This window comes from Cupriavidus sp. 01L45 (assembly GCF_056399885.1).
In genome coordinates, this window is the sequence record NZ_JBFTSG010000022.1 from 1 (window position 1) to 57,451 (window position 57,451).

General features: G+C 65.1%; 49 protein-coding genes, 1 tRNA gene and 1 pseudogene (1 of these 51 cut by a window edge). 23 read left to right on the forward strand and 28 right to left on the reverse strand.

Features of this window, described 5'->3' with window-relative positions:
• Positions 1-134 precede the first annotated feature (134 nt).
• The 3 genes and pseudogenes from AC1DT6_RS16695 (at position 135) to AC1DT6_RS16705 (ending at position 3,894) form a co-directional block, all read left to right on the forward strand.
• Complete coding sequence (locus AC1DT6_RS16695) at positions 135-1,484, forward strand: IS4 family transposase (RefSeq protein WP_477104801.1); 1,350 nt, start codon at positions 135-137, stop codon at positions 1,482-1,484.
• Positions 1,456-2,847 (forward strand): annotated as a pseudogene (locus tag AC1DT6_RS16700) (aspartate-alanine antiporter-like transporter); the annotation flags it as partial. The gene AC1DT6_RS16695 and the pseudogene AC1DT6_RS16700, both read left to right, overlap by 29 nt.
• A 54-nt stretch (positions 2,848-2,901) precedes the next feature.
• Positions 2,902-3,894, forward strand: coding sequence for a 2-hydroxyacid dehydrogenase (locus AC1DT6_RS16705; protein WP_441627362.1), 993 nt, complete (start codon positions 2,902-2,904; stop codon positions 3,892-3,894).
• 29 nt (positions 3,895-3,923) lie between these two features.
• On the opposite strand, the gene AC1DT6_RS16710 is transcribed toward AC1DT6_RS16705, so the two are convergent.
• The 8 genes from AC1DT6_RS16710 to AC1DT6_RS16745 all read right to left on the reverse strand — a co-directional run bounded on the left by AC1DT6_RS16710 (position 3,924) and on the right by AC1DT6_RS16745 (position 13,310).
• Entirely contained in the window at positions 3,924-5,633 is a 1,710-nt protein-coding gene (locus AC1DT6_RS16710) for a SulP family inorganic anion transporter (protein WP_477102775.1), read from the reverse strand.
• A gap of 218 nt (positions 5,634-5,851) precedes the next feature.
• Entirely contained in the window at positions 5,852-6,442 is a 591-nt protein-coding gene (locus tag AC1DT6_RS16715; RefSeq protein WP_441627364.1) for a hypothetical protein, read from the reverse strand.
• A 47-nt stretch (positions 6,443-6,489) separates the two neighbouring features.
• A complete protein-coding gene (locus AC1DT6_RS16720; RefSeq protein ID WP_441627366.1) occupies positions 6,490-7,509 on the reverse strand; it encodes a hypothetical protein in 1,020 nt (339 codons plus the stop codon).
• 41 nt (positions 7,510-7,550) lie between these two features.
• A complete protein-coding gene (locus tag AC1DT6_RS16725; RefSeq protein ID WP_441627368.1) occupies positions 7,551-7,805 on the reverse strand; it encodes an RNA recognition motif domain-containing protein in 255 nt (84 codons plus the stop codon).
• A 32-nt stretch (positions 7,806-7,837) separates the two neighbouring features.
• Positions 7,838-8,620 carry an enoyl-ACP reductase FabI gene (gene fabI / locus AC1DT6_RS16730; protein WP_441627370.1) on the reverse strand — a complete coding sequence of 261 codons (783 nt, stop codon included), beginning with the start codon at positions 8,618-8,620 and terminating at the stop codon, positions 7,838-7,840.
• Between the two features lie 144 nt (positions 8,621-8,764).
• A complete protein-coding gene (locus AC1DT6_RS16735; RefSeq protein ID WP_441627372.1) occupies positions 8,765-9,955 on the reverse strand; it encodes an acetate/propionate family kinase in 1,191 nt (396 codons plus the stop codon).
• A gap of 4 nt (positions 9,956-9,959) precedes the next feature.
• The gene (locus AC1DT6_RS16740; protein ID WP_441627374.1) at positions 9,960-10,898 is read right to left on the reverse strand and encodes a phosphate acetyltransferase; all 939 of its coding nucleotides are present in this window, start codon (positions 10,896-10,898) and stop codon (positions 9,960-9,962) included.
• A 51-nt stretch (positions 10,899-10,949) separates the two neighbouring features.
• Positions 10,950-13,310 carry a DUF3141 domain-containing protein gene (locus AC1DT6_RS16745; protein ID WP_441627376.1) on the reverse strand — a complete coding sequence of 787 codons (2,361 nt, stop codon included), beginning with the start codon at positions 13,308-13,310 and terminating at the stop codon, positions 10,950-10,952.
• Positions 13,311-14,098: 788 nt separating this feature from the next.
• Here AC1DT6_RS16745 and AC1DT6_RS16750 point away from each other — a divergent pair.
• On the forward strand, positions 14,099-15,865 hold the full coding sequence (locus tag AC1DT6_RS16750; protein ID WP_441627378.1) for a SulP family inorganic anion transporter: 1,767 nt from the start codon (positions 14,099-14,101) through the stop codon (positions 15,863-15,865).
• Between the two features lie 148 nt (positions 15,866-16,013).
• Here AC1DT6_RS16750 and AC1DT6_RS16755 read toward each other — a convergent pair whose 3' ends face one another.
• Complete coding sequence (locus AC1DT6_RS16755) at positions 16,014-16,574, reverse strand: GNAT family N-acetyltransferase (protein WP_441627379.1); 561 nt, start codon at positions 16,572-16,574, stop codon at positions 16,014-16,016.
• A gap of 103 nt (positions 16,575-16,677) precedes the next feature.
• Entirely contained in the window at positions 16,678-17,499 is an 822-nt protein-coding gene (ppk2, locus tag AC1DT6_RS16760) for a polyphosphate kinase 2 (RefSeq protein WP_441627381.1), read from the reverse strand.
• Between the two features lie 600 nt (positions 17,500-18,099).
• Between ppk2 (AC1DT6_RS16760) and AC1DT6_RS16765 the strand changes: the two genes are divergently transcribed.
• Positions 18,100-20,226, forward strand: a complete 2,127-nt coding sequence (locus AC1DT6_RS16765; protein WP_477102776.1) for a patatin-like phospholipase family protein — start codon at positions 18,100-18,102, stop codon at positions 20,224-20,226.
• Positions 20,227-20,314: 88 nt separating this feature from the next.
• Here the strand turns inward: AC1DT6_RS16765 and AC1DT6_RS16770 are convergent, their stop codons facing one another.
• The 6 genes from AC1DT6_RS16770 to AC1DT6_RS16795 form a co-directional block, all read right to left on the reverse strand.
• On the reverse strand, positions 20,315-20,884 hold the full coding sequence (locus tag AC1DT6_RS16770; RefSeq protein ID WP_441627385.1) for a BPSL1445 family SYLF domain-containing lipoprotein: 570 nt from the start codon (positions 20,882-20,884) through the stop codon (positions 20,315-20,317).
• Between the two features lie 231 nt (positions 20,885-21,115).
• Positions 21,116-21,763 carry a hypothetical protein gene (locus AC1DT6_RS16775; protein ID WP_441627387.1) on the reverse strand — a complete coding sequence of 216 codons (648 nt, stop codon included), beginning with the start codon at positions 21,761-21,763 and terminating at the stop codon, positions 21,116-21,118.
• The gene (locus tag AC1DT6_RS16780) at positions 21,760-22,416 is read right to left on the reverse strand and encodes an SCO family protein (protein WP_441627389.1); all 657 of its coding nucleotides are present in this window, start codon (positions 22,414-22,416) and stop codon (positions 21,760-21,762) included. The genes AC1DT6_RS16775 and AC1DT6_RS16780 overlap by 4 nt, the downstream gene beginning before the upstream one ends.
• Positions 22,417-22,442: 26 nt before the next feature.
• A complete protein-coding gene (locus AC1DT6_RS16785) occupies positions 22,443-23,048 on the reverse strand; it encodes a c-type cytochrome (protein ID WP_441627391.1) in 606 nt (201 codons plus the stop codon).
• 34 nt (positions 23,049-23,082) lie between these two features.
• A complete protein-coding gene (locus tag AC1DT6_RS16790) occupies positions 23,083-23,691 on the reverse strand; it encodes a cbb3-type cytochrome c oxidase subunit II (protein ID WP_441627393.1) in 609 nt (202 codons plus the stop codon).
• A complete protein-coding gene (locus tag AC1DT6_RS16795) occupies positions 23,688-25,340 on the reverse strand; it encodes a cbb3-type cytochrome c oxidase subunit I (protein WP_441627395.1) in 1,653 nt (550 codons plus the stop codon). Before AC1DT6_RS16795 ends, AC1DT6_RS16790 begins: the two co-directional genes overlap by 4 nt.
• Positions 25,341-25,750: 410 nt before the next feature.
• Here AC1DT6_RS16795 and AC1DT6_RS16800 point away from each other — a divergent pair, with 410 nt between their 5' ends.
• The 8 genes from AC1DT6_RS16800 to AC1DT6_RS16835 all read left to right on the forward strand — a co-directional run bounded on the left by AC1DT6_RS16800 (position 25,751) and on the right by AC1DT6_RS16835 (position 34,948).
• Positions 25,751-26,008, forward strand: coding sequence for a YtcA family lipoprotein (locus AC1DT6_RS16800; protein ID WP_045239049.1), 258 nt, complete (start codon positions 25,751-25,753; stop codon positions 26,006-26,008).
• A 19-nt stretch (positions 26,009-26,027) separates the two neighbouring features.
• Positions 26,028-27,077: a multidrug transporter subunit MdtN gene (gene mdtN / locus AC1DT6_RS16805; RefSeq protein WP_441627397.1), complete on the forward strand. Its 1,050-nt coding sequence runs from the start codon at positions 26,028-26,030 to the stop codon at positions 27,075-27,077.
• A gap of 9 nt (positions 27,078-27,086) precedes the next feature.
• Complete coding sequence (locus AC1DT6_RS16810) at positions 27,087-29,195, forward strand: FUSC family protein (protein WP_441627399.1); 2,109 nt, start codon at positions 27,087-27,089, stop codon at positions 29,193-29,195.
• The gene (locus AC1DT6_RS16815; RefSeq protein ID WP_441627401.1) at positions 29,182-30,675 is read left to right on the forward strand and encodes an MdtP family multidrug efflux transporter outer membrane subunit; all 1,494 of its coding nucleotides are present in this window, start codon (positions 29,182-29,184) and stop codon (positions 30,673-30,675) included. The genes AC1DT6_RS16810 and AC1DT6_RS16815 overlap by 14 nt, the downstream gene beginning before the upstream one ends.
• Before the next feature lie 305 nt (positions 30,676-30,980).
• Positions 30,981-31,820: a class II glutamine amidotransferase gene (locus AC1DT6_RS16820; protein ID WP_441627403.1), complete on the forward strand. Its 840-nt coding sequence runs from the start codon at positions 30,981-30,983 to the stop codon at positions 31,818-31,820.
• 261 nt (positions 31,821-32,081) lie between these two features.
• Positions 32,082-32,912: a polyphosphate kinase 2 gene (ppk2, locus tag AC1DT6_RS16825; RefSeq protein WP_441627405.1), complete on the forward strand. Its 831-nt coding sequence runs from the start codon at positions 32,082-32,084 to the stop codon at positions 32,910-32,912.
• Between the two features lie 38 nt (positions 32,913-32,950).
• Positions 32,951-34,657: a SulP family inorganic anion transporter gene (locus tag AC1DT6_RS16830; protein WP_441627407.1), complete on the forward strand. Its 1,707-nt coding sequence runs from the start codon at positions 32,951-32,953 to the stop codon at positions 34,655-34,657.
• Positions 34,658-34,693: 36 nt separating this feature from the next.
• Positions 34,694-34,948 carry an RNA-binding protein gene (locus AC1DT6_RS16835; RefSeq protein ID WP_477102777.1) on the forward strand — a complete coding sequence of 85 codons (255 nt, stop codon included), beginning with the start codon at positions 34,694-34,696 and terminating at the stop codon, positions 34,946-34,948.
• A gap of 95 nt (positions 34,949-35,043) precedes the next feature.
• Here the strand turns inward: AC1DT6_RS16835 and AC1DT6_RS16840 are convergent, their stop codons facing one another.
• Positions 35,044-35,502, reverse strand: coding sequence for a MarR family winged helix-turn-helix transcriptional regulator (locus AC1DT6_RS16840; protein ID WP_441636836.1), 459 nt, complete (start codon positions 35,500-35,502; stop codon positions 35,044-35,046).
• Between the two features lie 62 nt (positions 35,503-35,564).
• Here AC1DT6_RS16840 and AC1DT6_RS16845 point away from each other — a divergent pair, with 62 nt between their 5' ends.
• Together AC1DT6_RS16845 and AC1DT6_RS16850 are read left to right on the forward strand one after the other, a co-directional pair.
• Positions 35,565-36,041 (forward strand): PaaI family thioesterase, encoded by a 477-nt coding sequence (locus AC1DT6_RS16845; protein ID WP_477114791.1) that lies wholly within the window; start codon positions 35,565-35,567, stop codon positions 36,039-36,041.
• Positions 36,042-36,223: 182 nt separating this feature from the next.
• Complete coding sequence (locus tag AC1DT6_RS16850; protein WP_441636832.1) at positions 36,224-37,057, forward strand: thioesterase family protein; 834 nt, start codon at positions 36,224-36,226, stop codon at positions 37,055-37,057.
• 453 nt (positions 37,058-37,510) lie between these two features.
• On the opposite strand, the gene AC1DT6_RS16855 is transcribed toward AC1DT6_RS16850, so the two are convergent.
• The 6 genes from AC1DT6_RS16855 to cysS all read right to left on the reverse strand — a co-directional run bounded on the left by AC1DT6_RS16855 (position 37,511) and on the right by cysS (position 44,004).
• Positions 37,511-37,604: transfer RNA gene (locus AC1DT6_RS16855), tRNA-Ser, on the reverse strand.
• A gap of 161 nt (positions 37,605-37,765) precedes the next feature.
• Entirely contained in the window at positions 37,766-39,016 is a 1,251-nt protein-coding gene (locus tag AC1DT6_RS16860; protein WP_477102779.1) for an aspartate kinase, read from the reverse strand.
• A gap of 180 nt (positions 39,017-39,196) precedes the next feature.
• On the reverse strand, positions 39,197-40,630 hold the full coding sequence (gene tilS, locus AC1DT6_RS16865) for a tRNA lysidine(34) synthetase TilS (RefSeq protein ID WP_441636828.1): 1,434 nt from the start codon (positions 40,628-40,630) through the stop codon (positions 39,197-39,199).
• Positions 40,596-41,567 carry an acetyl-CoA carboxylase carboxyltransferase subunit alpha gene (locus AC1DT6_RS16870; protein ID WP_183030977.1) on the reverse strand — a complete coding sequence of 324 codons (972 nt, stop codon included), beginning with the start codon at positions 41,565-41,567 and terminating at the stop codon, positions 40,596-40,598. Before AC1DT6_RS16870 ends, tilS begins: the two co-directional genes overlap by 35 nt.
• A gap of 125 nt (positions 41,568-41,692) precedes the next feature.
• The gene (locus tag AC1DT6_RS16875; RefSeq protein ID WP_441636824.1) at positions 41,693-42,619 is read right to left on the reverse strand and encodes a DNA-3-methyladenine glycosylase family protein; all 927 of its coding nucleotides are present in this window, start codon (positions 42,617-42,619) and stop codon (positions 41,693-41,695) included.
• Entirely contained in the window at positions 42,616-44,004 is a 1,389-nt protein-coding gene (gene cysS / locus AC1DT6_RS16880) for a cysteine--tRNA ligase (protein ID WP_477102780.1), read from the reverse strand. The genes AC1DT6_RS16875 and cysS overlap by 4 nt, the downstream gene beginning before the upstream one ends.
• 470 nt (positions 44,005-44,474) lie before the next feature.
• Between cysS and AC1DT6_RS16885 the strand changes: the two genes are divergently transcribed.
• The 4 genes from AC1DT6_RS16885 (at position 44,475) to AC1DT6_RS16900 (ending at position 47,235) form a co-directional block, all read left to right on the forward strand.
• Entirely contained in the window at positions 44,475-45,173 is a 699-nt protein-coding gene (locus AC1DT6_RS16885; protein WP_441636820.1) for a tetratricopeptide repeat protein, read from the forward strand.
• A 70-nt stretch (positions 45,174-45,243) separates the two neighbouring features.
• Positions 45,244-45,828, forward strand: a complete 585-nt coding sequence (locus AC1DT6_RS16890; RefSeq protein ID WP_045238023.1) for a peptidylprolyl isomerase — start codon at positions 45,244-45,246, stop codon at positions 45,826-45,828.
• Between the two features lie 28 nt (positions 45,829-45,856).
• Positions 45,857-46,357, forward strand: a complete 501-nt coding sequence (locus tag AC1DT6_RS16895; protein WP_428177898.1) for a peptidylprolyl isomerase — start codon at positions 45,857-45,859, stop codon at positions 46,355-46,357.
• Positions 46,358-46,443: 86 nt separating this feature from the next.
• Complete coding sequence (locus AC1DT6_RS16900; RefSeq protein ID WP_477102781.1) at positions 46,444-47,235, forward strand: UDP-2,3-diacylglucosamine diphosphatase; 792 nt, start codon at positions 46,444-46,446, stop codon at positions 47,233-47,235.
• A gap of 37 nt (positions 47,236-47,272) precedes the next feature.
• On the opposite strand, the gene cysE is transcribed toward AC1DT6_RS16900, so the two are convergent.
• The 3 genes from cysE to AC1DT6_RS16915 all read right to left on the reverse strand — a co-directional run bounded on the left by cysE (position 47,273) and on the right by AC1DT6_RS16915 (position 50,332).
• Positions 47,273-48,016, reverse strand: a complete 744-nt coding sequence (gene cysE / locus AC1DT6_RS16905) for a serine O-acetyltransferase (protein ID WP_045238026.1) — start codon at positions 48,014-48,016, stop codon at positions 47,273-47,275.
• Positions 48,017-48,234: 218 nt separating this feature from the next.
• Positions 48,235-49,356, reverse strand: coding sequence for a PrpF domain-containing protein (locus tag AC1DT6_RS16910; protein ID WP_441630080.1), 1,122 nt, complete (start codon positions 49,354-49,356; stop codon positions 48,235-48,237).
• 4 nt (positions 49,357-49,360) lie between these two features.
• Positions 49,361-50,332: an RNA methyltransferase gene (locus tag AC1DT6_RS16915; protein ID WP_441630078.1), complete on the reverse strand. Its 972-nt coding sequence runs from the start codon at positions 50,330-50,332 to the stop codon at positions 49,361-49,363.
• A 137-nt stretch (positions 50,333-50,469) separates the two neighbouring features.
• On the opposite strand from AC1DT6_RS16915, the gene AC1DT6_RS16920 reads away from it, so the two are divergent.
• Positions 50,470-51,288, forward strand: coding sequence for an inositol monophosphatase family protein (locus AC1DT6_RS16920; protein ID WP_045238028.1), 819 nt, complete (start codon positions 50,470-50,472; stop codon positions 51,286-51,288).
• 188 nt (positions 51,289-51,476) lie between these two features.
• On the opposite strand, the gene AC1DT6_RS16925 is transcribed toward AC1DT6_RS16920, so the two are convergent.
• A complete protein-coding gene (locus AC1DT6_RS16925; RefSeq protein ID WP_441630075.1) occupies positions 51,477-52,136 on the reverse strand; it encodes a pyridoxamine 5'-phosphate oxidase family protein in 660 nt (219 codons plus the stop codon).
• A gap of 143 nt (positions 52,137-52,279) precedes the next feature.
• On the opposite strand from AC1DT6_RS16925, the gene pdxR reads away from it, so the two are divergent.
• A complete protein-coding gene (gene pdxR, locus AC1DT6_RS16930; RefSeq protein WP_441630087.1) occupies positions 52,280-53,755 on the forward strand; it encodes a MocR-like pyridoxine biosynthesis transcription factor PdxR in 1,476 nt (491 codons plus the stop codon).
• A gap of 324 nt (positions 53,756-54,079) precedes the next feature.
• A complete protein-coding gene (locus AC1DT6_RS16935) occupies positions 54,080-54,244 on the forward strand; it encodes a hypothetical protein (RefSeq protein ID WP_441630089.1) in 165 nt (54 codons plus the stop codon).
• Between the two features lie 9 nt (positions 54,245-54,253).
• Here AC1DT6_RS16935 and AC1DT6_RS16940 read toward each other — a convergent pair whose 3' ends face one another.
• Positions 54,254-54,679, reverse strand: coding sequence for a universal stress protein (locus tag AC1DT6_RS16940; protein ID WP_441630073.1), 426 nt, complete (start codon positions 54,677-54,679; stop codon positions 54,254-54,256).
• A 347-nt stretch (positions 54,680-55,026) separates the two neighbouring features.
• Between AC1DT6_RS16940 and mutS the strand changes: the two genes are divergently transcribed.
• Positions 55,027-57,451, forward strand: the 5' portion of a protein-coding gene (mutS, locus tag AC1DT6_RS16945; protein WP_441630071.1) for a DNA mismatch repair protein MutS. Its footprint extends 269 nt past the window's final position; only the first 2,425 of its 2,694 coding nucleotides appear in the window; it begins with the start codon at positions 55,027-55,029; its stop codon lies off the right edge, out of view.

Here is a 57,451-nt window from a genome sequence, read left to right on the forward strand (position 1 = left end):
CATGCGGTTATACACATCGTTGACCCACCGAAGCGATCCTGGCGCCCCGGAAAAGTGTTTACATTCAAGGACTTGAAGCGGCACTTGTAAACTGTCTGAGTCTCGCGTTTACTTCTGCCTTTTTGGGTGACGCGTTGACGATTGAATCGACACACTGGGCAGAGACTGAATTCGCCCGACTGGATCTCGGTGATGCGCGCCTCGACAAGCGAGCGAGGATATTGATGGAGCGATTTGCGGCTGATCCGATGGCCAGCGTACCGAAGGCGTGCCACGGCTGGGGCGAGACCATGGGAGCCTATCGCTTCTTTGGCAACGACAGCGTTGACTGGCGCGATATTCTGGCGCCGCATTGGCAAAAGTCCCAGCAGAGAATGCAGGCCCAGCCGGTCGTGCTGTGTCTTCAGGACACGACGGGACTTGATTTCAACGGCCAAGCGGCGATCGGTCTGGGGCCGCTGAACTATGAAGCCCAGCGGGGCATGTATTTGCACGCGACCTACGCCGTCACGCCGCAACGCGAGCCGCTTGGCGTGCTGGACGCGTGGATGTGGGCGCGCGAGAAGCGGGACAAATTCGGCAAGCGCGGCGGGCCAAAGGAGAGCCTGCGCTGGATCGAAGGTTACGAGCGCATCGCTGAAATGGCGGCGGAGTTGCTCAACACGAGGCTGGTCTACGTCGCTGACCGCGAAGCAGACCTGATGGCGTTGATGCTTCGTGCTCAAGAGCTCGGTACGCCTGCGGACTGGCTGATACGCGCCGCTCACAATCGCTGCCTGCCAGATGGCGAGAAGCTGTGGCAGCGCACCGCCGACGGCAAGCCCGTTGGCGCGATTGCCTTCACGATGGGATCGCGGCATGGCGTCAAGGCGCGTACCGTGCGCCAGCAACTGTGGGTGCAGCGAGTTGACCTGCCTGCAGGCAAAGGCAAGACAGTCGCGGCGACGTGCATCCTCGCGCGCGAGTTCGATGCACCGGCCGGCGTCAAGCCAATCGAGTGGCGCCTGCTGACAAATCGTGCCGCGGCCAATCTGGACGATGCGATTGAACTTATCGACTGGTACCGCGCGCGCTGGGAGATAGAGACTCTCTTCAACATCTTGAAGAACGCCTGCCGCGTTGAAGTGCTTCAGTTGTCGGCGGTGGAACGCCTTGAGCGCGCTTTGGCGCTGTTCATGGTCGTCGCCTGGCGCATAGCGCATTTGATGAGACTCGGACGCACTTGCCCCGATCTGGACGCTGAGTTGTTCTTCGACCCTGATGAAATACGCGGCGCCTATCTGCTGACCAGAGTCAAGCAGCCGGCCAAGCCAAGCCTGAACGAGGTGCTGCGCCTGATTGCACGCCTTGGCGGATTCCTCGGCCGCAAGAGTGATGGCGAGCCTGGCGTGAAGACGATTTGGCTGGGGCTGAAAGAAGTTCATGTCGCGGCGAAGACACTGCGAGGCTTACGAGCCGTCGATGATGGGGACAATTGTGTATAACCACATGCAGTTTTTTGCGGGCCTGACAAGCGCCGACGGACTGAAGGCCAACGCGGCGGCCGCACTGGGCGTAGCCGGTGCCGGCTTTGTCTCGTTGGCGCTGGTGCCGCTGTTCGGTGTCAAACTCGATGAGTCGCTGGGGATGTTCGCGGGCTCGGGGACCAGCACGGCGACCTTGCAGGCGATCATTACTGCCATGAAAGGCGACGGCGCCGCGGTTGGCTACAGCGTGGCGTATCCCTTCGGTGTCGCCGGTCCGATCCTGATCCTTTACGGACTTGGCGCGGTGCTCAAGGCAAAGATCGAGGCACCTCCGGCAAAGATCATTGAAACGGCCGAAATCGCCCTGAGAAACCGCGAAGTCATTGGCCTCAGGTTCTCCGAACTGAAGGCACGCCTGCCGGCAGGCCTGGCGATTGCCGCGGTGCGCCGCGAACACCATAACCAGCTGCCCACGGACGACCTCGTTCTGCAAACGGACGATGTCCTGCTTGCGACTGCCACGGACCCGGCGGCACTTCAGGAAGCCGCCGCCTTCCTGGGAGAGCTGCAACCGGGACGGATCAGCAGCCATCGGGAGGATCTTGACTATGCTCGCGTATTTGCGTCGAGCCGCGACGTGGTCGGACTGGCGCTGTGCGATATCCGGTTTCCGGAAGGTGTCGTCTGCTCGATTGCCCATGTGCGCAGGGGCGATGCCGATATATTGCCCGGCCCCGATCTTATCCTTGAGGTCGGCGACCGGGTCGGCCTGCTGGTGAATCGTGCCCACGCAAAATCGATACGCAAGTTCTTCGGCGACTCCATCAAGGGCACCGCCGAACTGAGCTTCATCTCGATCGGCATCGGTGCGGCCGCGGGGCTGTTGGCAGGCATCATCCCGCTGCCGATTCCAGGCGTCGGCAAGCTGACCCTCGGGCTGGCCGCGCTGCTGCTGGTCGCCCTTTATCTTGGCAAGCTTCGCCGCTCCGGACCGTTCGTCTGGACCATGCCCCTCTCGGCCAATCTGGTCCTGCGCAATTTCGGCCTCACCATCTTTCTGGCGCAGGTGGGCATTTCCTCCGGGCCGAAGTTCTTCGCCACGATCGGCGTAGCGGGAGCCTGGTTCCTGCTTTACAGCGTTGCCATTGTCCTGGCACTGGTGCTGATCACCGCATTGTGTTGCCTGTGGATCTTCAAGCTGCCGTTTGACACTACCGCAGGCGTCATCAGCGGGGCGACGGGGAACCCGGCCATCCTTGCCTTTGCCAATCGCGTCGCCCCCACGGATCGGACGGACCTCGGCTATGCCATGATTTTCCCTTCGATGACGGTTGCAAAAATCCTGTTCGCACAGATCACCGCGGCACTGGCCGGCGGGTAGCGCGGACAAGTTCTGGCCGGAAGAACAACGCTCCATCATTCTGGGAGACACGCAATGAAAGTTGCCGTATTCAGCGCCAAGCCCTACGACCGCGAATATCTCGATGCCGCCAATGTTGCCGAGGGTCATCAGCTCAAGTACTTCGATGACCTGCTGGAAATGGAAAGCGCCGGCCTTGCCGCGGGCTATGACGCGGTCTGCATCTTCGTGAACGACACCGCGGACGCCGCGGTTCTCGATGCGCTCAAACGCGGCGGAACGAACCTTGTTGCGCTGCGCTGCACCGGATTCAACAACGTCGACCTGAAAGCCGCGGAAAGGCTGGGCATGAAGGTGGTTCGCGTCGTCAGTTATTCGCCAAATTCGGTCGCGGAGCATGCCGTTGCCTTGCTGCTGGCGATCAATCGCAAGATTCACCGTGCGTACAACCGCACGCGGGACTTCAACTTTTCCCTCGACGGGTTGATGGGATTCGATTTCTGCGGCAAAACCGTCGCCGTGGTGGGTACCGGCAAGATCGGCTGTGTGTTCGCCAGGATCATGCTCGGCTTCGGATGCAACGTCGTCGGCTACGATGCATTCCCCACGCCCGAGTTCGAGGCCTTGGGCGCGCGCTACGCCCTACCCGGCGAAATCGGCGCCAGCGCGGATATCATTTCACTGCACTGCCCGCTGACCCCGCAGACGCGCCACATCATCAATGCCGACATGCTGCTGCGCACAAAGCGCGGGGCATTGCTGGTCAACACCAGCCGTGGCGGGCTGATCGACACCGAGGCCGCGATCGAGGCGCTGAAGAGCGGACAGTTGGGCGGGCTGGCCCTCGACGTGTACGAGCAGGAGGCGGATATCTTCTTCCGGGATCTCTCCAGCACCATCATCACCGATGACGTGCTTCAGCGACTGGTCTCTTTTCCAAACGTCATCGTGACCGGCCATCAGGCCTTTTTCACGCACGAAGCCATGACGACGATTTGCCAGACGACGTTGCGCAGCGTCACCGCATGCGAGTCCGGCAAGCCGCTTACGAACGAAATCAAGGCCTGACATGGCGCGCCGACTCGGGCGCGGCAGCCTCACCGCCCCCCGGCCGGCTCCCGCGACGCCTGATACCGGGCAACCGCCTGGTCCAGATCCGGCAGCATCCGCTCGCGCCCTAGCTCCTGGCCCAGCGGCGAGCGCTGCACCAGCGCCAGCACGCCGGGGTTCATGCCGACGAGCCACAGCATTCCACCGCCTTCGCGGTATGTCTTTTCCGCCTCCGTCAGCATCTTGAGCGCTGTGTACTCGAGATCGAACACAGCGCCAAGATCCAGCGCGATAACGCGCGCGTCGGCATCAGCCATAAGCGGACGCATCTTTTGCGCGATGCGCCCGGCATTGGCGAAGAAGATACGGCCCTCCGGGCGCAATAACAGCAAGCCGGGAAAGCTCTCGTCTTCCGGATGCTCAGGCCCCACCGGCCGGAACAAATGCGTGCCCGGCTTGCGCCTGAGCACATAGACCGGCGGATCGGATACCTGGTGCGCCAGCGCCAAAAGCGAGACTACGATGGCCACCACAATGCCCTGCAGCGTGCCGAGGAGCACGACGCCGACCATCGCCGTCACCGCCCAGATAAACTCCGTGCGGCGTACCTGGAGAATCGCGCGAAACTCGACCGGATCGATCAGGCCGATCGAGTACACAATGACCACGGCAGCCAGCGTGGCGTGCGGCATCTTTGCGATAAACGGTCCGAGCAGCAACATTGTGCCCAGCGCCAGCGCCGCGGTAACCAGTGCAGCCAGCTGTGTGCATGCACCGGCCAGCCGGTTCACCGCGGTCTGCGACGTCCCGCCGCCCGCCGGCATGGCGCCCAGCAGGGCTCCCCCGATATTTGCGGCGCCGATCGCCAGCAACTCCCGGTTTGCCACGGGTGCCGGTTCTCCCCTCCTGGCAAACGCACGGCCCGCCGCGATGGACTCGGTAAAGCTCATCAACGCAATGCCAACGGCAGGCGGCCAGAGTTCCGCAATCAGCGAAAGATCCGGCAGGACGGGCGTCGGCAGGCCCGTTGGCACCTGGCCGACGGTCTCCACGCCGTGCGCCTGCAAGCCGAGCAAGCTCACGGCGGCGATCCCGGCTGCCACCGCGATCAGCGGTGCGGGCGCCTTGGGCGAGACATGCTCCATGACCAGCAGCATGCCAATGGTGATGACGCCGACAGCCAGCGTGGTGAGCGATGTATGCGGCAGCCCGGTGACGATGGCCAGCAAATTGTGGAAGAACGAACCCTTGGCAAAGTGTATGCCCAGCAGCTTCGGCACCTGATCGAGCACGATCACGACGGCAATCCCGGCCTTGAACCCGGTCAGGACAGGGTCCGAGATGAAGTTGGCAACGAAGCCAAGCCGCAGCAGCGAAGCCAGCACAAGGATGGCGCCGACGAGCAGGGTAAGCGTCGCCGAGGCCGCCAGCAGGCTGGCAGGAGCCCCGCCCGGCGCCACCCGACCGAGCGCCGCCGCACCGAGAATGGCTAGCGTTGCCGTAGTACTGACGCTAAGCGGGCGCGACGTTCCGAGGAAGGCATAGATCACCATCGGCAGGAACGCCGTATAGAGCCCGACCTGGATCGGCAAGCCCGCCACTGTTGCATAGGCCAGCGCCTTCGGAATGACAACGGCACCGGCGGTGAGCCCGGCGACGACATCCGGCGCGACCCAGTCCTTCTGGTACGCGCGGATCCACTCCGGCACCAGCAGGCTTACGCCGCCGCGGGATGATGCTGACGATTTCCGGTCCATGGGCTCGATCCGCCAATGTCACAACTACGATCCATATCGGGACCGCTCCCGCTTGGGATGCATGGATGCATGGCTCCCGGCCGCTTCCCGCGAGCTCCTCGTTGACGCGTGATCTGCCCGGACTGACCGCAGGTTGCGCAGGGCTTGCCGCTGCGCACCGCGAGTTTCACTGCGGCTTCGTCAGCGGGGGATGCATATCCCCCGCGCTCCATCGCTGCTTACTTCCCCGCAGCCGGCTTGACGGATACCGCGAGCGCCTCGGTGTATACAGCTTCTACCTGGTCGCCCTTCTTGATGTCCTTCAACTGCGCCGGGTCGTCAACCTTCAGGTCCAGCGTATTGCCCTTGGGCCCTTTCAAGGTGACCATCTTCGTCTTGGCATTGACCGCGACGACGTCGGCAAGGACAGTCACTTCGCGCCCGGCTGTGCCGCCCGGCTTGGCGCCCGGTTCGGACCGGTTCATCGTCGCGCTCTCGCTGATCGAACTCTTGCCGCGCCCCTCCTTCTTGAGCGTCAGCGTCATGGCTTCCCTGTAGTCGACAGTCACCACGTCGCCAACCTTCAGCTGGTCAAAATTGCGCGCTTCCTCACCCACCGCAAGACTCGTCACCTTGCCCTTCTTGTCCTTCAGCGAAACCGTTCTGGTCGCCGCGTCGATGGCTGTCACCGTGGCCGTGACGCTGGTTACCCCTCCCACGGTCACCTGGCCCGGCGCCTTCGCGACGTCCACCTTGGTTTCCGGCTGCGCCATCGCCGAGCCCGCCATCACCGCAAGGGCGGCCACCATCAGGAATTTCTTGCTTTGCATTTTCCTCTCCTTTGAAACACCAGAAACCCGCTTTCACCCGCTCGCCGCTACAGCAAGCGCTCGGCCTCGTCGAGCAGGCTCGTGCACGACAACATCGCTGCGCGTGCGAAGCGCACCAGTGCGAACGTACGCACCAGTGGCGGATCGCCGGGAACGCGCGCCGTCAGCAACTCCAGTTCATGCCCGGGCACCGTGCTGCCTTCCGGCAAAAGCACATTCATCAGGCTTAGCCGCCTGCGCTGGCTTTCGATGGAGAAGCACGACCTTGCATCCTTGAACACCGCCGCCATGCCTTCCAGCTGGCGGTCAAGCGCGCCGGACTTGTCACCCAGTTCGCCCAGTTCCCTGTCGTTCTGTTCGATCTGCTCGCGCAGCCGGGCCCGTTCCCCGGCGTCCGCCTGCTCGTCGCCGCCCATCACCGAACGCATACCGGTGCTCTGCCGTTCCAGCAGGCGCAAGCGCGCCTTCAGCAGGCCATGCTCGCGCTCCAGCACATCGCGCCGCGATGTATCGGCAGCGATATTGGAAAGGCTCTGAAGGACCATCTGATCCAGCATTCTCCGCACGATCTCCTCGCGCAGCGCCGCATCGGTCGTGCCGCAGATCCTGACCTGATGGTCACTGAAACTGACCGTGGTCTGCGGCACCTCGGCACGCATCACATCCCCTTCGAGGGCCACGCCCAGCGTATGGCGCTCCGTCATCGTCATGCCCAGCACGGCGCAGGCATCCTGCGCGCCCGCCGACGCCTCGAAAAACTCGCGCAGGTCCGATGAGCGGCTGAAGGCGAGCTCCACATCATGCGCGGTGCCGAAGAAAGCGTGGATATAGGGGTCGGATCCCCACGCCGCCTTGCTGGCTTCCAGCGGCGCAGGGAGGCCGGCTACGAGGCCCCGCACATAATCGAGCGCCATGCCGATCGCGGGGCCGAGCCGTTGCTCGTAGCGCGGCACCAGCCGCAGGCGCGGGCTGAGCCTGAGCACGCGCTCCGTCAACCCGGCGATCTCCTGCTCGTCATGCGGGTGCGCGCCGGCGTCACGCCGGCGCAGCCAGTTCAGAATACTCATGCAACAGCTCCCTTCACCGCGCTTCGCCTGGCCCCGCGAGATCAGCTATAGCGCTCCGCCATGACCAGCGCGCTGAGGTTGTGGCCTTTCCAGAACATGTGCTGGATGCGCGGCTGAAGCTTGCGCAATGCATCCGGCTCGAGGGCATGGAAGGTCAGCATCACGGCTGGCCGCGACCCGTCCCCCGGAACATGCTCGATTTCGTCAAACGGTGGGAAGCCGTACTTGACCAGGAATTCCCTGATCTCGTCATCGGTGGTGGCGCTGTCGATATTCCCCAGTAATAGCAAGGACATGATTCACTCTCCTCGGTTGCTGCCGCGGCGCGCTACGCCATGATGTTGACGCCGCCATCCACATACAGCGTTTCTCCCGACAGTCGCCGCGCAAACGGCGTCGCGAGAAACGCGCACGTAAAACCGACATCGAGGATGTCGACCAGTTCGCCAACGGGCGCGCGCTTCGCTGCGTCGCTAAGCATCAGGTCGAAGTCCTTCAGCCCGGAAGCGGCGCGGGTCTTGAGCGGACCAGGCGATATCGCATGCACACGGATGCCCCTGGCGCCGAGCTCGTAGGCCAGGTAGCGCGAAACGGCCTCCAGCGCGGCTTTCACCGGACCCATTACGTTATAGTTCGGCACCACTCTGTTTGCGCCGTAATAACTCATCGTGAACATCGTGCCCCCGTCCCGCATCAGAGGCGCGGCCAGCCGCGCCATGCGGATGAAGGAGTGGCAGGAGACGTCCATGGCCTTGCCGAATCCCTCAGCGGAGCAATTCAGCAGGCCGCCCTGCAGATCGTCCTTTGGCGCCCAGGCAATCGAATGCACGAGGATATCCAGCTTGCCCCAGGTCTTTTCGATCTCGGCGAACACGCCCTCAAGCTCCCCTTCGCGCGACACATCGAGCGGCATGAAGATCGGGGCTTCCAGTTCCTTCGCCACCGGCTCCACGTATTGCCTGGACTTTTCGTTCACATAGGTGATCGCGAGGTCGGCACCCATCTCCCGAAAGGCCTTTGCGCAGCCATAGGCGATTGACTGGTCGTTGGCGATCCCGCAGACCAGCGCTTTCTTGCCCGCCAGGATCGGCCGGAGTGTTTCGGCTGTCATGTTGCTGCTCCATCATAGGACATCTCCGGCACCCGTGCGGGCGCCGCAAGCGTAGCCTGGGTTGTGCCGCTTGCGCCTGCCCGGGCGACACGCCGGGTGCCGTCTCCATCGGCACCGCCTTGCCCGTGGCGAACGAAATGGTCTTCATTGCGCCGCCGTTCCGATCACCGACCTGGTGTGCCTTGCGATCATGAGTTCCTCGTTCGTCGGGATGACCCACACCGGCACCGTGCTCGACAGCGTGCTGATTCTCGGCTCGCCCCTGGCGTTCGCGCCGGCATCCAGCGCGATGCCAAGCCAGTCCGCCTGCCGGCAAACCTGCTCGCGTATCGGCGCGGCATGCTCGCCGACACCAGCGGTGAACACCAGTGCATCCAGTCCTCCAGCCGCGGCCGCAAGCGAACCTAGCTCGCGCGCGATCCGGTAGGTATAGAGTTCAACGGCGAAGCGTGCGCGCGGATCGTCGCTGGCCAGCAGCGCCCGCATGTCGCTGGAGATCCCGGAGACGCCGAGCAGCCCGGACTTGCGGTAGATCAGGTCCTCGATAGCGCGGGCATCCATGCCGAGCTCATCCATCATGTACAGGATGACACCGGGATCCAGATTGCCGCAGCGCGTACCCATGGGCAGCCCGTCCACCGCGGTGAACCCCATGGTGCTGGCGACACTCCGGCCGGCCACGAGCGCACACATGCTGCTGCCGTTACCCAGATGGGCAACCACGGTGCGGCCGGCGGCGGCGGCGGCGTCGACCGCCGGCAAAACGCTGGCGATGTACTCATAGGAGAGCCCATGAAAGCCGTAGCGCCGCACGCCGCGCTGCGTGATCGAGGCGGGAAGCGCGAAAGCCTGTGCCGCTTCTGGCTGGCCGCGGTGAAACGCCGTGTCGAAACAAACCACTTGCGGCAGTTCGGGGCGCCGCTGCGCGAGAATGCGGATCGGCTTGAGGTTGTGCGGCTGGTGCAAAGGGGCCAGGGGGCTCAGGGCGTCCAGCGCAGAAACGACCTCGGGCGTGACTTTCACCGCCTGCGTGAACTGCACGCCTCCATGCACCACGCGGTGCCCCACGGCGACCAGATGGTGGCCTTCACCGTGCCCGCGCAGGAAATCGGCGAGAAAGGCAATGGCCCCGCCATGACCCAGTTCGGTGCCATCGCCCCAGTGTTTCGTCTCCACCTCCGCGCCCGATGCGTTGGTGGCGCGAAAGCCCGGCGACGTGTAGATGCCATCGAGACTGCCGCGCAGCACCAGCTCCGGCTCGTCGCCGTGGGCACCGAAAGCGCTGAACTTGATGCTCGACGAGCCTGCGTTGAGTACCAGTATCACGTCGGCCATGGCCTTACCCCAGTGCCTTGCCCGACTCGCGGCGGGCCTTTGCCACCAGCGCGGCAACCGCGCAGGATGCCAGCCGGGTCGACACGGAGTCCGCCCTGCTGGTGAGGATGATAGGTACCCGCGCGCCGAGCACGATGCCGGCCGCATCGGCACCGGCGAGAAAGGACAGGCTCTTGGCGAGCATGTTGCCGGCCTCCAGGTCGGGCACCAGCAGCACGTTGGCGCGGCCCGCAACCGGCGAATCGATCTTCTTGATGCGGGCGGCCTCCAGGTTGATGGCGTTGTCGAGCGCCAGAGGGCCGTCAACGACCGCGCCGGTGATCTGGTGACGTTCAACCATCTTGCACAGCGCTGCAGCTTCGATAGTGGACGGGACCTTCGGATTGACGGTCTCCATCGCCGACAGGATCGCCACCCTTACCTCCTTGAATTGCAGCGCATGGGCCAGATCGATGGCGTTCTGGAGGATGTCCGCCTTCTCGGCGAGCGTGGGAGCAATGTTCACGGCGGCGTCCGTGATAATCAGCGCCTCCTCATGGTCCGGCACGTCCATCACGAAGCAGTGGCTGACACGCCGGGAGGTGCGCAAGCCAGTATCGCCCTTGACCACCGCCGCCATCAGCTCATCCGTGTGCAGACTGCCTTTCATCAGCGCCTCGGCCTTGCCTTCGCGCACCAGTTGCACGGCAGCGGCGGCAGCCGCATGGCTGAAAGGCGCATCGACGATCGGATACGGACTGATGTCGATACCGGCGGCCTTCGCTGTTTCCTCGATGCGCGCCCTGGGACCGACCAGGATGGGGGCGATCAGCCCCATCTGTGCAGCTTCCACCGCCCCTTCCAGCGAACTCCGGTCGCACGGATGCACCACCGCCGTCGGCGTTGGCGGGATGGACTTGCAGAACTCAATCAATCGCTGGTACTTCTCGTGCTTGGTGTTCACTTGCACTCCTCCTGCTCGATTAAGCCGTGGCCGGCAGCATTCCCGGCGCGCTCAGGCCCGCGCGAGCGTAGCCGGTCGGCGCACGCGCTCCGGCTTTCCCGCCGCGGCTCTCCGGATGCGCGCGAGCATGGCCACCTGTTCTGCCGTGGGCTTGCTGCCAAGCACGCGCTCATCCGCCGACAGCTTGTCCAGCAGCGTCAGCAGCCGTTCGCGGTCGGCCGGATCCTGGAGCAGGACCGCCAGCGTCTCCAGGGCCTGCTCCGGCGCATGCTGAACGATGATTTCCTGCTGGCCGCGAATCGAGCGCCACTCGTGCATCGGCACTTCGGGCAGGAATTCACCGTAGTCAGCTACCATCTCCTTGCGCATCTCCAGCCGCGAGAGCGGCAGCGGCTCCCCATGGCGGATCAACAGGAACGCGATCCTGCCGAGCGCTTCCACATAGCCTCCTCGCGCTATCGAAGCCAGGGCCTCCCTGACCTGCGGCAGCTCCGCCGGCTCCGCCGCCACCGGCCGTCCGTCATGCGCCGGCTCTTTGTTGCCGAAGTACAGGGAGAACATATTGGCGTAGATGCCGAAGAACGATGCCTCCGTCATGGCGTCGCGCACGGCACGGTATCCGTCCAGCGCCGCGCTGACGAGTTCGGCCCCGGCTTGTTCCCGCTGCCGCAGCGGATGGTCTGGCTCCATGGCCTGACGGTTCTCCCTGACGGCTTCGGCGGCGGGACCCAGCCAGGCGAGCCAGGGGTTCATATCCGACAGCGCCCAGTTCTGCACCCGCAGCGGGTGGAACTCGCGCAGCAAGCGTGCCGAGAAATCGTTGGACATCGCCTGCACGAAGGGTTGCGCGAACAGCTCATAGGCGCGCTGATTGAAATCCGACAGCGCCGCTACAGCCTCGAACGGCTTCTCGTCGACTCGCTGGAAGCGATTGAGCCGCGCCACGATATCCTCGAGGCGATGCTCCCGGAACTCCACGTCGTACTCGACGTCGCCGCTTGCGCTCTTTTCCGCACGCTCCGTAATGGCCATGCCATAGAGCCCGGGAGGCAGCAGTTCGATGCTCTTCAGCACGGACACGATCTGCGCGTGCTCCTTCTGTGCCACCTTCCCCGAAACGAAGATGCCCAGGTGACCGATGTTCTGGTGAAGCATCCCGACGATGACCTGGCCTCGCGCCTTGATCTCCTCGGTGCTCTCGTACACGTCCACTACCCAGTTGAATGCCTGCTGCGGCGGTGTGATGTTGTCGCCCATCGAGGCGAACAGCACGATGGGCGATCTGATATCACGCAGGTCGAAGCCCTTGCCGCCCGCGCCCTTCACATCACCGGACCATAGCTTGTTGCCGACAAACAGATTTCGGGTGATCCACTCGATCTCCTCCCGGTTCATCAGGTAGTAGCCACCCCACCAGCGCTCGAACTCCAGGAAACGCGGCGGCTCCGTGTCGGCCTTGTTGTACAGGTTGAAGTATTTGTCCCACAGGCTGTTGGCGGGATTCAGGTTCTCGAAGTTCTGCACCAGGTGGGCGCCATCGAACTTGCCGTTGCCGAGATCCGCCGTGAACGAGGACAGCCAGGTACCGCCGAGCAGGCCGCCCGCGTAGCGCATCGGGTTGTCTCCCTCATCCTCGCTCCAGGCGCCGCTCCAGTACGACATCGGCGCACCGTTGATGACGATGGGTCCGGTGTCGTCCGGGCCAGAGGCCGCCAGCATCATGGCCGCCCAGCCGCCCTGGCAATTGCCGATGATGGCCGGCTTGGGGCTGTCCGCATGCAGCGCACGGACCTTCTTCACGAAGACCTGCTCGGCCTCGCACACATCGAGCAAGGTCTGGCCCGGTTCGGGATCGCGGAAGAAAATAACGAAGTAGACAGGATGGCCTGCACGCAATGCGACGCCCACCTGCGAATCGTCCTTGAATCCCCCGATACCGGGACCATGGCCCGCGCGGGGGTCGATGATCAGGTAGGGACGGCGGCTGTTGTCGATATGCACGCCTTCGGGCGGTGTGATCCGTAGCAGCGCGTAGTTCACCGGCCGCTCGAACTGGCGGCCGTCGAGGACAAACTCGTAGTCGAAGTGCAGTACCGGCTTCAGGCCCTGCACCGCGTTCTCGACAAAGTGATTGCCGCGCTGCCGGAGCGTGTCCCAGAAGAGGATGGCACGTTGCCCCGCATCCACGGCGTAAGCGTAACAACTCAATGGATCGGCGCCTGTCATCAGCCTGGCGGCGTCGGCAAGGCCCTCGGCTTTGCCAATGCCTTTGCCAATGCCATTGCCATCGCCGCAGGCCTCCTGCACCCGGTGACCAAAGGCTTCCTGTGCATTCCTGACGCGTTTCTGAAGTACCAGACCGGTCTTGATACCGATCTCGTGCGCATGTACTAGTTGCTTTCCAGCATCCATGGTGATGACCTCGACAGCCAGTTGTTAAACCGTCCGCGAGCGGCATCGCCGGCGGATATGGAAGGTACCTTCGCGTATAGGATTGGCCTCAATAGTGGCGGGCTATGCCCACTGAGCCATGCACGTGCGATTCGGCAACGCCGGCGTATCGGGGCGTCGCGTTTCGCAGACTTGATATGCCTATGTTTTATACATGCGGTCCGCCAGCACATTGACTTGCATCAAGAATGCGTGCTCGTTGCCGAAATGACGTCACGCACCGTTCATTGGCGGGCTTGTTCATTGCCCCGGTGACCGGAATGCAGTTGCCACGCGGCGCACGGGCGGTTGTTGAGAGGCCAGCGCCGGCGGCCAGGCACCTATGGCGGCACCCTGGCGCCGCGCGCCAGCGGGATGTGCCGGGAGCACTTTTCCCTGGACGACGTCCGGCCGCAAGTCGTGACGCTTGCCGGTCCTAAACGCGTCCGGTAGCGCAGAGGCTCAAGAAATGGGCGCCACCGTTTTCGCGTGAAGTGAACAGGCCAGACCCGTCCGGACTTTGCGCCAAATCAAGCACAAGCACCCTGTGCCGAATATCTTGGAAGTATGGACTGCGGCTGTGGCACCAGCGCGTGAGGCGCAGCACACCGGCGTGCACTAAGCGTTGTTTCTTGGAGGCCTTGCTTTTCCATATGGCGCATTCGATTTTGACGGCGGGAACAGGCAACTAGCGTGAGCAGGTCTGTTACCTGAGTGTTATGCCTGATCCAGGTTCCCGTCAGATCCGCGCCCCAAGAGGATGTGATGCCATGACCGAAGATCCCGGCACCGCCGGCGAAGCCACCAGCGGGACTTCCATGCGTGGGTGGCGCGCAGTATTTCCTCCTGCGCAGTGGCTGACCACCTACCGGCCGCAGTGGCTGGCGCGCGACGCGATTGCCGGCGTCACGCTCGCTGCCTACGGCATTCCGGTTTCGCTCGCCTACGCATCGCTCGCCGGCCTGCCTCCGCAATATGGCATTTACTGCTATCTGGTTGGCGGCCTCTTCTACGCGCTGTTCGGCTCCTCTCGCCAGCTTGCGATCGGGCCCACCTCTGCGATCTCGATGCTCGTCGGGGTCACGGTGGCGGGCATGGCCAATGGCGATCCGGGCCGCTGGGCCGCCATCGCGGCGCTGACGGCGGTGCTCATGGCCGGCATGTGTTTGCTGGCATGGCTGCTGCGGCTGAGCTCCCTGGTCAATTTCATCAGCGAAACGATACTGCTCGGCTTCAAAGCCGGCGCGGCCCTGACCATCGCCTTGACGCAATTGCCCAAGCTGTTCGGGGTCAAGGGTGGCGGCGAGGCTTTCTTCGAGCGCGTCGTCATTCTCGCCGGTCAGATCCCCGATACCAACCTGGTCGTGTTCGCTTTCGGTCTTGTCGCGCTTGCCTTGCTGCTGCTGGGGGAGAAATTCCTGCCTGGCCGCCCGGTCGCTCTGTTCGTGGTGGTGATTTCCATCATCGTGCTGTCGGCAACGTCGCTGAGTCAGTTCGGCTTCAAGGTCGTCGGTGCGTTGCCGCAAGGTTTGCCGGAGTTCCGCCTTCCCGGGCTGCGGGCACGCGATGTGGACGGGGTGGTTCCGCTGGCATTCGCCTGCGTGTTGCTGTCCTACGTGGAAAGCGTTTCCGCGGCGCGGGCACTGGCACAGACGCACGGCTACGAGATCGATCCGCGCCAGGAACTGCTCGGCCTGGGCGCGGCGAATCTGGCCGCGGGCTTCTTCCAGGCCTACCCTGTCGCCGGCGGTCTGTCCCAGTCATCGGTGAACGACAAGGCTGGTGCCAAGACGCCACTCGCGCTGGTTTTCGCCTCGGTCACGATCGGACTGTGCCTGATGTTCCTGACCGGCTTGCTAGCCAACCTGCCTAACGTGGTACTCGCAGCCATCGTGCTGGTTGCCGTCAAGGGCTTGATCGACATCGGCGAACTGCGCCACGTGTGGCGGGTAAGCCGCCTTGAATTCATTGTATCGATGGTGGCGTTTGCCGCCGTGCTTTTGCTGGGCATCCTGAACGGCGTGCTCGTGGCGGTACTCGTTTCGATGTTGCTGATCATACGGCGCGCGGCGCACCCGCATGTGGCCATCCTCGGCCGCATCCCCGGCACGCGCATTTACTCCGATATGGAGCGTAATCCCGACAACGAAGCCATTCCTGATGTGCGGGTGTTCCGCGTCGAGGCGTCGCTGCTTTACTTCAACGTCGAGCATGTGCGTGCTGCCGTCTGGCAGAGAATCCGCTCGGCCGCCGCGCCGGTCAGGCTGGTGATCTGGGATCTGTCCACCTCGCCCGCCGTCGACCTCGCCGGCGCACGCATGCTGGCGGCATTGCATACGGCATTGAAGGCAGAAGGGATAGATCTGCGGCTTGTGGCGGCGCATGCGAAGGTGCGGGATATGCTTCGCGCTGAAGGGCTGGAGGATCGCCTCGGCTATTTCGGGCGCCGCGTCTCGGTGGCCGATGCGATCGACGAGTTTCAGCGACACGCGGAAACGGGCGGCCCGGCGGGAGCTGAAACGCAGGTCATGGGATAGCGAACGTGGAGGAGGACGTTTCACCACGGGCTGGAGATCTGAGGTTGACCGAGATTGAGCAACCGTTGCCGGACGCCATGAGGGTCGGGAAGGGATGAAGCTTCGGCACCAGTCGGCCAGAACCAGAGAGACGGACTATCATCCGCCCTTACCCTGGTGCCGGTGCTTCCGCCGCCCCCGTCAAGCCGAGACTGACCACGCGCAACGTGGCATCTTCGTGGCAGGCCGTGTCGACAAACCCGAGCCGGCGGGCAAGGCCGCGCATCCCGGTGTTCGAGGCCAGCACGTAGCCTTCCATGGTGCGATATCCGCGTGCGCGGGCGGCAGCGATCAATACTTGCATGAGACACCGCGCCAGCCCGAGACCGTGCCATTCGTCGTCGATCGTCACGGCAAACTCGCAGACATCGCTGCCCGGCGCGGCGGCATAGCGCGCGCCGCCGACAATGCTTTGCGCATCGCCGTAGATGGCGACCAGCGCGCACTCCAGCTCCGGCGCCGGATGCGTTGCCGACTCAAGCATCGCCTCCGGCAACTCCCGCAGGGAGGCCATGAAACGCGTGTAACGCGAGTCCGCGGAAAGCCGGTCGAAGGCCGCCAGCAAGCCGGCCTTGTCCTCCTCCCGGATCTTGCGCAGCACTACCTGCCGCCCATCGCGCAGCGCCACCCGGGCCGGCAGCGATATTTCAGAGAGGGGATTGTCTTGCATGGTGACCTTGTTTGTAGTTGGCCCAGGGGACCGCGTTGCCACGGCGGTCCGCGCGTGCGCTTAGGCGAAACTGACAGAGGTTACGGATTGAAACCCGTGGCCCTCAAAACTGCTCTGGAACGAATTTGTAGGGATAGTCCGGTTCCCGATAGCCACCAGGCTTCTGCCGTTCTGGCAGCTTTACCTTCTTGCGCGGCACGGCTTCGTAGGGAACCTTGGCCAATATGTCGCTGATGATATTGAGACGGGCGCGCCGCTTGCAGTTCGAGTTGGCAACATACCATGGTGCGAAGTCCGTGTCCGTTGCAAGGAACATGTCGTCGCGCGCGCGCGAGTAGTCATACCACCGGCTGTAGGACTTCAGGTCCATGCCCGACAACTTCCAGGTCTTCCGCCCATCGTTAATGCGCGCCTCAAGGCGGCGGGTCTGCTCTTGCTCACTGACCTCCAGCCAATACTTGAGCAGGATAACGCCCGAGCTCACGACGGCCCGTTCCACAAGGGGCACGGCGCTCAGGAATGACTCGGCCTGTTCCTCGGTGCAGAAGCCCATGACCCGCTCCACGCCGGCACGGTTGTACCAGCTGCGGTCGAAAATCACCACCTCGCCTGCGGCGGGCAGGTGCGGAAGGTAGCGCTGGACATACATCTGGCTCTTTTCGCGCTCGGTGGGCGCCGGCAAGGCAACCACGCGGAACACGCGCGGACTCACGCGCTCGGTAATGGCCTTGATCGTGCCGCCTTTACCTGCGCCATCGCGCCCTTCAAAGATGATGCAAAGCTTGCAGCCGGTCGCGAGAATCCATTCCTGCAGTTTCACGAGTTCCACATGCAGGCGGGCAAGTTCCTTCAGGTATTCCTTATTGCTGAACTTTCCGTCCTCCCGTGGCTCGGTATCGGCGTCATGCTGATTCGTCTTTGCCATGATTCTTCTCCTGATACCGCCGCTGACAACCCCGGGTGGGCATGTACGTCAAATGTGGCCGCCGGCTTCTGCGTTGGCAATCGGACTTTGGTCCTACACATGCGCCGCGCAACGAAATTTGTTCTCATTCTCAATATCGGGCCTTGCGCATTGGCGGGTGATGGCTGGTACGCACAGGGCCGCCAATGGCGCCCCACCTTGATGATGCTGCGATGCACCGACCGGCACGGCGTTTCTTCCTTGTTTCAAGGTAGTGCAGATCCGCGAGGAAAAATTGACCTGCAACAAGTAACCAGTGCAATACCTACCGCAGCGGTGTTCGTCCATCTAAGCTATACAGAACGTTCGCCTTGAAAACTGCCCATGAAAGCCGCAGCCAGACCAGGAAGGCGACAGCTTCAAATCTGGATCGGCTCGGGTGGTGTTGCCTTGTGCCCGCCGGGGTACGCGCGCCCTCGGTGTCTTGCGCGCGCCTTGCTGGCTGCCTTTGCCGCCTTTTTGGCGATCCCGGCGCTTCCAGCGCTTGCGGAGCCAGGGTTGCCGGCCGCACAGCCTGCTGCTGCCACCGGCGCCCCTCTCGCCAGCGCCCCCCCGCAGGCCATGGGCAGACCGCGGATCTGCCTGGTGCTGTCCGGCGGCGGCGCACGCGGCGCCGCCCATATCGGCATCCTGAAGGTTCTGGAATCGCTGCGCGTGCCGGTGGACTGCATAACGGGTACGAGCATGGGATCGCTGGTCGGTGCCGCCTATGCGACCGGCGTCACGCCAGGCGAAATGGAGAAAATCGTCGCTGGCTTGTCCACCAGCGCACTATTCAAGGAACGGCCGCCGCGGCAGGATCTGAGCATCAGGCGCAAGCAGGAAGATCGCAGCAATCTGTTTACGCCGGAAATCGGCGTCAAGGGCGGCCAGTTGGAATTGCCCAAAGGCGCCGTCACGGGCGTGCAGCTCGAGAAGGTACTGCGCGGGCTGGCGCGCGCGCCAGGCTATCGCGATTTCAATGCCCTGCCGATTCCGTACCGCGCAGTGGCCACCGACCTCGTGACAGGCACGCCCGTGGTGTTCACCCAGGGCGAGCTGGCCATGGTCATGCGCGCCAGCATGTCCGTGCCGGGCGTGGTGGCCCCCGTCGACTACGAAGGGAAGCTGCTGGTCGACGGCGGACTGACCAACAACCTCCCCGTGGACGTGGCGCGCGCCATGGGCGCGGATATTGTCATTGCGGTGAACCTCGGCACGCCGCTGATGCGGCGCGACGAACTGGGATCGGTGATCAGCGTGACCGGCCAGATGCTGAATATCCTGACCGAGCAAAACGTACGTGCGTCGCTGGCACAACTCCGGCCAGAGGACATCCTGATTCTGCCGGAACTCGGGGATTTTTCGGCAGGCGACTTCGATAACCTGGAAAAGACGATCCCGATCGGCGAGGCCGCGGCACGCAAGGTTGCCGACCGGCTGGCCCCGCTGGCCTTGCCACAGCAGGAGTATGCCGCACTGCGCCAGCGCCAGCAGGCCGCAGCGCCGCAAGACCGTCGCCCGGTCGACGAGATACGCTTTGCACCGCTGCAGCGCGTCAACCCCGATTTCGCCGCCGGCACCATGGAAACCAAGTCTGGCGAACCGATCCGGCCGGAGCAGCTGGATAAGGACATGAGCCGGCTGTTCGGCACCGGCGACTTCGAGCACGTCAACTATCGCGTGCTCGATGAACCAGGCCAACGGATCCTGTCGGTCGATGCCGTCGAGAAGTCCTATGGCCCCAACTACCTGCGCTTCGGTCTCGGGCTGAGCACCGACTTTCGTGGCGATGCGTTCTTCAACCTGCTGGCCAGCCATCGGCGCACCTGGATCAATTCACTCGGCGCCGAATGGCGCACCGATGCCCAGCTCGGACAGACAACCAACCTGACCAGCGAGTTCTACCAGCCCCTGGACACGCGCCATACCTTCTTCATCGCGCCTCGGGTGGAACTGGAACGCCGCTCGGTTAACGTGTTCCGGGACACGGACCGCATCGCCACCTACGACCTGCGCCGTTTCGACCTGGCACTGGATGTAGGCAGCCAGTTCACGAAATATGGCGAAGCCAGGATCGGCGTGCTTACCGGCAGCGAACACGTCACGCTAAGCACCGGTCCGGCCGCGCTGTCGCCCGGCCAGGAGAACAACAAGCGCGGCGCCATCACCGGCCGGCTGCTGGTGGACCAACTCGACAGCGCGAGCTTCCCGCGTACCGGCTATGCCGGCAGCATGCACGTCTACGCCTCCGAGCCGGGACTCGGCGCCGACCAATCCTATGTCAAGGCGGATGCCGACGGCACCTACGCCTGGTCCTCAGGCCGGCACACCTTGAATTTCGGATTCAAGGCCGGCAGCAATATCGGTGGCAACCCGCTGCCACGCTACGACTTGTTCCAGTGGGGCGGTTTCCTGAAGCAATCGGGATACAGCACCGGGGAGTTGCTGGGTGGCAACCTCCAGTATCTCCGGGCGGTCTATTACAACAAGCTGGCCAGGCAATCGCTGCTGGAAGGCGTGTATGGCGGCTTTTCGCTGGAGGCCGGCCGCATGGGCGAGCCGCTGGTGCAGGGAAGTCCTACCGGCGTGCTCAAGTCCGGCTCGCTGTTCGTCGCCATCGATTCGCCGATCGGGCCACTCTACCTCGCCTATGGCCGCGCCGCTGGCGGCCACTATGCCTACTACCTGTTCCTTGGCAAGCCTTAGCCCTGCAATCCCGCGCGACAGCTCGGGCAAGGCCGCCCGCCCTGGCTCCTGAGCGGGAACCAGGGCCGGCCGCCTTGCGAATCGCGGGCTAAATGTCCAGCTTCCCGATCTTCGTCCCTGAGAGCGACAGGTTCGCCATCAGGCCAGCGTTGGTCACTACGAAGCCGATGATCGGCGCGCGGGCGGTATTGGTATCGATTTTGCCGTTGGCGCCAATCGTCGCCAGCGCCACGGACCCATCGACACCCGCGGTCCAGCCGTTGCTGGCACGGAACGACGCCAGCGAGTCCGGGGTCATGAACATCAGGATGAGCGCCTTGGACTGTGCCCCCGCCAGCCAGCCGAATGACGCGGTCGTGGTCCTGTAGTAGCCCACCGACCCCCCTGCCACGCGTAACGCGCCCTCGCCATACTCGGCGCCGACGATAAAGCCCGCGGCAATCACGCTCGGAAATACCAGGATGCCCTCCGCCTTGGCGGAAAGTTCCCTGGATCCGTCCGCCGTGGCAAAGAGCTTGTTCAGCGCCCCATCGACGCTGGCGTCGATCTCCCGCCGCTTGCTCGCAGTGTCCGTGGCAGAGCCTGACGTGGTGGAACACGCCGTAACGGAGGCGGCTAGCGCAACGGCGGTCAGGGAACAAAAAGTACGACGTTTCATTTTTTTCCTCCTTGGGGGACTGTGGCCACAGGCACTCGGTAAGTCGCAACGCACTGATACAACCCTGCAGTTAAAGGTTAGGGCAGCCGGTGTGCTTCGCTTTGCGCTAGATCAGCATCCTGAAGGACGTGCTGGCTACCAAGGCGGTCGCCACGTTCCCGGCGGCATAGCCGCCCTCCCCGACAAGGCGTCGTCAGGGCCTTAAAAAAACCACCTCCGCGCACCGGCGGCCTATTGCTCTTCCCCCTCGTGTGAGCCGCCGCGCGGAGAAAAGCCAAAGCCGGGCAGTCGCCGCAGGTGCAAAACTAGCCCGACGGCAACCGCGACGGCATAGGCAATGAGCCCATTCCCCGCGAGCCATTGATCCGCCAGCAGGTAGTTGGCACAGAGTCGGCTCCGGGTGTCATGGAACAGCATGCCCACCGTGGCCAGCGTCCATACAAGATTGCCGGCGAAAAACAACAGCACTGCCGCTGGCGCCCGCCTCAGCCCGTGCTGTAGCGCGGCTCCGGCGAAAAGCAGCGATATGTACTTGGCTGCGTTGACGCCTGCATCGAGCCGCGCCAGGTCCAGCGCCAGCGGCACCATCCAGAACATCAGGCAGAGCGAGAAGCACAGCAACGGCGCCAGGCCCATGCGCATCAGGGCTTCGACTGCGCGAATACCGTCATGCCGGCGAGCGGCGAGGACGGAAGCGACGAAGCCCAATGCCAGGAGAACGGGAAACTCCGCCAGCATCTGCAGTGCCATGCTGGCTTCGATGGCCTGGCGGACCGGCGCCAGCAACAGAACACCGGGCAGGCAGAGCAGGCACCACAACGCCCACTCGCGTCGCGGGCGCGGCGCGGGCAGGGCCGCGACACCGGCAGCCGGCTTCATCGCGCCGCCTGCCGCGCCGCGACCAGCGCCTGGTCGAACGACTGGTAGTCGTACAGGCCGAGCACCACGCCGCGCCCGTCAATCAGATGGATTTCGGCGTTGTGGATATATCCGCCCAGTCCGTCCGGTATCACCACCACATCGAGCGAGCGCAACAGGGCCGCTTGCGCGGCAGGCGCCACGGGCGCGCCGATCCGCCAGATGCCGGGGTCGGCGCGTTGCTGCGCGCCATAGGCAGCCAGGCGCCGCGTCTCATCATGGGCGGGGTCGATGGAGATGGACAAAAGCCCGACCCGGTCTGCCAGCCCCTGTGCCTGAATATCCTGCTGAAGCCGGAAGAATGCCGGCCCGAGCGCGGCGCACACGGTGGCACAGCGGGTATAGATGAAATCCACCAGGTACACCTGGCCGGAGCGGGATGCCGGCGTCCAGGGCGTGAACCGGTCGCCACGCGCGTCGCGCATCGCCAGCGGCGGCGCCACCAGTTTTCCCGCCATGGCCATGGCGCTGCGCCGGTCATCCAGCGTCCACACCCGCATGCCCCACGTGAGCCAGGCGAGCGCCGCCGCGAAGCCAAGGCACAACGCCAGGCAACCCAGGCCCGCGGCCCACAGGCTGGGCGGGCGGCGCGAAGTTCGAGAGTCCGTGGCCATCACTGCCTTGACTACCTTCCCTGTCACTACTTCAGCGGAGCGAGTTCCTTGTCGCCATCGAAGGGGGCCGCCCTGTCCTTGGTGGCGATGCGAACCTGGGCGACCAGGTCCGCCGTCACAGAGGGCGCGGCGTTGCCCCATTGGCTTCTTGCGTAGCTCAGCACGGCGGCGATTTCCGCGTCGCTGAGCTGCGTGCCGAAGGGCGGCATGGCGCCGTTGAACGCGCTGCCCTTGACCGTCAATTGCCCGGTGATGCCATGCAGCACGATCGCCACCGCGGTCTCGGCCTTGCCCTGCACCCACTCGGAAGCGGCCAGCGGCGGGAACACCCCGGGCAGGCCCTGGCCGGTAGCCTGATGGCAGGCGGCGCAGCGCGAAGCAAACACTGCAGCGCCGTCCGCCGCGCCGCCGCTGGCCGCCTTCTGGCCTTGCAGCGCGCCGACGGTGCGGCCGTCGCCGAGCTCGGAGGGGATATTGATCGGTGCCCTGGAGATGTAGTAGATGCCCCACAGGATCAGCGCCGCCACCAGCACCACGATGCTGCGCGGAATCGGCGTCTGCCCTTCGCCGGGGTCGGCGTACTCCCGCTGCTCCTGCGGCGAGGGCTGGGAGGGTGGCTGGTTGTCTGGCATGGCATCGGGTTCCGTCAAGCGGCGCGTGAAACGGCTATTTGCCTGCCTTGGAGGCCGCATCGTCCGGCGCGGGCAAGGCAGCATACGTGTGGTCGAGCGCCTTCAGGTAGGCAACCAGGTCGAGCGCCTCGGGCGTTGCCACCACCACCTTGCCAACCGGTGCGGCCCCCGCCGGCAGCGTCACCACGTGTTCGCCCGGATCGGCAGCTGCCTTGACATCGAACAGGTAGGGATAGCTCGGCATGATGCTCTGCGCAACGTAGGCGCGCGGCTGGTAGAGGTGCCCGAGATGCCAGTCCGCGCTGAGCTGGCGCGCGCCGATATTGAACAGGTCGGGCCCGGTGCGCATCGTGCCAAGCAAGTGCGGGTGATCGTAGTAATAGTCCGCCGCCACCGATGCCCTGCCCCACCCGCGCTTCACGTCGGGCGCGAACGACGGATCCCGCGGCTGCTGCGAATGGCAGTAGACGCAGCCATTGCCGATATAGACCTGCCGGCCCCGAAGTTCCGCCGACGTATAAGGTTTCAGGCCGGGAGCAGGCTTGACGTACTGCAGTTGCAGGTACGGCACCACCACCAGCGCGCTGGTGGCCACCGCCAGCATGACCATGCCGGCACCGATCATCAGGGTGACGTTCCTCATGAACTGGCTCCTGTCTTGTTCAGGTCGGCAAGCGGGAACATGGCGGGCTTGTCTCGGTTCGGCCCCAACCCCAGGATGACACAGACGAAGTTGGCGATAAAACAGAGGTGCCCCAGCACCATCAGGCCGCCCCCCAGCGAGCGGGCCTGCAGGTAAGGCACCGTCAGCGTGACCGAATCCATGAACGGCCGCGAGGCATCCAGCATGGCCAGCCCCTGCAGGGTGCCTGCGATGGTCAGGGCGATGAAGTAAATCGCGATACCAACTGCGGCGCACCAGAAATGCGCCGCGATCAGGCTCGGGTACGGCCACTCTCGCTGCGTGACACGCGGCACGATGAAATAGATCGAGCCAAAGAATACGAAGCTCACGAACGCGTAGAGCCCCAGGTGGGCATGGGCAACCGTGTAGTGCGTGAAATGCGTGATGACGTTGATGCTGCGCAGGGCTTCGAAGGAGCCCTGGAACGAACTCAGCGTGTACATCATGCCGCCGAGGGTCACGAAGCGCAGCGTGGGCGAATACAGCAGCGCCTTGAAGTGGCCGCGCATGGTCTGGTGCAGGTTCACAGAGAACGCCACGACCGGGATCAGCATCATCATGCTCTGCACGATGGACAGCGTGACCATCCAGCCGGGAACCGGGCCGCCCACCAGATGGTGGCCGCCGACCTGCCCATAGAAGAACGCCAGCGTCCAGAAACCGAGCAGCGACAGGCCGTACGACTGGATCGGCCGGCCAATGATCTTGGGGAGGAAATAATAGATCGATGCCAGGGCAAGCGGCGTATAGAACAAGCCCAGCACGCTGTGCCCGAACCACCAGTTCATGGTTGCCTGCTCGACGCCGAAATGCACGTAGGGCACCTTGGCCACCAGGTACAGGACCGGGAACCAGAACAGCGCGCATCCCATGTACCAGACCGAGACATACAAATGGCTGACGCGGCTGGCCAACAACGTGAGTACCAGCGGCATGCCGATCAAGGCGCCGCCCACGGCGAACACGATGCCGATCTGCCAGGGGATCTCCAGCCATTCGAGGCCGTCGGACAGACCGACGGCAATGCTGCCCAGGCCGGCAACCACGCCGGCGTTCCACATCATGGCGCCCAGCAGCGCGTAGTTGGCGCCAACCAGGCGGGTCCTCAGCACGCGCGGCAAGACAAAGAGCGCAATGCCCAGCCCGGCCATCGGCGCCCAGCCATACGCCACGGCATTCAGGTGGACGGTGCGGATGCGCCCGAAGGACAGCCAGGCCTGCGAGGCGAGCGCATCCGGCAGGTGCAGCTTGAGCGAAGCCGTCAGCCCGGCCAGCGACGCCACCAGCAGCCAGGCCATGGCGCAACACAGGAAAACGAAGACCACCATGGAAGACGAGCGATCCGCTTCCGCCCTGGCCGTCAGTTCCGCGGCCAGCGTCGGAGACGGCGCCGGCAACCCGGTGCGGGTTGCGACCTCCTGCAATGCCGTGCGCTGCTGCCCGGTGACCGAGGGCTCCTCCGCCCTGCCGATTTCCCCGGGCGCGAAAATCACCGCTGCCGCGCTCGGGGAACCGTCAAGCAAGCCGTACCGTACGCTCAGGATAAACACGAGCAGGCCGACCACGGAAAGGATAAAAGCCGAGAGGAGTATGGAGACCGTGCTCATGAAACCCTCCCGGGGCTTTGGCATCATGTGGTGGCCGGCGCGCCGCCCGGCTCGATCTTCCGCTGGCGTCGCGCCCCCCCCGATACAGGCTCATCAAGTCACTTATTCGCAACTTCATGATATGCGCCCATGGTGCGCAGCTTCAGCGCACGGACCGGGCCTTTGGCATGAACGCGACCGCGCCAGGAACGGGAACCAGCGCATGGAAATGCATGCAATGTAGACCATCGAAGACCGCTTGCCAAATTTGCCGGCCGGCCGCGCAGACAGGGCCAGTCCCGGAGCAAATTCTTCCATTGGCTATGCGGATCGTGCAAAATGGGCAGCCGGAGTCGGCGCATAAAGGCGATCTGCACAACGTGTCGACGCCTGCCGGCAGACACACGCAGCGCTGAATAATGGGAGACTCCATGAGAGTGATCGGTGTTGCTGCCGTTGTCGCCCCCGCGCTTGGGGGATGTGCAAGATCGCCCTCCCTCAGCGTGCTCGGCGCGTATTTTCCCGACTGGATGTTCTGCATCATCGCTGGCGTTGCGCTTGCCATCGCCTGTTACCTGCTGCTGGAGCGCAGCCGGTCCGGATACTGGCTCGGCCCTCCGGCCCTGGCCTATCCAACACTCGTCACCCTGTTTTCCCTCGTTGCCTGGCTGATCCTGTTCCAACCTTGACCCGCCCGGGCGCATGAACATGACGACAACGAACAACAAGAAGGCGTGGCCGGCCCTCGTACTGGTCCTGATCACGCTGGCGCTGCTGATTCTGGTGATCTGGATGCTGGACCGCTCGCCGCGCACCGACGATGCCTATGTCTACGCCGACGCGATCGACGTGGTGCCGGAAGTCAACGGGCGCATCGTCCAGCTCGCCGTGCGCGACAACCAGGCGGTGAAACAAGGCGACCTGCTGCTACAGATCGATCCACGCCCCTACCAGGATGCGCTGACCCGGGCCAAGGCTTCGCTGGCCGCGCTTGACCAGCAGATCATGCTGACGCAGCGCACGGTCAATGCACAGCAGTACAATGCGCAATCCGTACGGGCGGCGGTCGAACGCGCCCGGGCAGCGGCCACCCAGGCAACCGATACCCTGCGCCGCACCGAGCCGCTTTTGCCGCAAGGCTATGTGTCGGCGGAAGACGTCGACCGCGCCCGCACCGCGCAGCGCGCCACCCAGGCCGAGCTCAATGCGGTGCAACTGCAGGCGCAGCAGGCGGCGGCGGCGGTCAGCGGCGTGGACGCGCTGGTTGCGCAACGCGCGGTGGTCCTGGCGGAAATCTCGCTGGCCGAATTGCATCTGGAATTTGCCACCGTGCGGGCACCATTCGACGGCCGGGTGGCGGCGCTGAAGACATCGACCGGCCAGTTCGCTTCCGCGCTCAAGCCGGTGTTCACGCTGATCGATACGCGCCACTGGTACGTGGTGGCGAACTTCCGGGAAACGGAGCTGAAAGGCATGCGGGCCGGCACGCCGGCCACCGTCTACCTGATGAGCGACACCGGCCAGCATTTTCGCGGCACAGTCGATTCGATCAGCTATGGCGTGGCGCCGGACGAAGGCGGCCTGGCCCTGCCCGGCGGGCTGCCGCGCATCCAGCGCAGCCTTAACTGGGTGCACGTGGCCCAGCGCTTCCCGGTCAAGATCCGCGTCGAAAATCCCAATCCGGATCTGTTCCGGGTCGGCACTTCAGCGGTGGCCATCCTGCACCCCGAGGCAGGCAACCCCGACGGGCGTCGCTGAGGCACCGCCATGAGCCCGGGCACGCTCGTACCGGACAGCCTGCTGCAGGCGGCGGCGTTCCTGCGCGCCCAGCTCGCGCCGTATCCGGGACGCGTCAACATCTTGCTGCGCTGCATGCTGACCAGCGCCATTGTCATCGTCGTCTCGATGGCGCTCCAGGTGCCCTCGCTCGCGCTCTCGCTGCTCGTCGTGTTCTACGTCACGCAAGCGAACGTGGTGGTCACCCGGCTGGTGGGTGTGATGTTCATCGCAGGATCCACACTCGCCATCGGCGTTTCGATACTGCTGCTCAAGCTGACCTTCGACTTTCCCTTGCTGCGCATCGTGGTCGCCAGCCTGCTGTTCTTCGCCAGCGTGTACCTCATGCGCGTGCTGAAGATCGGCATCGTTTTCTTCATCGTCGCGATCGTGGTGATCTACGTGCAGACCTTCGTCGACCGCACCGGCGAGGCAGAATTGCTGATCCGCGCCGTGCTGTGGGTGTGGGTCGCCGTGAACTATCCGATCGCGCTGACGCTGCTGATCAATACGCTGTTGCTGCCCGCGGAGCCGCAGCGGCAATTGAAGGCGGAAGTCCACCGGCAACTGGGTGCTGTCGACGCGCATCTGGCGCGGCTGACCGACGGCACGCCAATGGCGGAACCAATCACGCCAATGGCGATTCAGCAAGGTGCGTTGACGCTGCAGAAACTGCTCAAGTTCGCCACCATGCGCGATGCGCACTATCGGCAAGACAAGGCGCATCAGTTAGCCTGCATCGCTACCGTGTCGCGGCTGTATCGTGCAGCGGGCGAACTGCCGGACGATCTGCCGAACGCTTCGGCGGCGCAGCTCGGAGCGCTGCGGCAGCTACGCGCCGACTGCCAGGCGCTGGACGCATCGGTCATCGCGGACCAGCCATACCGGCCCGCCCCACTTGCCACGCCCGGCCAAGGCGGGGCCGCGCCGCTGCCCGCCGCCGCGCAAGAAATGCAGCGGGCGCTGGTGGCGTTCGCCGATGCGGACACGGCCGCCGGCGCGCCCGGCAAGGCGCCGGAAGAGCCGCCGATGGTGGTGCCGGACGCCCTGACCAATCCGGCGTACGTACGGTTCGCGCTCAAGACCCTGCTCGCCGTGCTGATCTGCTACGTCTTCTACACCGCGGCCGACTGGCAAGGCATCCACACCATCATGCTGACCTGCGTAATCATTGCCCTGCCCAGCCTTGGCGCGTCGATGCAGCGCGCGCTGCTGCGCGTCGGTGGCGCACTGGGCGGCAGCGCGCTGGCCTTGTTCATGGTGGTGTTCGTCATCCCGCATCTCGACAGCATCGCCGGCCTGCTGCTGATGACGCTGCCGGTGGTCGCGCTCGCCGCATGGATCGCGGCCGGATCGGAGCGCATCGGCTACGCCGGGACCCAGATCCTCTTCACCTTTTCGCTTGCACTGCTTGAGCAGTTCGGCCCCACTACGAATCTCACGGAAATCCGGGACCGCGTGCTCGGCATCCTGCTCGGGGTTGGCATTTCCACCTTTATCCAGATGTCGCTGTGGCCGGAGGCGGAAGGGGAAGCCCTGCGGCAAAAGCTGGCCACCATGCTGCATTCGGTTGGCAAGCTGCTGGCGCAGGCGGCAACCGGCACCGCAACGCCTCCCGGGCACCTGGCCTACGCGCAGCTACAGCTGCAGACCTGGGCCGTGCTGTCCGATTGCGAGGATACGCTGGCGCGCGTTGCGCTCGAGCCGGGCTGGCAGGAAGGAGAGCAGGCGCCGCTCACGCTGCGCGCCCAGGAAGTCCTGGCGCAGGGGCGTGAGATCATGCTGGCCGGCAATGCACTTCATAATGCACTGGAGGCCACCGATGGCCACCTGGGCAGTACGGCCTACGACGCGGCGCGCGCCTTTCAGGCGCAAACCGCCGCGCGGCTCGGCCACTATGCGGACGCGCTGGTTGCCAACCCACCCTCCGCCAGTACACCGCCGCCCGTCGAGATCCCGGCGCTTGGCGACGCAACCCTTGCGGCGCCTGTCGTCGCGGCCATGCGGCACCTGGTGCGCCAGCTCTGCGTCCTTCCGGACTGGCAGGCTGCGGCGGCGCAGTCCCCGGCGATGCTTCGCGAGTCCCATGATGCCGGCTGAACGCAAGCCACCCCGCGCCTGGCCGCGCCGCCCCGCAGCTTGGCTGGCCGCCGCGCTCCTGTATGCGCTGGGCGGCTGCGCCCTGATCCACGAAAACGGGGTTCCCTCACCGGAAATTCCCCTTGAGCAGATCCGTCTGGCGGACGACACGCACCTGGCCCGCGATGGCTGGCCCGAAACGCGCTGGTGGACGCGCTACGGCGACACGCAGCTCGACGCGCTGATCGAACGGGCCCTGGCGGACGCCCCCACCATGGTGGTGGCACGCAGGCGCGTGGCCCAGGCCAGAACCGACGTCGAACTGGTCAAGTCCGGTTCGCGCCTGCAGGCCGTGGCGTTCGGGGCGATCGATCGCGAGCACGTTTCGGCGAACGGCTTCCTAGGGCCGTTCGCGATGAACGTGCCGGCCCTGGGGCTCGACGGTCCCTGGTACACCGAGGGCATCGTCGGCGTGGGTGCCAGCCTGAACATCGATCTCTGGGGCTTGCACCGGGCGCAGGTGGCGGCTTCGATGGGCGTCAACAATGCCCGCCTGGCCGAAGCGTATGCGGTGGAGCTTGAACTGTCGGCCGATGTGGCGCAGTTGTACTACGGCATCCAGACCAGCCACCAGTTGATCGAACTGCTGGAACAATCGCGGCAGGTCGCCGCCTTCTCGGTGCAGACACACCAGGCACGTGCCGCGCGCGGCCTGGAATCGCGCACATTCGTCGAGCAAGCGCAAGCGCAGCAACTGGCCCTGGAACGGCAGCTTGTCGCGGCGCGGGGCACGGTCAGGCAATTGCGCGAATCGTTGCGGGCCCTGATCGGCGCGGGACCGGATGACTTGCCGGAGATCCGCCCGGTTCCCCTGCCCCAGTCCACGTCCGGCGTACCGGCCACGCTGTCGTACGAACTGCTGGCGCGGCGCCCCGACCTGCAGGCCCTGCGCTGGTACGTGCAAGCGTCGTTCGACCGGATCGACGCGGCCAGGGCGGCGTTCTATCCGAGCTTCGACATCCGCGCCTTCTTCGGCTTCAATGCCCTGCACCTGGCCGATCTGTTCACCCACGCCAGCCAGCAGATCAACCTGATTCCCGGCCTGTACCTGCCGATCTTCGACGGCGGGCGGCTCAATGCAAACCTGGGCGGCACGCGCACGGCGAGTAACACGCTCATCGCACAATACAACCAGGCGGTGCTCAATGCGGTGCGGGATGTCGCCATCACCGGCACCCGCCTGCAGGACCTCGACACCGAAGCGGAACTGCAGCGGCGGAAGGTCCAGTCGGTTTCCTTCGTCCGGGACAGCGCCGAGGCCCGCTACCAGCGCGGACTCGGCAGCCGGTTCCTGGCCATGGAGGCGCGCCAGCCGCTGATTGCCGAGCAGATTGCGCTGCTCAACGTCAACGGCCAGAAGATCAGCCAGGAGATTGCCCTGGCCAAGGCACTTGGCGGCGGCTACCTGGCCGATGCGCCGGTTGAACTCAGGCCGCGCTGAGCGGTGGCCGGCGCCTGCGCATTGTGATGTGAACGCGTTGGCGTCCCGCCAGCATGGCTTTGATCCCGGCTACCTGGAAAGATTGGCGTAAATGGCACATGCGCCACTTCAATGCAGAGCGCCGATGCGCGTTGCACGCCATATATCCTCTTGCGACGCCGCGGTTTCGGGAATCGCCGCTTGCCTCATTGCCTGAGGCGGCGCACTGTCCTAAAACTTCAAATAGCGATCTGGCGGGCGCAGGACGAGCGATCGGCCGCCTGGCAGAAGTGCTTCCGCATGGAAACGCGTTGAGGAGAGGCATCATGTGTCGGTGGCTGGCGTACTCGGGCAATCCGATCCAACTCGAGACCGTGCTGTTCCGGGCCGAGCATTCCTTGATCGACCAGAGCCTGCGCTCACGGCTCGGGCACACCACGACTAACGGGGACGGGTTCGGGATGGGCTGGTATGGCCACCACTCGGAAGTTCCGTTCCGCTATCGCTGCGTGCATCCCGCGTGGAATGACACAAACCTGCGCGAGGCGGCCCGCGCTATCCGGGCCTCGTTGTTTGTTGCGCATATCCGTGCGGCGACCGACACGCCGGCGCAGGAAACCAACTGCCACCCCTTTCGCTATGGTCGCTGGCTGTTTGCCCACAATGGACTGATACGGGACTATCCGACGGTCAGGCGGGAGCTGATGATGGCCATTGCGCCTGAGTTGTTCCGCTGGATCGAAGGTTCCACCGACTCGGAAGTCATGTTCTTTCTCGCCCTCACGTTCGGGCTTGAACGCGATCCGCGCGCGGCGCTGGAACAGATGGTGGGCCTGATCGAGAACGTTGGCCACCGCCATGGCGTCGAGTACCCGCTGAACATGACGGTCTGCGCGAGCGACGGAGAACAGATCGTCGCAGCGCGCTACTCCAGCGAAGCGGATTCGCGCTCGCTCTTCCACAGTACATGCGTTCGTCATTTACGCGAACTCTATCCTGAGAATTCGCACATTGCCGAAGCGGGCGACGATGCCATCCTGGTGCTTTCGGAACCCGTGGTCGACCTCGCTGGCGCATGGGAGGAGATCCCGGAGGGTACGGCCATTCTTGCCAGAGGCGGCGTCGTCGAACGTGAACGTTTCATCCCCCGCATGCCCGAGTGCTGACGCACGGCAGCGCAGCGTGTGATTTCAAGGACGACGGCCGTGGATGCGCGGTAGCGGCAAGGCAGCCCGGGGCTATTCGCGGTGCATTTTGGGAGCCTGCTCACGCTTCAAGCCGTCCGCCGGTTTGCCTTGCCATGGTTTGCTCCATGGGTGCACTGCGTCGTCCATGTAATGGCCGGTGATTTGACTCTCTCCGCATGGACGACGAAACTGTAAATGGCTCCTCATGCAAGGATCCGCACACACCGGAAGGAGACGACCATGCCAAAGGAGAAGGAAAAAACCAGGCGCGAAAAGCCTGAGCACGGTGATCAGAGAGAGCCTTTGTCATATAAGAAATACAGAAAGGCCCTGCTCCCCTTGCATGTAGAGCTGGTCAGGCTCCAGGAATGGGTGGTTCAGTCGGGCGCCAAGATCTGCATCATTTTTGAAGGCCGCGACGGCGCTGGCAAAGGGGGAACCATCAAGGCCCTGACCGAGCGTGTGAGCCCGCGCGTGTTCCGCGTGGTGGCATTACCGGCACCCACGGAACGCGAGAAGAGTCAGATGTACGTGCAACGCTACCTGCCCCACCTGCCGGCCGCGGGAGAAGTGGTGATCTTCGATCGTAGCTGGTACAACCGGGCGGGCGTGGAGCGCGTCATGGGGTTCTGTACCGAGGAACAGGTGGAGAGCTTTTTCAGGGCCGTTCCGTTGGTCGAGCAGGCCATCGTCCACTCTGGAGTGATGTTGTTCAAGTACTGGCTGGAAGTCAGCCAGGAGGAACAGACTCGCAGGCTGGAAGCGCGCATCCACGACGGACGCAAGCTGTGGAAGCTGTCCGACATGGACCTGAAGTCCTACAGCCGCTGGTATGACTACTCTCGCGCCCGTGACGCCATGTTCCGGGCTACCGACACCGCAATCGCCCCATGGTACCTGGCCAATTCCGATGTCAAGGAGCGCGCCCGCCTCAACATCATCAGCGACATACTCCACAAGATTCCCTATGAAGCCATGCCGCGCAAGGAGGTGTCGCTGCCCGCGCGGCAAAAGCCGGAAGGCTACGTGGAGCCGGACTACCCGTACAAGCGCGTTCCCGAGAAATTCTAGGTTCCCTCATCAGAACCGAAACCGGGAGGGAGGCAGCCATGCAGCAGGAAGCGCCAGACGGGCGCCGCGACATCCACGTCAGCCATATGCGCTGGTCGCTGCAAGGCTATCGGAAGGAGTGGGTTGCACCGGACATGATTGCCGGACTCACGGTTGCGGCGGTAGTCATCCCCAAGGCGCTCGCCTATGCCACCATTGCCGGCCTGCCCGTTCAGGTGGGGCTCTATACCGCCTTCGCGCCCATGCTGATCTACGCCCTGCTCGGCAGTTCGCGCACGCTCAGCGTCAGCACGACGACAACGCTCGCGATCCTGGTTGCGGCGGCATTCGGCAGCCTGGGCCCGCACCCCGACCCGGCAACCCTGATCACGGCTTCGGCAACGCTAACGTTCCTGGTCGGCGCCATGCTCCTCGCCGCCTGGCTGCTCCGCCTGGGCTTTGTCGCCGACTTCATCTCCGAACCCGTGCTCGTTGGCTTCAAGGCGGGGATCGGCCTCGTCATCATGGTGGACCAGATTCCGAAGCTGCTCGGCATGCATATTCAGAAGGGATCGATCTTCCATAATCTCCTGGCCATCGCGCAAGGCATTCCGCACGCGTCGTTGGCGACTGCGGCTGTGGGTATCGCCATGGTCGGCATCCTGTTGTCCATGGAGCATTGGCTGCCGCGCTTGCCCGCGCCTTTGATTGCCGTGGCCGCAGGCATCGCCGGCGTGACGCTGCTGAACCTCCCGGACTACGGCGTGGCCATCGTCGGCAAAGTCCCGACCGGCCTTCCGCCCGTGACCCTGCCCGATGTGGATATGATGCAGCGGCTATGGCCTGGGGCGCTTGGCGTCGCGCTGATGAGTTTTACCGAGAGCATTGCCGCCGGGCGCGCATTCGCGCAAAGCGGGGAGCCGCCGCCAGCGGCAAATCGCGAACTGCTGGCCACGGGACTCGCAAACCTGGGCGGCGCCTTCCTCGGTGCCATGGCAGCCGGCGGGGGCACCACGCAAACCGCCGTCAACCGCATTTCTGGCGCACGCTCGCAACTGGCCGGACTGGTGACCGCCCTGGCGTCGCTCGGGACCATGCTGGTGCTCGCACCAGTAGTGGGACTGATGCCGGAGGCCACACTGGCCGCAGTGGTCATCGTGTACTCCGTGACCCTGATCAAGCCCGCCGAATTTCGCGCGATTCTGAGCATACGGCGCACCGAGTTCAGTTGGGCGCTGATTGCGATGGCCGGCGTTGTTGCTCTTGGCACGCTGCAGGGGATCGTCATCGCCATCATCGTGTCGCTGCTAGCCCTGGCGTACCAGACATCAGACCCACCCGTCTACGTGCTCGTCCGCAAGCCCGACACCAATGTGATCCGCCCGCGGTCGGATGAACATCCGCAAGACGAGGCCATCCCCGGCTTGCTGATGCTGAGGCCGGAAGGAAGAGTCTACTTTGCGAATGCGCGGCGCATCGGGCATAAGTTGAGGCCTCTGGTTGCCAAGGTCAGGCCGAAGATTTTGGCCCTGGACCTGGCAGGCGTTTCGGACCTCGAGTACACCGCGCTCCATATGCTGATCGATGCGGAGAAAGAACTGCGTGAGGAAGACGGTGTCCTGCTCTGGCTGGTCGGCATGAATCCCGACGTGCTGGCGATGGTTCGACGCTCCCCGCTGGGAGAGACGCTCGGCCGTGACCGGATGTTCATCACCCTGGATTTGGCAGTTGCCAGATATCAGGCTAACCCAGCCAACGGCACATAGTGGACATTGCCCGTTGTATCGAAGCAAGAGGTAATCATGTCACGTCTACTGCTGACGAATATCGAACCCGGCACCGCTGACGACGAAGTCCGCGCGCTTCTCGAAAAGTACGGTCTACCACCCTGCGATGTCATAGAGCAGGTGCCTGGCGATGGGACGCGGCCATCCGTGGTAATGACCTTCGATGACATTGACCCGGATACGCTGCACAAGTACGCCGAGCGCATCCATCACATGTTCTGGAAAGGCCGGGAACTGACGGCACAGGTGCTGAGCGACCGCTTTACTTGAGCCGCTATCTTGTGGCCGCCCGGAGGAATATCTGCTCGATCAGGCGATCGCCGGCTTCGGCGATCGCCTGTGCGCCCCCATCTTGCCAGCGCGACCTAGTCGCCTAGCTTGTCTGCCGCCTTGCCGAGCAGGCCAAGCAGGTCCGGCCCCAGACTCGCAGACAGTTCGCGGTTCGCCGGCGACCAAAACGCAAGGGCCCGCTGGAGGCGAAAAGCCCCCTCCTCGGTCAGCCAGACTGCGCGTCGCCGGCGGTCACTCTCTGCGCTCACGACTTCCACCAAGCCGGCCCCGGCGAGTTGATCCACGTTTCGGGACATGGTGGATTGATTCAGTCCGGCGTGCAGCGCAAGCGCCCCCAGCGTGTCATCCGGCGCGGATGCGATCAGGCACATCAGCCCAAATTGGGTATTGGACAAGCCAGATGGCAGCAATGCTGCATCCAGCTTGCTAGTAATGCGCCGCGCCACCAAGCGCGAGAGCCAGCCAAGATCCGACTCCAGCGCATCGGCGGCGTCCGCGCGCAATGTTCTTGGTGCTTGTGTTTTCCTGTTCATGTTTCTATTATATGCATCTGCATTTATTGCATCTACATATAATTTCAATAACAAACAGAGACATGAAAAACTATCGCTTTGGCGTGGCCGACCTGGAAGACATCGCCGGAATGAGTGGCAGAGTGTTGCTTCAGGCAATCATTGACGGCCAACTGCCGCAGGCGCCGATCTCGCAGGCGCTGGACTTCTGGTTCGTTGAAGTCGGCGACGGCTTTGCTGCTTTCGAGGGCGAACCCGCGCCGCACTTGCTGAATCCGATGGGCACGGTGCATGGCGGCTGGGCGCTGACCCTGATCGACAGTGTGGCCGCCTGCGCTGCCCATTCCTTGCTGCCTGCGGGGACCAGCTACACCACCGTCGAAACCAAGGGCAACTTCTCGCGGCCGATCAGGCCAGATACCGGCCGTGTTCGCGCCGAAGCGAAGGTTGTCAGCCAGGGGCGCCAAATCGTCACCTCCGAGGCGCGGGTCCTGGCCACCGATGGCCGCGTCCTGGCACACGGAACTTCAACGCTCCTGATCGTGCCTCCGGCTCGCTAATGGCGACTACCAACTCACGCGGAACGACTTTGCACGCTGAATGATCTCCCCGCCCTTGATAGCCTTCAAGACGGGAAACGGCGCCAGGATTCTCTACGAAAAGACCGGCCTCGGCGTGCGCCGGGCCATCCAATTTACAACTGGGCAGCCACGGCCGCCCACGATTCGATTTGGAGCACACCATGACGCAAGCGATCCCGGCATTCAGTGACAGTTCATCGGCTGTCTACGAACGACAAGGCGATACATGGTTGCCGACAGAGCTCTCACGCGGTCCATGGGACGCGCGTTTCCAGCACGGCGGGGCGCCATGCGCGTTGTTGGCGCATGCGGCCGAAAGCGCAGTTACGGAGCCTGGCTGGCGCCTCGCGCGCTTGAGTGTCGAACTGATCAAGCCAGTTCCGATTACCCCGCTGACAACGAGATGTAACCTCCAGTCGTCGCGAGCCACATCGCGTATCACTATCGACCTGCTTGCCGGAGACCTTCTGGTTGCCCGCGGACATGCCCTGATGCTGCGTGGCGCGCAATTGACGCTGCCTGGTGACCTGCCTGCCGGCTGGTCGCCCACGCGGCTTGAACCGTTGCCGGCAAACTGCAATGACAGCGTGCGCATCCCAGGCTTGCCCGACGGAACGTCCTTCTATCAATCGGCCATGGAGACACGCGTCGCACAAGGCGACCCTTCGCAAGCCGGCCCCAGCGCTGCCTGGTTCAGGCTCACGGTGCCGATCGTGCAGGGAGCGCCGACATCTCCCGCCATGCGTGCTGCCGCCGCGTCCGATTTCGGCAATGGGCTGAGCTGGGTGCTTCCGGCGAGTCGCTATCTGTTCGCCAATGCTGACCTTAGCCTGCATCTGCATCGTGAGCCCGTCGGGGAATGGATCGGGCTTTTGTCCGGTACAGAGGTGCATGGCAGCGGAACTGGTGTCACGATGTCACGCCTCTATGACGAGATGGGGACGATCGGCATCGCGATCCAGACGCTGCTGCTACGCGAACGGGCGACGAAGTAGGTCCGGACGGACCTGGGCATGTCGGCGTGCCGCACACGCTCAGCGCGTTCGTTGCAACGAACGGCGAGATCCGATCGGCCAGCAGGAGACCGCAGATGCTGTCAGGAACGACGATGTCGAACGCGCGAGGCTGGCACAACCTATTCAACGTGCGCCCGTGAACCGTCCCAGCCGGGGAACCCGATACTTGACCGGCTCGGTGCCCCGGCACTGCGCGATCGCGGCGAGGATCTGACGCTGAGGCTGCGCAGAATCTCTCGCTTGCCATGGACGGCAACGAGGTCCATCGGCACGCGCTTGCGCAGGTAGCAGATGCCGTCTCGGCGGGGTGAGGTACATGCTGGTTCCCGCTCTGTCTGTGTCAGGTACACACGCGGGGACAGCAGTGAAATCGGGGCCACAAAAAACAAAACCCCGGAAGACCGCGATCTTCCGGGGTTCTGCCGCCATTGCTGGCGGAGACGGAGGGATTCGAACCCTCGATCCAGGTTTTGGCCCGGATGCTCCCTTAGCAGGGGAGTGCCTTCGACCTCTCGGCCACGTCTCCCAAACCTGCCGTTGTGTGAGGGAGGCCACACAACGAAGCGCGTATTCTATCGGTCAGATTTCAATTGGTCAACGATGATTCGATAACTAATTCAAAAAAATCTCAGAACCGATAGTTGGACCTGCGGTTGGACAAGCCGCACGCGGCCTGTCCAACATGAATCACGCCTGATCCAGCTCGAACACCTTATGCAGCGCGCGCACCGCGAGCTCCATGTACTTCTCGTCGATCAGCACCGAGATCTTGATTTCCGAAGTGGAGATCATCTGGATGTTGATGCCTTCTTCCGACAGCGTGCGGAACATCTTGCTGGCGATGCCAACGTGCGAGCGCATGCCCACGCCGACCACCGAGACCTTCGACACCTTGGGGTCGCCGGAGACGCTGGCAGCGCCGATATGCGCCTTCACGCCATCGTTCAGGATAGCCAGCGCGCGCTGGTATTCGCCGCGCGGCACGGTGAAGGTGAAGTCGGTCTTGCCGTCGACGGACTGGTTCTGGATGATCATGTCGACGTCGATGTTGGCGTCGGCCACGGGGCCCAGGATCTGGTACGCGATGCCGGGCTTGTCGGGCACGCCCAGGACGGTGATCTTCGCCTCGTCACGGGCAAAGGCAATGCCGGAGATGACGGCTGCTTCCATTTCAGACTCTTCCTCAAAAGTGATCAGCGTGCCCGAGTGCATTTCTTGCTCGAGGGGCATCAGGGGGTCGGTCAGCGACGACAGCACGCGGGTCTTCACGCGGTACTTGCCGGCGAACTCCACCGAACGGATCTGCAGCACCTTGGAACCCAGGCTGGCCATTTCCAGCATTTCCTCGAAGGTGATCTGGTCCAGGCGGCGGGCGTCCTCGACCACGCGCGGATCGGTGGTGTAGACGCCGTCCACGTCGGTGTAGATCAGGCATTCGTCAGCCTCGATGGCGGCGGCGATGGCCACTGCCGAGGTATCCGAACCACCACGGCCGAGCGTGGTGATATTGCCGTACCCATCGATGCCCTGGAAACCCGTGATGACGACCACGCGCCCGGCGTCGAGATCGGCCAGGATGCGCTCGTCGTCGATCGATTCGATGCGGGCCTTGGTGTGGGACGAGTCGGTCTTCACCGGCACTTGCCAGCCGGTGTAGCTGATCGCGCCGACGCCCTCGCCTTGCAGCGCGATGGCCAGCAAGGCCGAACTGGCCTGCTCGCCGGTCGCGGCCAGCATATCCAGCTCACGCGGGCTCGGCTGCGCCGAAATTTCCTTGGCAAGACCAAGCAGGCGATTGGTTTCGCCGGACATGGCCGAAGGCACCACGACTACGCGGTGACCAGCACGATGCCATTTGGCAACGCGCTTGGCGACATTCTTGATGCGTTCCGGAGAACCCATCGAAGTGCCGCCGTATTTGTGAACGATGAGAGCCATCTATTTGTCGACGCCAGCGATTGTGCAAAACCTCTGAAAATACACGAAGAGGCGGCGTGAAGCAAGGCATCGCATGATGACACGCGCCCGGCGGAAGTGGCGCGCACGGCTCGCGCGCCTATTTTGCGCGCGGTATCGATGCGATCTGGCGTCCGCTTGCACCGCCTGTTCAGGGCGCGGTTACGCCCTCGTCCACTCCACCCATTCGATGCGCCAGCGTGGCGATGCGGGTGCAGCCGGCCAGCGCCGGTGCATGCCCAGCCCGGCCGCGAACACGAGTTGACCACCCGCCCACAGCAGGGGGAGCCGCGCGCGCCGCGCCATCGGCACGCCGGCCTCCTGATAGGCCTGCTTGAGTGCGCGCGCCGGGCCGCCCGGGCGCAGCACGATGCGTTCGCCGCCCTGCCGTGCCGCGAGCCGCAGGGGCTGCCGCAACGCGGCTTCGGGCAAGCCATAGGTGTCGTCGCGCGTAAAGCGCAGTTCGCCATGCCAGGCCGGCACCGCCAGGCTTGCCTCGCCCTGCCAGGCTAGCGCGAGATCGCCCGAAGCGATCGCTGGCCCGGCGTTCCGGGCCAGCACGCGCCCCTGGAAACGATGCAGCACCAGCGCCTCGTGATGGATGGCTGGCTCCCCGCCTTCGTGCTCGATCAATTGCGCGCGCATGGCGGACAAGCGCGCGGTGGAAGGGGCCTGCGTGCCGAGGTCGCGCAACCACAGGCGCAGCACAGTGTCGGCCTGCGCGGACGAAAGCGCGCGCAGGCCCGCGAGATCGAGTTCCGCGATGGTGCCGGCATCGCGCGGCGGGCGCACCAGCCCGGCCATCAGCTGCATGGCGAGCCCATCCAGCAATTCGCCGGCCTGCGCCAGGTGGGCGGCGGCCTGTGCCACGTTGGCGCGCAAGGCGGGAAACGCCGCGACCAGCGCGGGCATCTGCCCTCTCAGCGCGTTGCGGGCGAAACGGGGGTCGTCGTTGGAGGGATCGTCGATCCATGCGAGCGCATGGGCGGCACAGTAGGCATCGATGTCGTCACGCGCCACGTCAAGCCAGGGCCGCAGCAGCACAATCTGCTGCCGCGGCCCGAGCCGGCGCAGGCGCGGCATGCCGCCCAGCCCGGCCAGCCCGCTGCCGCGAAACAGGCGCAACAACACGGTCTCGACCTGGTCATCCAGGTGATGCGCGAACAGCAGCAGTTCCGCCCCGGCCTCATCGCACATGGCCTCCAGCGCTGCGTAGCGCGCGCGGCGCGCGGCCGCCTCGAGCCCTTCGCCGTGCTGCTGGCTCACCGTGACGCGGCGGCTGTAGAACGGCAGTTGCCAGTCGCGGCACAGCGACGCGCAGAAAACGTCCCACTCGTCGGCCTGCGCCTGCAGCCCGTGGTGCACATGCAGCCCCACCACGCGCAGCGGCAGCGACGACGACGCCACCGCCGCACGCAACGCGTGCAGCAGCGCTACCGAATCGCGTCCGCCGGAGAGCGCCACCGCCACCGTGCCTGCCCGTGCGCCATGGCCAGAAACAACAAAGGCCGCACCGGCCTGAAGTGCCTGTGCGACCTTGTCGGTCAAGCCGGCGGACGGGTCAGCCCGGTGCGCCGGTTTCCTTGAACTTGCCATAGGACAGCAGACGCTCGTTGCGACGCGCCTGCAACTCCTTCACGCTCATGCCCTGGAACTGGCGCAGCGAATCCGCCAGCGAACGCTTGAGCATGGCGGCCATGCCCTTGACGTCGCGGTGCGCGCCGCCCAGCGGCTCGCTGACGATCTTGTCGATCAGGCTAAGCGCCTTGAGGCGGTGCGCGGTCAGGCCGAGGGCTTCGGCAGCTTCGGGTGCCTTCTCGGCGGTCTTCCACAGGATGGAAGCGCAGCCTTCCGGCGAGATCACGGCGTAGGTGGCAAACTGCAGCATCTGCACCACGTCACCCACGGCAATCGCCAGCGCGCCGCCGGAGCCGCCTTCGCCGATGATGGTGGCGATCAGGGGCACCTTGAGGCCGGCCATCACGTAGAGATTGTGACCGATGGCTTCGGACTGGCCACGCTCTTCCGCGTCGATGCCGGGGAATGCACCCGGCGTGTCAACGAAGGTGAAGATCGGCAGGCCGAACTTGTCGGCCAGCTCCATCAGGCGCTTGGCCTTGCGGTAGCCCTCGGGCTTGGGCATGCCAAAGTTGCGCATCGCGCGCTCTTTGGTGTCGCGCCCCTTCTGGTGACCGATCACCATGCACGCCTGCCCGTTGAAGCGGGCCAGGCCGCCCACGATGGAGAGATCGTCGGCAAAGCTGCGGTCGCCGTGCAGTTCGTGGAAGTCGGTGAAGATCTCCCGCACATAGTCCAGCGTGTACGGACGTTGCGGATGCCGGGCGATCTGTGCCACCTGCCATGGGGTCAGGTTGGCGTAGATGTCCTTGGTAAGCTGCTGGCTCTTGCCGGCCAGCCGCGAAATCTCTTCGGAGATATCGACAGCCGAATCGTCCTGCACAAACCGCAGTTCTTCGATCTTTGCCTCGAGTTCGGCAATTGGCTGCTCAAAATCCAGGAAGGTGGTTTTCATGAGACTCGCGTACCTGTCTGTGAAGGGGCGCATTCTACCGGAATTCACCCACTAAACCGCAAGTCTGCGGATGCAGCCTCGCGCACTTCCATGCAAATTCTGCTGTCTTTCTGCTGCCTGTCAGGCTAATACGTCACCGGCAGAGGGTCAAGACTGCGCCACATGTACCAGGTGGCGACGGTTCGCCACGGCTCCCAATTGGCCGCCACCTCGCGCGCTTCGCTGCGGGTAACGGGTTCGCCGCTGAAATAGTTCGCCGAAATGGCGTTGATCAGGCCGACGTCGTCAAGCGGCAGTACATTGGGCCGCATCAGGTTGAACATCAGGAACATTTCGGCGGTCCAGCGGCCGATGCCGCGGATCTGCGTCAATTCGGCGATGACGGCTTCGTCGTCCATCTCCGTCCAGCTGTCGACATGCACGCGTCCCGCCTTGAAATGCTCGGCAAGGTCGACGATGTACTCAGCCTTGCGGCGCGACAGGCCGCAAGCGGCCAGGTTGTCGTGCCCGGCCTTTAGCATCTGTGCCGGCGTGAGCTTGGGACAGAGTGCCGCCAGACGCTCCCACACCGTTTGCGCGGCCTTCACCGAGATCTGCTGCCCAACGACGGAGCGGGCCAGCGTGATAAAGGGATCGCCGCGCGAGATCAGGTGCGCCGGACCGTAGGTGGGGATCATCTTGCGCAGGATGCGGTCGCGCTTCATCAGGTCGGCGCAGGCCTCGTCCCAGTAGGCGGGACGCACCGCGCCCACCACCGTCTCGACCGGCAGGGGGATTGCCGCGGCTTCCGGCAGCACGGGCGCCCTGGGCGTGCGTGCCGCGGTCTTCAGCACCGCCTTGCCGTCCGCCCGGACCACCGGCCCGGACGATTTGACCGGGGCCTTGCTGGCCACCTTGACACCGCTCTTCAGCGGCTTGGCGGCCTTCGCCACCGTGCTTGCCTTGGGCGACTTGAGCGGCACCGGCGGCTTCGCCGCAGGCCTGGCCTTGCTGGCCGCAGCAGTCTTGGACGGCGCCGCAGGCGTCGCCGTCTTGCGCACGGCAGCGTTCAAGCGCGCCTCCACTCGGTGGCACCGCCCGGCTTGTCTTCAAGGATCACGCCGCCGGCCAGCAGTTCGGCACGGATGCGGTCGGCTTCGGCGAAGTTGCGCTCCGCCTTGGCTTGCTTGCGCGCACCGATCAGGGTTTCGATCTGCTCCGGCTGCAGGCCATCGGCTGTCTTGCCGCCTTGCAGGAACGCGTGCGCGCCGCGCTCCAGCAAGCCCAGCGTGGCACCCAGGCCCTTGAGCTGGCGCGCCATCGCCCGCGAGCCGGTGCGATTGACTTCACCGGCGAGGTCGAACAGCACGGCCATGGCGATCGGCGTGTTGAAGTCGTCGCCCATCGCGTCGATAAAACGCCGCGCATGCGCCTCTTCCCAGTCCAGGGGCTGATCATCGGGCTGCACGTCCTTGAGTGCCGTGTAAAGGCGCGTCAGGGAATGACGAGCGTCCTCCAGGTGGTCATTGCTGTAGTGCAGCGGGCTGCGGTAATGCGCGCGCAAGATGAAGAAGCGCACCACCTCGGCGTCGTACTCCTTGAGTACGTCGCGGATGGTGAAGAAGTTGCCGAGCGATTTCGACATCTTCTCGTCATTGATTCGCACGAAGCCGTTGTGCATCCACAAGTTGACGAAGGTCTTGCCGCTGGCCCCTTCGGACTGCGCGATCTCGTTCTCGTGGTGCGGGAACTGCAGGTCGGCGCCGCCGCCGTGGATATCGAAATGCTCGCCCAGCAGCGCGCAGCTCATGGCCGAGCATTCGATGTGCCAGCCCGGACGGCCGGCGCCCCATTTCGAGTCCCACTTGCTTTCGGCGGGCTCGCTTTCCTTGGCGGGCTTCCACAGCACAAAGTCGAGCGGATCGTGCTTGGCTTCGTTGGTGGCCACGCGCTCGCCGGCGCGCAGGTCTTCCAGCGATTTGCCCGACAAGCGCCCGTAATTGGGGAATTTGCGCACCGCATAGTTCACATCGCCATCGCTGGCCTGATAAGCCAGGCCGCGGGCCTCCAGCTTGCCGATGATATCGAGCATCTGCGGCACGTAGTCGGTCGCGCGCGGCTCATGGTCCGGGCGCTGGATGCCCAGCGCGTCGGCATCCTCGTGCATGTAGCGGATGAAGCGGTCGGTCAGCGCGCCGATGGTCTCGCCATTCTCCGCGGCGCGGCGAATGATCTTGTCATCGATGTCGGTGATGTTCTGCACGTAGGTCACCTGGTAGCCGGCCGTGCGCAGCCAGCGCTGCACCATGTCGAATACCACCATCACGCGCGCATGGCCAACGTGACAATAGTCGTACACCGTCATGCCGCAGACATACATGCGTACACGGCCGGGTTCGATTGGCACGAAAGGCTGTTTTTCACGCGCGAGCGTGTTGTAGATATTCAGAGGATGCATGAAACGAGGTGAAAGGATGAGGAATCCTGCCGGCGGCATGACCGGGCACAAACTGGCACTGGCTGGAACTGAACCGGCCGCCCGCATTCTGCTGCCCTGCCCCCGGGGCTGCCAGGGGCCGCCCCCGCGTTGCCCCGAAGTTGCCCATAACCGACTGCGGGCAATCCTCGCGCAACGATGCGGGACGAGAGGGACAACGGCACAGCGGGACAACACTGCAACGATACGGCGGGACAGCACTTGCAAGACACCAGATGCGCCATTGTCGCGCCTTCGCGAGACCGGCAACTTGCGCCTGCGCAAAACCAGGCGCGACCCATATCTTACCGGAAGCGACCGACCAGGGTGGCCCCGCGCCCGCCTTGCGGCGCACCACGGCAAGCCCGCGTGGCAAAGGGAACGCCCCGATACCCGGGCCGGCATGGCCGGGCTTTTGCTAGAATGCCGCGGAGTATAACGGACCGCCATACATGAGCCTGTTCCTGCCCACCATAGCAACCGCTTCATCCCCGCCCCTGCGCCGGCGCATTGCGGCCGCCTCGTTAACCCTGGCGGCCAGCCTGGCAGGCATGCTTGTCATGGCGGGCCCCGTGCGCGCGCAGGCCGGGCCCGTATCGCTTGCCGTGCCGGCCGTCCCGCCCGGCGGCGTGCGCTCTGCCGATCCGGGCATGGCCGAGGCGGAGAAGGCGGCGGCGCAGAAGAAATATGGCGAGGCCATCGATCGCTTCGACCGCGTGCTGGCCACCAACCCGCGCAATGCGCAGGCGCGCTTCGAGCGTGCCTGGGCCCTGGCCCAGGCCGGACGCGAGGACGAGGCCATCGCGGCGTTGTCTTCCATGGCACAGGATTTCCCGGAACTGCCCGAGCCGCACAACAACCTGGCCCTGCTGTACGCCAAGCGCGGGGATCTCAAGCGCGCCGAGGCGGAACTGCTGCTCGCTCTCGATGCCAAACCCGATTTCGCGGTGGGCTACACCAATCTGGGCGATGTCTACCGCCGCCTGGCCGAGAATGCCTACCGGGAAGCACTCCGCCGCAATCCCAAGGACGCGGCTGCGGCCTCGGGCCTCAAGCTATCGCAACCCGCGGCGGCCATCCAGCCTCCCGCGGGCACCACGCGCAAGGCAAGCGCCGCGGCCAGCGAGCCGGCGGCCGCACCCGCCCGGTAATGCCTTGCCCGGCAGGCGGGGCCGCAGCCAGGCCCCGGTCTTATCGTTTTCCAGATCCACGGAGTCAAGCATGATCTTTTCGCGTCGCCTCGTCCTTGCCGGCATGGTCGCCGGTGCCCTGGCGCTCTCGCCCCTGGCCTCGCAGGCACAGCAGCAGAAAGCCGAGCGGGTGCAATTCGTCACCAGCGCCGGCAAGTTCACGCTGGAGGTCTATCCGGACGCCGCGCCCAAGACGGTCGCGAACTTCATGGAATACGTCAAGAGCGGCTTCTATAGCGGCACCATCTTCCATCGCGTCATCAACGGTTTCATGGTGCAAGGCGGTGGCTTCGACCGCGACATGAAGCAGAAGCCCACGCGCGCGCCGATTCCGCTGGAGGCCCAGAACGGGTTGAAGAACAAGGCTGGCACGGTCGCCATGGCACGCACCAGCGATCCCAACTCGGCCACCGCCCAGTTCTTCATCAATGTGGTGGATAATTCCAGTCTCGACTATCCGCAGCCGGACGGTAACGGCTACGCTGTGTTCGGCAAGGTGGTGGAAGGCATGGATACCGTCGAAAAGATGAAGAACACGCCCACCACCTCGTATGGCCCGATGCGTAATGTCCCGGCCACGCCGATCGTGATCGAGTCGGCCTCTGTCGTCAAATAACACCGTACCACCGTACAAAGGAAAGCAAATGTCCAAGGTAGAACTCCACACCAGCCAAGGTGTCATCACCATCGAACTCGACGCCGAAAAGGCGCCCAAGTCGGTTGAAAACTTCCTGTCCTATGTGCGCAAGGGCCACTACGACAACACCATCTTCCACCGTGTGATCAAGAACTTCATGATCCAGGGCGGCGGTTTCGAACCCGGCATGAAGCAAAAGGCCACCGATGCCCCGATCGAGAACGAAGCCGGCAACGGCCTCAAGAACGATCGCTACACGGTTGCCATGGCGCGTACCAACGCACCGCATTCGGCCACCGCGCAGTTCTTCATCAACGCGGTCGACAATGACTTCCTCAACTTCACCTCGCCGACCCCCCAGGGCTTCGGCTACGCCGTGTTCGGCAAGGTGATCGACGGTACCGACGTGGTCGAGACGATCAAGGGCGTGCGCACCGGCAGCGCCGGCTTCCACCAGGACGTGCCGCTCGAAGACGTGATCATCGAAAAGGCCGTGGTGGTTGAATAAGTCACTGCCCCCCGCCAGGACACGCTCTACCGCGCGCCTTGGCGGGGTCGCGGCACGAAGTCAGGCCAGACTCTCTCTCCAAGCGCATGACTGTGACCCAATCCACGCCGGCTGCCGGCGCCCTTGCGGTGCCAGCGCCGGCGTGGTTCATTTCCGACCTGCATCTCACGGCGGAGATGCCGCGCACGCTGGCGTCCTTCGAGCGCGTGCTCGAACGCGCGGCGCAAGGCTCGCGCGCGCTGTTTATCCTGGGTGATTTCTTCGAATTCTGGGTAGGCGACGAGGAAGCCGACAGCCCCTTTGCGGCGCAAGTGGCCGCCATGCTTCGCCAGCTCGCCAGCCGAGGCGTCCAGGTGTACCTGATGCATGGCAACCGCGACTTCCTGCTGGGACAGCGCTTTGCGCGCGCCGCCGGCGCCGCCTTGCTGCCCGATCCGACCGTGATCGAATGCGCCGACCAGCGCGTGGTGCTCAGCCACGGCGACATGCTGTGCACCGACGATGAACGCTACATGAAATTCCGCCGCTGGACCCGCAAACGGTGGGTCCAGCGCGCATTCCTGTCGCTGCCGCTGACGCTGCGCCTGCGCGTGGCGCGGCGGCTGCGCGCCGATAGCGAGGCGGGCCGCGCCGACCAGGCGCGCCGCGATGCCCCGCCCGACTACGGCGACACCACGCCGCAAGCCGTGGCGGCGCTGTTGCGCGACAGCCATGCACCGGTTCTGGTGCATGGCCACACGCACCGCCCCGCCCGCCATGAAAGTCCGGAGGGCGTGCGCTGGGTGTTGACCGACTGGGACCTCGACGGCAAGCGGCCACGCGCCGCCGTGCTGCAACTCGACGCGGACGGCTTCCACGTACTGCCGCAAGTGGACTGACGCCGGGGCCGGCGTCCCCCAGGCGGCCCCGGCCTCCCTACTTCATCAGCTTGCGCAACTCACTCGCGTCGAAGCGGTCGTTCGGCGTGTTCTCAAGGTGCTCGCCGAGCCGGTCCAGCGCAGCCATCACCGTCTCGAGGCGCTCGTGCTGCTGGGCCGCATTGTCGATCAGGCTCTTGAGCGCCAGCGACACCGGATCGTCCGCGTTCGGCGTGATGCCGTAAGCGGAGAACTCCTGCTTGGCACCCTGCTGCCCGGTGGGTGCATCCGGCAGGATGATGCGCGCCGGGATACCAACCGCGGTGGCGCCCGGCGGCACCGGCTTGAGCACCACGGCATTGGAGCCGATGCGCGCGCCGTCGCCGATGGTGTAACCGCCAAGCACCTTGGCGCCGGCACTCACCACCACATTGGCGCCCAGCGTGGGATGGCGCTTCACGCCCTTGTAGAGCGATGTGCCGCCCAGGGTCACGCCCTGGTAAATGGTGCAGTCGTCGCCGATCTCGGCGGTCTCGCCTACCACCACGCCCATGCCGTGATCGATGAACACGCGGCGCCCTACCTTGGCGCCGGGGTGTATCTCGATCCCGGTGAAAAAACGGGCCCAGTGGGAAATCCACCGGCCGAGCCAGTGAAACCCCGCGTTCCAGCAAGCATGGGCGAAGCGGTGAAACATCACGGCATGAAAGCCGGGGTAGCAGGTCAGCACCTCCAGACGGCTGCGCGCGGCGGGATCGCGCCGCATGATGGCGTCGATATCTTCCTTCAGACGAGAGAACATCTTGGTCGTGTCGTGTTGCCACGCCGTGCGCCGCGCGTCCTGGGTCAGCAGGACTGACGCGCGTCGCCGGCATGGTCATTGGCCGGTGGGAACGGGATCAGGGAGTGTAAGAGATTTGCTACCCTGCTGCCGCCATGGACATGGATTGCGATGACGCGGTCCGCCTTTGCCGTACCGCGGTATCGGCCGCGGTGCGTGGAGGTGGACGGCGGCCGCCATCAACATCGCTCGGGCACGTGGACCAGGCCAGTCATCAGGCGGCGAGCGCTGTGGCTCATCACGGCGCGCTCCATCACCCAGGCCCCATCGCGCCTTGCCGTGACGGCGCCCACGGCAAGGACGCCCGACGCATGGCCGATGCGGGTCTGGCTGCCGCTGCGCACGGCGGCCCGATGCACCACCGAGTCCGGCAGGTTGGCAGCCGCCGCCAGCGCGATCGCGTCGGCCCCGGTAAAGGCAGGGTCGGCGCTGCGGCGCAACACATCGATATGGGCCGCGGCCAGCGAAGCCCCGGTGCTGGCGCGATAGCCTGCGGGCGGTGCCACCCATGCGATCCTGGGCGTGGTGGGACGCTCGCGCGTGGCGGTTTGCGCATCCGGCGCCAGTCCCATGGCCACCGCGCCCTTCGCGCGGATAGCCTCGAGCCCGGTCAGCAGCCCGGTGTCCGAGTCGATCCGTTCGGGCCGTTCTGTGCCATCCAGTCCCAGGTCGGCAGCGCGCACGAACACGGTGGGAGTGCCGGCCGTCACCAGCGTCGCCTCGATGCGGCCCATGCCTGGCACATCGAGCGTGTCCACCACGTTGCCGGTGGGACACAACGGCAACTGCGCGGTGGCCGGCTCAAGGTAATCGAGCACGATTTCGGCTGCGGGAAACGGCACCCCGTCTTCGCGGAAATCACCGTCCTCGAACGGATGGCCATTGCGGCAAGGCACGTGGGCGTGGAACACCTGGCCAATGCCCTGCTGCCAGATGCGGACCGTGGTGATGCTGTCGCGCGCCGGGACAAAGCCCCGCCAGATCGCGAACGGGCCCACCGCCGCCGACAGGTCTCCGCCATGGCCGGACCAGTCGATCCGCCGCTCGCCGATGGCCACCGCGCCGAACAGGCAATCGACGTCGCAGTCCGGGCGCTGCGAGGGACGCAGCAGCGCAACCTTGCTGGTGCTGCAAGTGGCGCCGCCCATGCCGTCGGCATGCGTGCCATACGGGTCGGGCGAGCCGATCACGCGCAGCAGCACGGCATCGCGCTCGGCCGGGTCGGTCGGCAGGTCGTCTGCCAGCAAGAACACGCCTTTGCTGGTGCCGCCGCGCATGTAGTAGGCCGGAATCTCCGCCACTTGCTTACTTCTCCTGTTTCACTGGCGCCCGTGCGCCGGCGCCTTGCGTGGCCATCAGCATGTGCTTGGCAATGCCCCGCAGGATATTGACTTCCTCTCGCTCCAGCCCGGTGCGCGCGAGCAGCCGGCGCAAGCGCGGCATCAGCTTCTTGGGGCTGGCCGGATCGAGAAAACCAATCGCTTCCAGGCCGGCCTGCAGATGGCCGAACATGGCCTCGATCTGCTCGGCCGTGGCCGGTTCGCCAGCATAGCCGATCTCGGCGAGCGGCGTAGCCCTCACCTCCAGCAGCGCCAGCCGCATCTCGTAGGCCACCAGTTGCACGGCCTGGGCCAGATTGAGCGAGGTATAGGCCGGATTGGCGGGAATATGGGTCACCGCCGAGCAGCGATCCACCACTTCGTTGGGCAGGCCGAAGCGCTCATTGCCGAACACGAAGGCAATGTGGGCGCCGGCGGCGGCCGGGGCGGCGGCATGCTGGGCGGCGATACGGGCACCGGCCTGCGCCACCGCGTCGCGCGGGAGCAGCCGCGGCGGCCCGAACTCGCGCTGGCGGGCGGTGAGCGCCACCGCGTAAGCGGTGCCGGCCAGCGCGACCTCGATGCTCTCTACGATCACCGCGCCGGCCAGCACATCGTCGGCGCCACTGGCCATGGCAATGGCATCCGGGTGCTCGCGCACCGCCGGCTCGCGTGGCGAAACCAGCACCAGGCTGCCCGGCGCGGCGCCAAAGCCCATGGTCTTCATGGCCCGCGCAACCGCACCGACATTGCCCGGATGACTGGTTTCCACCAGCACGAAGCGCACCGCGGCAAACGCGGCGGGGACGCCGCCGGCCGCATCCGGGCCGGTGCCGGGAGAAGCACCCGGGGGCGGAATAGGGGCCGGGCCGGTCTGGGGATCGGCGGCTGCGGCGGGGGCGCCGTTGGCGGCCGCGCTCGTCTGGTTCTGCGGGTTCATATACAATTCAGGCTTCATCTTCGGTGCGCCGCCCGTTTTTATGCGATGGCGACGCGCCCGTTCTTCTACAATCCGTTGTGTTGTCAGCCGCCCCGGGGGGCGGCGCGCCGGCCTTTTGCGCCAGGCGCGCACCCTTGGCCGGCCTGGAGAGATTCATGCATCCGATGCTAAATATCGCCGTCAAGGCGGCCCGCAAGGCAGGTTCCGTCATCAACCGCGCGTCGATGGACGTCGACCGGGTTCAGGTCTCCCGCAAGCAGCACAACGATTTCGTCACCGAAGTCGACCGCGCCGCCGAGGCCGCGATCATCGAGATCATCCGCACGGCCTACCCGGATCACGCCATTCTAGCGGAAGAGTCCGGCCCGTCCTGGGGCGAGGGCGAACCCACCAGCGAATACGTCTGGATGATCGACCCGCTCGACGGCACCACCAACTTTATCCACGGCTTCCCCCAGTACGCGGTTTCCATCGCCCAGCTGCACAAGGGCGTGCCGGCGCAAGCGGTGATCTACGACCCTTCGCGTGACGAACTCTTCACCGCCAGCAAAGGCGCGGGCGCGTTCCTGAACAACCGCCGCATCCGCGTATCGCGCCGCGACAAGCTGGCCGACTGCCTGATCGGCACCGGCTTTCCCTACCGCGACATGGAAGGCCTGGACCAGTACATGGAACTGTTCGCGCTGATGACGCAGAGCTGCGCCGGCTTGCGCCGCCCGGGCTCGGCCGCGCTCGATCTCGCCTACGTGGCCTGCGGCCGCACCGATGGCTTCTTCGAACAAGGCCTGCATCCCTGGGACATGGCCGCCGGCATGCTGCTGGTGACCGAAGCGGGCGGCCTGGTGGGCAACTATTCGGGCGAAGCGCGCCAGCTCGAACAAGGCGAAGTCCTGGCCGGCAACCCCAAGGCCTTCGCACAGATGGTGCGCCTGCTGTCCCCGTTCTCCGTGGACAACGCCAAGCCGGCCCGGTAAAAGCACAACGCAACAAAGCGCCCCACATCCATGGGCTGCCCGCCGGCGGGCCCCTTCACGCGATGCGAAGCGAGCGGTGAGGGTGTGCTTGGCCGCGCGGGGCGCCTTCTTCGCTTCCCTTCCTGGCAAGACAAGAAGGCAGGTCGCCCCTCCCCCCCCCCCCGCAGAGGATGAAACTGCCTTCGACGTCAGGCAGTTGCAGTGAGATCTCCCCAACGCGCCACATACTCCGGCAGACTCCCCTGCACGCCGTCCGGCACCGGCTGCAACCCCTGCAAAGCCATCGGCAACACGCCGGCCCACACTGGCAGCGCAAGATCTGACTCGTCATCCTTGGGACCTCCGCTGCGAATCTTGGCTGCCGCCTCGTCCAGACCGATCCGCAACACCGTGGTCGCCGCCAGCTCATTGACGTCACCCGGCCTGGCCTGCGCCGAGCGGCCCGGCGCGATGCGCTCCAGGAAGGCGTCCATGGCCGCTGCCTTGGCGGCGCCGTCAACCACTTCGAAGCTGCCGTAGATCACCGCCGAGCGATAGTTCATCGAGTGATGAAATGCCGAGCGCGCCATCACCAGCCCATCCAGATGGGTCACGCACACGCAGACCTGGCTGCCCGTGGCCGCCAGCTTCAGCATGCGGCTGCCATTCGAGCCATGGATGTAGAGGTGCTCCGCTTCGCGCCAGCACGCGGTGGGAATGCAATGGGTGCCCCGATCGTCCGCGAAAGCCACGTGACAAAGATAGGCGTCATCGAGGATCGCATGAAGGATGGCGCGATCGTAGCGGCCGCGATCGGCAACGCGCCGCACGCGGGTACGTTCGCTCGGCGGCATCGGTTTCTGGTTCATGGTGGCTCCCTGGGCTATGGTGGGTTTTGCCTGGCGGCGACATGCCACGTCCGGCGTTGCAGCCAAGATAGGGTTTTCGTGGCACCATGGGTAGACCCATGAGCAGTCCCATTTTTAGAACCACGGCTTTTTGCAACGACACCATGGACTACGGCTTGCTGGTCTCTACCTTCACGCGCCAGCTCGACGGGCGCAAGCTCACCCAGCAACGGCTGCTGTACGAATGCCTGCGCGGCGCCATCCTCGACGGCAGGATTGCGCAGGGCAGCCAGCTGATCGCCACGCGCACGCTGGCGGCGGAACTCGGGATGGCGCGCAACTCTGTGATCTACGCCTACGAGAGCCTCGCCGCGGAGGGCTTCGTGGTATCGACACGGCATGGCACTACGGTCGCGCGCGTAGGTCTGGTAAGAGCCGGCCATGGCGCGGGGGCGGTCAAGCGCGTCGCCGAACTATCGCGCCGCGTGCGAGGCCTGCGGCGCGATGGCGATCGCATGCACGACCTGCTGCCGTTCGTGCCCGGCGTGCCGGACCTCGAAGCGTTTCCGCTGGCGGCGTGGCGGCGCTGCGTCGAGCGCGCGTGGCGCCAGCTCGCGCCCCACCACCTTGGCTATGGCAGGATCGAAGGGCAGCCCGCACTGCGCCATGCCATCGCCGAATACCTGAAGGTATCACGCGGGGTGCGCTGCGAGATGGACCAGGTCTTCATCACCGACGGCACCCAGACCAGCCTTGACCTGTGCGCGCGCATGCTGGCCGACCCCGGCGACACCGCCTGGATCGAGAACCCCGGCTACGGCGGCGCGCGGGCCGCCTTCCAGTCCGCCGGCCTCCGGCTGGAACCCGTGGCCGTCGACGCGGACGGGCTGGCGCCCCGGCCCGAACAGTGGCACGACGCGCCGCCGCGGCTGATCTACATCACGCCGTCGCACCAGTACCCGCTGGGCTCCATCCTCAGCCTGGAACGCCGCCTCAGGCTGATCGAAGACGCCCGCGCCGCCGGCGCCTGGATCGTGGAGGACGACTACGACAGCGAGTTCCGCCGCGGCGGCGTGCCGCTCTCGGCGGTGCAGGGGCTCAGCGAAGACGCGCCCGTTATCTACCTGGGCACGTTCAGCAAGACAATGTTCCCGGCCCTGCGCCTGGGCTTCATGGTGGTGCCGCGCTACCTGGCCGCATCCATCGCCGGCACGCTGGGGGAAATCGCCCGGCGCGGCCATGTGGCCGAGCAGATTGCACTGGCTGATTTCATCGACAGTGGCCAGTTCGCCCGTCACCTGCGCCGCATGCGCCAGCGCTACGGGCAACGCCGCGATGCCCTGGAAGCGGCACTGGATCGGCACCTGCGCGGCAGCGTGACGGTCTCGGCCAGCGCCGGCGGCATGCACCTGTCGGCACGCCTGGAACTGCCTCTTGCCGACACCGTGGTCAGCCGCGCGGCGCGCGAGCAAGGACTGATCGTGCGGCCGCTTAGCACCTACCGCTTGCCCGGCACGCCGCTGGCGCAGTACAACGGCTTCGTGTTCGGCTACGCCGGCGTGCCTCCCGGCGCCATCGACGGGCTGATCGCGCGGCTGGCGCAGGTAATCGACGCACTGCGGCCGCAGCAGGGATCGTAAAAGCGCGGCGTCGAAGACCACTCTTGGGAGTCGGCCTGCTTGCCGCCTGCATCACTCCCACGGGACTTCCAAGTTCGGCGTGCTGGCAGGCGAGTATGCAAGCACCGACGCCGCGCTCCGTGCGCTGCGCCGCAATAGCGACCCGGGTGGCGAACATGGCGGCATGGTCGAAATGGTGGAGGCGCCTGGCTGACAAGCCGCTCGATCCACTCGCACCGGGAACCCGCCATGCCATTGCCGTGGTGCCGCTGCTGGCATGGATTGGGCTCTGGGCGCCGACGAGCTTTCGTCCTCGTGCCACGGGCCCGAGGAGGCCTTCCTGGCTTGCTGGCCGAGCCGCGAGTGCCGAACGGCAAGTGGACAAGGTTCTACATGGTGACTTGGCTGGCCTTCACGGCGGGCGAGATCATCCCGCTACCCGGCGAACTGCAGGCGCGGCTACACCAACAAGGAAAGCAAATGGTGCTGCTGCCGATGAATGTGGCGTGACGGCGCGCTCTACCTGACCAGCGTCACCGGCACGCGCGACATGCGCAACAGCTTGTTGGTCAGCCTCCCCGCCAGCAGCGCGCCCACCGCCGTGCGCCCGGCGGTGCCCATCACGATGGCATCGCAGTCGTTCGCCGCCGCAACCTGCGCGATGGTCTGCGCCACATCGCCCACCTTGATCTGCGCGACATACCTGGCCCCGGCATCGTCCAGAATGCTCCGTGCATCGCGTAGCGCCGCCTCACCACTTGCTTCTTCGAGCTTACGCAAGGCGGCCAGCGAGTGAAAGGCCGACGCCCGGCCGGATTCCAGCGGCGGCTGGACATTGAGCAGGACCACCTCGGACACGCAGCGGTCCCGGAACATGAAGGCAGCATGGCGCACCGCATCCAGCGCGTGCGCAGAGCCGTTGACGGGCACCAGAACTCTCAGCATGTCGAACACCTTCCCTTGTCTCAATTGTTTCGCCTGTCGTCCAGGCCTGCTATCTGGAATCCATATAAGGCCGGACGGCGCAAATATTCTGTAAAGAGACTGGCGATGGTGTATTTTTTTTGTAAAGACCCTTGGACTGCCTCCGACTGCCCGGCGATGCCTCCCCGCCCCCATCCCGGTCCCTTCTCGCCTCTTCCTGCCCCTTCCGCGCCCGGCTCGCAGTAAAATGCCCGTTTTATCCGCGCCTGCCCCATCCACGGCGCCTGCCGCGCACGCCGCGCCAGGGCCGCAGGCCGCCGGAGTACCCGAAAACAGGCGGTTTCGCCAAAGCCGCCCGAGAGGATTGCATGTCCGTAGAACCCCGACAGTCCGCCAAGACCGAGCCGAAGGCCGGTGCCGCGGAAAAGCACACGCCCATGATGGCGCAGTACCTTGGCCTGAAAGCCGACCATCCGGACACCTTGCTGTTCTACCGGATGGGCGACTTCTACGAGCTCTTCCACGACGATGCCGAGAAGGCCTCGCGCCTGCTCGATATCACGCTGACATCACGCGGCTCATCCAACGGCGTGCCGATCCGCATGGCGGGCATCCCCTTCCATTCGGTGGACCAGTACCTCGCGCGGCTGGTCAAGCTGGGCGAATCGGTGGCGATCTGCGAACAGATCGGCGACCCGGCCACCAGCAAGGGGCCGGTGGAGCGCAAGGTGGTGCGCATCGTCACGCCGGGCACGCTGACCGACGCGGCGCTCCTGCCGGACAAGGCCGATACCTACCTGATGGCGGTGCATCAGCAAACCACGCGCCGCGGCGTCAGCAAGACCGGCCTGGCCTGGCTCAACCTCGCCAGCGGCGAGCTGCGCCTGATGGAGTGCGAGGTGTCGCAACTGGGCCGCGAGCTGGAGCGGATTCGCCCGGCCGAACTGCTGTTTGCCGACGGCATGGAATTGCCGGCCCTGGCCTGCGCGCGGACCCGGCTGCCCGAATGGCATTTCGACCAGGAAGCCGGCACCCGCCGCCTGCGCGAGCAACTCGCCGTGGCCAGCCTCGATCCGTTCGGCTGCGCCGGGCTGGGCGCCGCGCTCGGCGCGGCTGGCGCGCTGCTCAACTATGCCGCATCCACCCAGGGGCAATCGCTGCGCCACGTGAAGGGCGTGACGGTGGAGCGCGAGTCGGAGTTCGTCGGCCTGGACACCGCCACCCGGCGTAACCTGGAGTTGACCGAAACGCTGCGCGGCGGCGAGTCGCCGACGCTGTTCTCGCTGCTGGACACCTGCGCCACCGCCATGGGCAGCCGCCTGCTGCGCCACTGGCTGCACCATCCGCTGCGCGACAGCACGATTCCGCAAGCACGCCAGCAGGCTATCGGCGCCATGCTCGGCCAGGGCACCGATGCGCTGCGCGCGGCGCTGCGCCGGCTGTCCGACGTGGAACGGATCACCGCACGCCTTGCCCTGATGAATGCGCGTCCGCGCGATTTGTCCTCGCTGCGCGATACGCTGACCGCGCTGCCCGACGTACAGGCCTGCCTGCGCGCTGACGATGCCGCGCCGTTGCTGAACCAGACGGTGAGCGAACTGGCTGTGCCCTGGGAATGCCATGCGCTGCTGGTCAGCGCGGTGGCGCCGGAACCGGCCACCGTCATCCGCGATGGCGGCGTGATCGCCCGCGGCTACGATGCGACGCTGGACGAGCTGCGCGATATCTCCGAGAACTGCGGCCAGTTCCTGGTGGAACTGGAAGCGCGCGAGCGCACCCGCACCGGCATCGCCAACCTGCGCGTGGAGTACAACCGCGTGCATGGCTTCTACATCGAAGTGACCAACGGCCAGGCCGACAAGGTCCCCGACGACTATCGCCGCCGCCAGACGCTGAAGAACGCCGAGCGCTACATCACGCCCGAGCTCAAGGCCTTCGAAGACAAGGCGCTGTCGGCGCAGGACCGCGCGCTGGCACGGGAGAAGCTGCTCTACGATGCGCTGCTGCAACAGTTGCTGCCTCATATCGGCGAGTTGCAACGCGTGGCGGGCGCGCTGGCCCGGCTCGACGTGCTGGCCGCCCTGGCGGAGCGCGCGCAGACGCTGGACTGGACCCAGCCCGAGCGCGTCGAGGAAAACGTGATCGACATCGTGCAAGGCCGGCATCCGGTGGTGGAGGGCCAGCTCGCCGCGGAATCCGTGCCGTTCATCGCCAACGACTGCCAGTTGACCGAAGCGCGCAAACTACTGCTGATCACCGGCCCGAACATGGGCGGCAAGTCGACCTTCATGCGCCAGACCGCGCTGATCGTGCTGCTGGCCTGCGTGGGCGCCTACGTGCCGGCACGGCGCGCGGTGATCGGTCCGATCGACCGCATCTTCACGCGCATCGGCGCCGCCGACGACCTGGCGGGCGGGCGCTCCACCTTCATGGTGGAAATGACCGAAGCCGCCGGCATCCTGCACAACGCCACACCGGCCAGCCTGGTGCTGATGGACGAGATCGGGCGCGGCACTTCGACCTTCGACGGCCTCGCGCTGGCGTGGGCGATCGCGCGCCACCTGCTGGCGCACAACCGCAGCCATACGCTGTTCGCCACGCATTACTTCGAGCTGACGCAACTGCCGCAGGAATTCACGCAGGCGGCCAACGTCCATTTGTCGGCGGTCGAGCATGGCGATGGCATCGTGTTCCTGCACGCCGTGCAGGATGGCCCTGCCAGCCAGAGCTACGGCCTGCAGGTCGCACAGCTGGCAGGTGTGCCGCAGCCGGTGATCCGCGCGGCGCGCAAGC

Coding starts and splice junctions, on each gene's coding strand:
- AC1DT6_RS16705 (WP_441627362.1), top strand. CDS start 2,902: ATGAAAGTTGCCGTATTCAGCGCCAAGCCCTACGACCGCGAATATCTC.
- AC1DT6_RS16710 (WP_477102775.1), bottom strand. CDS start 5,633: ATGGACCGGAAATCGTCAGCATCATCCCGCGGCGGCGTAAGCCTGCTG.
- AC1DT6_RS16715 (WP_441627364.1), bottom strand. CDS start 6,442: ATGCAAAGCAAGAAATTCCTGATGGTGGCCGCCCTTGCGGTGATGGCG.
- AC1DT6_RS16720 (WP_441627366.1), bottom strand. CDS start 7,509: ATGAGTATTCTGAACTGGCTGCGCCGGCGTGACGCCGGCGCGCACCCG.
- AC1DT6_RS16725 (WP_441627368.1), bottom strand. CDS start 7,805: ATGTCCTTGCTATTACTGGGGAATATCGACAGCGCCACCACCGATGAC.
- fabI (WP_441627370.1), bottom strand. CDS start 8,620: ATGACAGCCGAAACACTCCGGCCGATCCTGGCGGGCAAGAAAGCGCTG.
- AC1DT6_RS16735 (WP_441627372.1), bottom strand. CDS start 9,955: ATGGCCGACGTGATACTGGTACTCAACGCAGGCTCGTCGAGCATCAAG.
- AC1DT6_RS16745 (WP_441627376.1), bottom strand. CDS start 13,310: ATGGATGCTGGAAAGCAACTAGTACATGCGCACGAGATCGGTATCAAG.
- AC1DT6_RS16750 (WP_441627378.1), top strand. CDS start 14,099: ATGACCGAAGATCCCGGCACCGCCGGCGAAGCCACCAGCGGGACTTCC.
- AC1DT6_RS16755 (WP_441627379.1), bottom strand. CDS start 16,574: ATGCAAGACAATCCCCTCTCTGAAATATCGCTGCCGGCCCGGGTGGCG.
- ppk2 (WP_441627381.1), bottom strand. CDS start 17,499: ATGGCAAAGACGAATCAGCATGACGCCGATACCGAGCCACGGGAGGAC.
- AC1DT6_RS16765 (WP_477102776.1), top strand. CDS start 18,100: ATGGGCAGACCGCGGATCTGCCTGGTGCTGTCCGGCGGCGGCGCACGC.
- AC1DT6_RS16770 (WP_441627385.1), bottom strand. CDS start 20,884: ATGAAACGTCGTACTTTTTGTTCCCTGACCGCCGTTGCGCTAGCCGCC.
- AC1DT6_RS16775 (WP_441627387.1), bottom strand. CDS start 21,763: ATGAAGCCGGCTGCCGGTGTCGCGGCCCTGCCCGCGCCGCGCCCGCGA.
- AC1DT6_RS16780 (WP_441627389.1), bottom strand. CDS start 22,416: ATGGCCACGGACTCTCGAACTTCGCGCCGCCCGCCCAGCCTGTGGGCC.
- AC1DT6_RS16785 (WP_441627391.1), bottom strand. CDS start 23,048: ATGCCAGACAACCAGCCACCCTCCCAGCCCTCGCCGCAGGAGCAGCGG.
- AC1DT6_RS16790 (WP_441627393.1), bottom strand. CDS start 23,691: ATGAGGAACGTCACCCTGATGATCGGTGCCGGCATGGTCATGCTGGCG.
- AC1DT6_RS16795 (WP_441627395.1), bottom strand. CDS start 25,340: ATGAGCACGGTCTCCATACTCCTCTCGGCTTTTATCCTTTCCGTGGTC.
- AC1DT6_RS16800 (WP_045239049.1), top strand. CDS start 25,751: ATGAGAGTGATCGGTGTTGCTGCCGTTGTCGCCCCCGCGCTTGGGGGA.
- mdtN (WP_441627397.1), top strand. CDS start 26,028: ATGACGACAACGAACAACAAGAAGGCGTGGCCGGCCCTCGTACTGGTC.
- AC1DT6_RS16810 (WP_441627399.1), top strand. CDS start 27,087: ATGAGCCCGGGCACGCTCGTACCGGACAGCCTGCTGCAGGCGGCGGCG.
- AC1DT6_RS16815 (WP_441627401.1), top strand. CDS start 29,182: ATGATGCCGGCTGAACGCAAGCCACCCCGCGCCTGGCCGCGCCGCCCC.
- AC1DT6_RS16820 (WP_441627403.1), top strand. CDS start 30,981: ATGTGTCGGTGGCTGGCGTACTCGGGCAATCCGATCCAACTCGAGACC.
- ppk2 (WP_441627405.1), top strand. CDS start 32,082: ATGCCAAAGGAGAAGGAAAAAACCAGGCGCGAAAAGCCTGAGCACGGT.
- AC1DT6_RS16830 (WP_441627407.1), top strand. CDS start 32,951: ATGCAGCAGGAAGCGCCAGACGGGCGCCGCGACATCCACGTCAGCCAT.
- AC1DT6_RS16835 (WP_477102777.1), top strand. CDS start 34,694: ATGTCACGTCTACTGCTGACGAATATCGAACCCGGCACCGCTGACGAC.
- AC1DT6_RS16840 (WP_441636836.1), bottom strand. CDS start 35,502: ATGAACAGGAAAACACAAGCACCAAGAACATTGCGCGCGGACGCCGCC.
- AC1DT6_RS16845 (WP_477114791.1), top strand. CDS start 35,565: ATGAAAAACTATCGCTTTGGCGTGGCCGACCTGGAAGACATCGCCGGA.
- AC1DT6_RS16850 (WP_441636832.1), top strand. CDS start 36,224: ATGACGCAAGCGATCCCGGCATTCAGTGACAGTTCATCGGCTGTCTAC.
- AC1DT6_RS16860 (WP_477102779.1), bottom strand. CDS start 39,016: ATGGCTCTCATCGTTCACAAATACGGCGGCACTTCGATGGGTTCTCCG.
- tilS (WP_441636828.1), bottom strand. CDS start 40,630: ATGGCAAGTTCAAGGAAACCGGCGCACCGGGCTGACCCGTCCGCCGGC.
- AC1DT6_RS16870 (WP_183030977.1), bottom strand. CDS start 41,567: ATGAAAACCACCTTCCTGGATTTTGAGCAGCCAATTGCCGAACTCGAG.
- cysS (WP_477102780.1), bottom strand. CDS start 44,004: ATGCATCCTCTGAATATCTACAACACGCTCGCGCGTGAAAAACAGCCT.
- AC1DT6_RS16885 (WP_441636820.1), top strand. CDS start 44,475: ATGAGCCTGTTCCTGCCCACCATAGCAACCGCTTCATCCCCGCCCCTG.
- AC1DT6_RS16890 (WP_045238023.1), top strand. CDS start 45,244: ATGATCTTTTCGCGTCGCCTCGTCCTTGCCGGCATGGTCGCCGGTGCC.
- AC1DT6_RS16895 (WP_428177898.1), top strand. CDS start 45,857: ATGTCCAAGGTAGAACTCCACACCAGCCAAGGTGTCATCACCATCGAA.
- AC1DT6_RS16900 (WP_477102781.1), top strand. CDS start 46,444: ATGACTGTGACCCAATCCACGCCGGCTGCCGGCGCCCTTGCGGTGCCA.
- cysE (WP_045238026.1), bottom strand. CDS start 48,016: ATGTTCTCTCGTCTGAAGGAAGATATCGACGCCATCATGCGGCGCGAT.
- AC1DT6_RS16915 (WP_441630078.1), bottom strand. CDS start 50,332: ATGAAGCCTGAATTGTATATGAACCCGCAGAACCAGACGAGCGCGGCC.
- AC1DT6_RS16920 (WP_045238028.1), top strand. CDS start 50,470: ATGCATCCGATGCTAAATATCGCCGTCAAGGCGGCCCGCAAGGCAGGT.
- AC1DT6_RS16925 (WP_441630075.1), bottom strand. CDS start 52,136: ATGAACCAGAAACCGATGCCGCCGAGCGAACGTACCCGCGTGCGGCGC.
- pdxR (WP_441630087.1), top strand. CDS start 52,280: ATGGACTACGGCTTGCTGGTCTCTACCTTCACGCGCCAGCTCGACGGG.
- AC1DT6_RS16940 (WP_441630073.1), bottom strand. CDS start 54,679: ATGCTGAGAGTTCTGGTGCCCGTCAACGGCTCTGCGCACGCGCTGGAT.